Annotated in this window: 52 protein-coding genes and 4 pseudogenes (1 of these 56 running past the window's edge); 23 read left to right on the forward strand and 33 right to left on the reverse strand. The window is 62.2% G+C overall.

Annotated elements, in window-relative coordinates; genetic code table 11:
- Positions 1-120: 120 nt before the first annotated feature.
- Positions 121-204, reverse strand: a pseudogene (locus tag FVF58_RS36040) (DDE-type integrase/transposase/recombinase); the annotation flags it as partial.
- Positions 205-310: 106 nt separating this feature from the next.
- Positions 311-586 carry a glutathione S-transferase family protein gene (locus tag FVF58_RS51745; protein ID WP_281291327.1) on the reverse strand — a complete coding sequence of 92 codons (276 nt, stop codon included), beginning with the start codon at positions 584-586 and terminating at the stop codon, positions 311-313.
- A gap of 796 nt (positions 587-1,382) precedes the next feature.
- Here FVF58_RS51745 and FVF58_RS36050 point away from each other — a divergent pair.
- On the forward strand, positions 1,383-2,021 hold the full coding sequence (locus tag FVF58_RS36050) for an alkyl hydroperoxide reductase subunit F family protein (RefSeq protein ID WP_149674495.1): 639 nt from the start codon (positions 1,383-1,385) through the stop codon (positions 2,019-2,021).
- Positions 2,022-2,317: 296 nt separating this feature from the next.
- Here the strand turns inward: FVF58_RS36050 and FVF58_RS36055 are convergent, their stop codons facing one another.
- Both FVF58_RS36055 and FVF58_RS36060 read right to left on the reverse strand, forming a co-directional pair.
- Positions 2,318-2,818, reverse strand: a complete 501-nt coding sequence (locus tag FVF58_RS36055) for a Kelch repeat-containing protein (RefSeq protein WP_188131028.1) — start codon at positions 2,816-2,818, stop codon at positions 2,318-2,320.
- Positions 2,819-3,230: 412 nt separating this feature from the next.
- The gene (locus FVF58_RS36060) at positions 3,231-3,575 is read right to left on the reverse strand and encodes a BON domain-containing protein (RefSeq protein WP_149674497.1); all 345 of its coding nucleotides are present in this window, start codon (positions 3,573-3,575) and stop codon (positions 3,231-3,233) included.
- 255 nt (positions 3,576-3,830) lie between these two features.
- On the opposite strand from FVF58_RS36060, the gene FVF58_RS36065 reads away from it, so the two are divergent.
- The 3 genes from FVF58_RS36065 to FVF58_RS36075 all read left to right on the forward strand — a co-directional run bounded on the left by FVF58_RS36065 (position 3,831) and on the right by FVF58_RS36075 (position 7,019).
- Entirely contained in the window at positions 3,831-5,585 is a 1,755-nt protein-coding gene (locus FVF58_RS36065) for a PAS domain-containing sensor histidine kinase (protein ID WP_149674498.1), read from the forward strand.
- 55 nt (positions 5,586-5,640) lie between these two features.
- A complete protein-coding gene (locus FVF58_RS36070) occupies positions 5,641-6,180 on the forward strand; it encodes a LysR substrate-binding domain-containing protein (RefSeq protein WP_281291328.1) in 540 nt (179 codons plus the stop codon).
- An 89-nt stretch (positions 6,181-6,269) separates the two neighbouring features.
- Positions 6,270-7,019: an SAM hydrolase/SAM-dependent halogenase family protein gene (locus FVF58_RS36075; protein WP_149674500.1), complete on the forward strand. Its 750-nt coding sequence runs from the start codon at positions 6,270-6,272 to the stop codon at positions 7,017-7,019.
- Between the two features lie 313 nt (positions 7,020-7,332).
- On the opposite strand, the gene pyk is transcribed toward FVF58_RS36075, so the two are convergent.
- From pyk to FVF58_RS36105, 5 genes and pseudogenes are all read right to left on the reverse strand, one after another.
- Positions 7,333-8,748, reverse strand: a complete 1,416-nt coding sequence (gene pyk / locus FVF58_RS36085; protein WP_149674587.1) for a pyruvate kinase — start codon at positions 8,746-8,748, stop codon at positions 7,333-7,335.
- A 14-nt stretch (positions 8,749-8,762) separates the two neighbouring features.
- On the reverse strand, positions 8,763-10,400 hold the full coding sequence (locus tag FVF58_RS36090) for an NADP-dependent glyceraldehyde-3-phosphate dehydrogenase (protein WP_149674501.1): 1,638 nt from the start codon (positions 10,398-10,400) through the stop codon (positions 8,763-8,765).
- 92 nt (positions 10,401-10,492) lie between these two features.
- A complete protein-coding gene (locus FVF58_RS36095; protein WP_246217328.1) occupies positions 10,493-11,521 on the reverse strand; it encodes an aldose epimerase family protein in 1,029 nt (342 codons plus the stop codon).
- A 148-nt stretch (positions 11,522-11,669) separates the two neighbouring features.
- Positions 11,670-13,151: a glucose-6-phosphate dehydrogenase gene (gene zwf / locus FVF58_RS36100; RefSeq protein ID WP_149674502.1), complete on the reverse strand. Its 1,482-nt coding sequence runs from the start codon at positions 13,149-13,151 to the stop codon at positions 11,670-11,672.
- A 31-nt stretch (positions 13,152-13,182) separates the two neighbouring features.
- A pseudogene (locus FVF58_RS36105) lies at positions 13,183-13,374 on the reverse strand (PfkB family carbohydrate kinase); the annotation flags it as partial.
- Here FVF58_RS36105 and FVF58_RS53275 point away from each other — a divergent pair.
- On the forward strand, positions 13,313-13,516 hold the full coding sequence (locus FVF58_RS53275; RefSeq protein WP_246217338.1) for a hypothetical protein: 204 nt from the start codon (positions 13,313-13,315) through the stop codon (positions 13,514-13,516). The pseudogene FVF58_RS36105 and the gene FVF58_RS53275 sit on opposite strands and share 62 nt — an antisense overlap.
- A gap of 34 nt (positions 13,517-13,550) precedes the next feature.
- Here the strand turns inward: FVF58_RS53275 and FVF58_RS36110 are convergent, their stop codons facing one another.
- The 4 genes from FVF58_RS36110 to FVF58_RS36125 all read right to left on the reverse strand — a co-directional run bounded on the left by FVF58_RS36110 (position 13,551) and on the right by FVF58_RS36125 (position 18,472).
- Positions 13,551-14,501: an ABC transporter substrate-binding protein gene (locus FVF58_RS36110; protein ID WP_149674504.1), complete on the reverse strand. Its 951-nt coding sequence runs from the start codon at positions 14,499-14,501 to the stop codon at positions 13,551-13,553.
- A 104-nt stretch (positions 14,502-14,605) separates the two neighbouring features.
- Positions 14,606-15,643, reverse strand: a complete 1,038-nt coding sequence (locus FVF58_RS36115) for an ABC transporter permease subunit (protein ID WP_149674505.1) — start codon at positions 15,641-15,643, stop codon at positions 14,606-14,608.
- 41 nt (positions 15,644-15,684) lie between these two features.
- Positions 15,685-17,235: a sugar ABC transporter ATP-binding protein gene (locus tag FVF58_RS36120; RefSeq protein WP_149674506.1), complete on the reverse strand. Its 1,551-nt coding sequence runs from the start codon at positions 17,233-17,235 to the stop codon at positions 15,685-15,687.
- Positions 17,222-18,472, reverse strand: a complete 1,251-nt coding sequence (locus FVF58_RS36125) for an ROK family transcriptional regulator (protein ID WP_149674507.1) — start codon at positions 18,470-18,472, stop codon at positions 17,222-17,224. The genes FVF58_RS36120 and FVF58_RS36125 overlap by 14 nt, the downstream gene beginning before the upstream one ends.
- Before the next feature lie 121 nt (positions 18,473-18,593).
- Here FVF58_RS36125 and FVF58_RS36130 point away from each other — a divergent pair, with 121 nt between their 5' ends.
- Positions 18,594-19,241, forward strand: a complete 648-nt coding sequence (locus FVF58_RS36130) for an NAD(P)-dependent oxidoreductase (RefSeq protein ID WP_149674508.1) — start codon at positions 18,594-18,596, stop codon at positions 19,239-19,241.
- A gap of 383 nt (positions 19,242-19,624) precedes the next feature.
- A pseudogene (locus FVF58_RS36135) lies at positions 19,625-20,548 on the forward strand (outer membrane protein assembly factor BamB family protein); the annotation flags it as partial.
- Between the two features lie 113 nt (positions 20,549-20,661).
- Here the strand turns inward: FVF58_RS36135 and FVF58_RS36140 are convergent.
- Together FVF58_RS36140 and FVF58_RS36145 are read right to left on the reverse strand one after the other, a co-directional pair.
- Complete coding sequence (locus FVF58_RS36140) at positions 20,662-21,825, reverse strand: M20 aminoacylase family protein (protein WP_149674509.1); 1,164 nt, start codon at positions 21,823-21,825, stop codon at positions 20,662-20,664.
- A gap of 36 nt (positions 21,826-21,861) precedes the next feature.
- Complete coding sequence (locus tag FVF58_RS36145) at positions 21,862-23,091, reverse strand: diaminopropionate ammonia-lyase (RefSeq protein WP_149674510.1); 1,230 nt, start codon at positions 23,089-23,091, stop codon at positions 21,862-21,864.
- Between the two features lie 171 nt (positions 23,092-23,262).
- On the opposite strand from FVF58_RS36145, the gene FVF58_RS36150 reads away from it, so the two are divergent.
- Positions 23,263-23,739, forward strand: a complete 477-nt coding sequence (locus tag FVF58_RS36150; protein ID WP_149674511.1) for an Lrp/AsnC family transcriptional regulator — start codon at positions 23,263-23,265, stop codon at positions 23,737-23,739.
- 132 nt (positions 23,740-23,871) lie between these two features.
- Here FVF58_RS36150 and FVF58_RS36155 read toward each other — a convergent pair whose 3' ends face one another.
- Entirely contained in the window at positions 23,872-25,008 is a 1,137-nt protein-coding gene (locus FVF58_RS36155) for a branched-chain amino acid ABC transporter substrate-binding protein (RefSeq protein ID WP_149674512.1), read from the reverse strand.
- A 629-nt stretch (positions 25,009-25,637) separates the two neighbouring features.
- Here FVF58_RS36155 and FVF58_RS36160 point away from each other — a divergent pair.
- From FVF58_RS36160 to FVF58_RS36180, 5 genes are all read left to right on the forward strand, one after another.
- Positions 25,638-26,126, forward strand: a complete 489-nt coding sequence (locus tag FVF58_RS36160) for a DUF4440 domain-containing protein (protein ID WP_149674513.1) — start codon at positions 25,638-25,640, stop codon at positions 26,124-26,126.
- Between the two features lie 854 nt (positions 26,127-26,980).
- Positions 26,981-27,700, forward strand: coding sequence for a FadR/GntR family transcriptional regulator (locus FVF58_RS36165; protein WP_149674514.1), 720 nt, complete (start codon positions 26,981-26,983; stop codon positions 27,698-27,700).
- 109 nt (positions 27,701-27,809) lie between these two features.
- Entirely contained in the window at positions 27,810-28,577 is a 768-nt protein-coding gene (locus tag FVF58_RS36170; protein ID WP_149674515.1) for an SDR family oxidoreductase, read from the forward strand.
- A 97-nt stretch (positions 28,578-28,674) separates the two neighbouring features.
- A complete protein-coding gene (locus FVF58_RS36175; RefSeq protein WP_149674516.1) occupies positions 28,675-29,967 on the forward strand; it encodes an MFS transporter in 1,293 nt (430 codons plus the stop codon).
- A gap of 52 nt (positions 29,968-30,019) precedes the next feature.
- Positions 30,020-31,267, forward strand: coding sequence for an enolase C-terminal domain-like protein (locus FVF58_RS36180; protein ID WP_149674517.1), 1,248 nt, complete (start codon positions 30,020-30,022; stop codon positions 31,265-31,267).
- Positions 31,268-31,937: 670 nt separating this feature from the next.
- Here the strand turns inward: FVF58_RS36180 and FVF58_RS36185 are convergent.
- On the reverse strand, positions 31,938-32,108 hold the full coding sequence (locus tag FVF58_RS36185; protein WP_246217329.1) for a hypothetical protein: 171 nt from the start codon (positions 32,106-32,108) through the stop codon (positions 31,938-31,940).
- A 187-nt stretch (positions 32,109-32,295) separates the two neighbouring features.
- Between FVF58_RS36185 and FVF58_RS36190 the strand changes: the two genes are divergently transcribed.
- The 3 genes from FVF58_RS36190 (at position 32,296) to FVF58_RS36200 (ending at position 33,775) form a co-directional block, all read left to right on the forward strand.
- Positions 32,296-32,724, forward strand: coding sequence for an Hsp20/alpha crystallin family protein (locus tag FVF58_RS36190; RefSeq protein ID WP_149674518.1), 429 nt, complete (start codon positions 32,296-32,298; stop codon positions 32,722-32,724).
- Between the two features lie 56 nt (positions 32,725-32,780).
- Positions 32,781-33,431, forward strand: a complete 651-nt coding sequence (locus FVF58_RS36195; RefSeq protein WP_149674519.1) for a BON domain-containing protein — start codon at positions 32,781-32,783, stop codon at positions 33,429-33,431.
- Between the two features lie 89 nt (positions 33,432-33,520).
- Entirely contained in the window at positions 33,521-33,775 is a 255-nt protein-coding gene (locus FVF58_RS36200; protein WP_149674520.1) for a UDP-glucose 4-epimerase, read from the forward strand.
- A gap of 156 nt (positions 33,776-33,931) precedes the next feature.
- On the opposite strand, the gene adhP is transcribed toward FVF58_RS36200, so the two are convergent.
- On the reverse strand, positions 33,932-34,957 hold the full coding sequence (gene adhP / locus FVF58_RS36205; protein ID WP_149674521.1) for an alcohol dehydrogenase AdhP: 1,026 nt from the start codon (positions 34,955-34,957) through the stop codon (positions 33,932-33,934).
- A 544-nt stretch (positions 34,958-35,501) separates the two neighbouring features.
- On the opposite strand from adhP, the gene FVF58_RS36210 reads away from it, so the two are divergent.
- The 4 genes and pseudogenes from FVF58_RS36210 (at position 35,502) to FVF58_RS36225 (ending at position 38,569) form a co-directional block, all read left to right on the forward strand.
- Complete coding sequence (locus FVF58_RS36210; RefSeq protein ID WP_149674522.1) at positions 35,502-36,191, forward strand: CBS domain-containing protein; 690 nt, start codon at positions 35,502-35,504, stop codon at positions 36,189-36,191.
- Between the two features lie 49 nt (positions 36,192-36,240).
- Positions 36,241-36,708: a TIGR01841 family phasin gene (gene phaP / locus FVF58_RS36215; protein WP_149674523.1), complete on the forward strand. Its 468-nt coding sequence runs from the start codon at positions 36,241-36,243 to the stop codon at positions 36,706-36,708.
- Between the two features lie 74 nt (positions 36,709-36,782).
- Positions 36,783-37,259 carry a universal stress protein gene (locus tag FVF58_RS36220; RefSeq protein ID WP_149674524.1) on the forward strand — a complete coding sequence of 159 codons (477 nt, stop codon included), beginning with the start codon at positions 36,783-36,785 and terminating at the stop codon, positions 37,257-37,259.
- Between the two features lie 357 nt (positions 37,260-37,616).
- Positions 37,617-38,569, forward strand: a pseudogene (locus tag FVF58_RS36225) (universal stress protein).
- Positions 38,570-39,038: 469 nt separating this feature from the next.
- On the opposite strand, the gene katG reads toward FVF58_RS36225, so the two are convergent.
- The 4 genes from katG to FVF58_RS53280 all read right to left on the reverse strand — a co-directional run bounded on the left by katG (position 39,039) and on the right by FVF58_RS53280 (position 43,583).
- Entirely contained in the window at positions 39,039-41,309 is a 2,271-nt protein-coding gene (gene katG, locus FVF58_RS36230) for a catalase/peroxidase HPI (RefSeq protein WP_149674525.1), read from the reverse strand.
- Positions 41,310-42,324: 1,015 nt separating this feature from the next.
- On the reverse strand, positions 42,325-42,531 hold the full coding sequence (locus FVF58_RS51750) for a hypothetical protein (RefSeq protein ID WP_188131029.1): 207 nt from the start codon (positions 42,529-42,531) through the stop codon (positions 42,325-42,327).
- Positions 42,532-43,001: 470 nt separating this feature from the next.
- Positions 43,002-43,250 (reverse strand): hypothetical protein, encoded by a 249-nt coding sequence (locus FVF58_RS36240; RefSeq protein ID WP_149674527.1) that lies wholly within the window; start codon positions 43,248-43,250, stop codon positions 43,002-43,004.
- Positions 43,251-43,424: 174 nt separating this feature from the next.
- Complete coding sequence (locus FVF58_RS53280) at positions 43,425-43,583, reverse strand: class II aldolase/adducin family protein (RefSeq protein WP_342802426.1); 159 nt, start codon at positions 43,581-43,583, stop codon at positions 43,425-43,427.
- 718 nt (positions 43,584-44,301) lie between these two features.
- On the opposite strand from FVF58_RS53280, the gene FVF58_RS36250 reads away from it, so the two are divergent.
- The 3 genes from FVF58_RS36250 (at position 44,302) to FVF58_RS36260 (ending at position 48,361) form a co-directional block, all read left to right on the forward strand.
- The gene (locus FVF58_RS36250) at positions 44,302-45,858 is read left to right on the forward strand and encodes a M81 family metallopeptidase (RefSeq protein WP_149674528.1); all 1,557 of its coding nucleotides are present in this window, start codon (positions 44,302-44,304) and stop codon (positions 45,856-45,858) included.
- 76 nt (positions 45,859-45,934) lie between these two features.
- The gene (locus FVF58_RS36255; protein ID WP_223191191.1) at positions 45,935-47,281 is read left to right on the forward strand and encodes an MFS transporter; all 1,347 of its coding nucleotides are present in this window, start codon (positions 45,935-45,937) and stop codon (positions 47,279-47,281) included.
- Between the two features lie 312 nt (positions 47,282-47,593).
- Complete coding sequence (locus FVF58_RS36260) at positions 47,594-48,361, forward strand: aldolase (RefSeq protein WP_149674590.1); 768 nt, start codon at positions 47,594-47,596, stop codon at positions 48,359-48,361.
- A 55-nt stretch (positions 48,362-48,416) separates the two neighbouring features.
- On the opposite strand, the gene FVF58_RS36265 is transcribed toward FVF58_RS36260, so the two are convergent.
- The 11 genes from FVF58_RS36265 to FVF58_RS36315 form a co-directional block, all read right to left on the reverse strand.
- Positions 48,417-49,409, reverse strand: coding sequence for a LysR family transcriptional regulator (locus FVF58_RS36265; protein WP_149674529.1), 993 nt, complete (start codon positions 49,407-49,409; stop codon positions 48,417-48,419).
- Positions 49,410-49,669: 260 nt separating this feature from the next.
- Positions 49,670-50,374, reverse strand: a complete 705-nt coding sequence (locus tag FVF58_RS36270; protein ID WP_149674530.1) for a maleate cis-trans isomerase family protein — start codon at positions 50,372-50,374, stop codon at positions 49,670-49,672.
- Positions 50,375-50,395: 21 nt separating this feature from the next.
- Positions 50,396-51,097 (reverse strand): hypothetical protein, encoded by a 702-nt coding sequence (locus FVF58_RS36275; protein WP_149674531.1) that lies wholly within the window; start codon positions 51,095-51,097, stop codon positions 50,396-50,398.
- Positions 51,098-51,141: 44 nt separating this feature from the next.
- On the reverse strand, positions 51,142-52,215 hold the full coding sequence (locus FVF58_RS36280; protein ID WP_149674532.1) for an asparaginase: 1,074 nt from the start codon (positions 52,213-52,215) through the stop codon (positions 51,142-51,144).
- Position 52,216: 1 nt separating this feature from the next.
- A complete protein-coding gene (locus FVF58_RS36285) occupies positions 52,217-52,624 on the reverse strand; it encodes a non-heme iron oxygenase ferredoxin subunit (protein WP_149674533.1) in 408 nt (135 codons plus the stop codon).
- Positions 52,621-53,559 (reverse strand): dihydroorotate dehydrogenase, encoded by a 939-nt coding sequence (locus tag FVF58_RS36290; protein WP_149674534.1) that lies wholly within the window; start codon positions 53,557-53,559, stop codon positions 52,621-52,623. The genes FVF58_RS36285 and FVF58_RS36290 overlap by 4 nt, the downstream gene beginning before the upstream one ends.
- Positions 53,553-54,437, reverse strand: coding sequence for a dihydroorotate dehydrogenase electron transfer subunit (locus FVF58_RS36295; protein ID WP_149674535.1), 885 nt, complete (start codon positions 54,435-54,437; stop codon positions 53,553-53,555). Before FVF58_RS36295 ends, FVF58_RS36290 begins: the two co-directional genes overlap by 7 nt.
- Positions 54,434-55,081 carry a nuclear transport factor 2 family protein gene (locus FVF58_RS36300; RefSeq protein ID WP_149674536.1) on the reverse strand — a complete coding sequence of 216 codons (648 nt, stop codon included), beginning with the start codon at positions 55,079-55,081 and terminating at the stop codon, positions 54,434-54,436. The genes FVF58_RS36295 and FVF58_RS36300 overlap by 4 nt, the downstream gene beginning before the upstream one ends.
- Positions 55,078-56,433, reverse strand: coding sequence for an NAD(P)/FAD-dependent oxidoreductase (locus FVF58_RS36305; RefSeq protein ID WP_149674537.1), 1,356 nt, complete (start codon positions 56,431-56,433; stop codon positions 55,078-55,080). The genes FVF58_RS36300 and FVF58_RS36305 overlap by 4 nt, the downstream gene beginning before the upstream one ends.
- Before the next feature lie 8 nt (positions 56,434-56,441).
- Complete coding sequence (locus tag FVF58_RS36310; RefSeq protein ID WP_149674538.1) at positions 56,442-56,792, reverse strand: cupin domain-containing protein; 351 nt, start codon at positions 56,790-56,792, stop codon at positions 56,442-56,444.
- A 12-nt stretch (positions 56,793-56,804) separates the two neighbouring features.
- Positions 56,805-56,924 carry the final stretch of a cupin domain-containing protein gene (locus tag FVF58_RS36315; RefSeq protein WP_149674539.1) on the reverse strand. 285 nt of this gene lie beyond the right edge of the window, so the window shows 120 of its 405 coding nt (coding positions 286-405); its start codon lies off the right edge, out of view — the gene reads right to left on this strand; the stop codon is at positions 56,805-56,807.

The following is a 56,924-nucleotide window of genomic DNA, read 5'->3' on the forward strand; positions in this document are numbered from 1 at the left end:
CCGCTCGACGAGTCGCTCGCCCAGGAGAAGGACAAGGGATGTAGCGACCAGTGTTCCATAGACGCTGATATTCACGATGAGACCTCGAACGGTGAGTCTGGTAAAACGGCACGCGCTGGAAAACCGCTTGGCTGCAGCCTTATCGCGACGCTTTTGCAACAGGATATCGAGTTCGGCACCGTGCTGATCAACTGCTCGCCACAACAAGAACGCAAGCGCGCCGAAGCAGGTTCCGGCCGCCATTCGGGGCTTCCGACTCCAATCGAACGCCGCCCAGGGTTGTCTCGCTTCCGCCCTCGCCGGCGGCAGTTCAGGCCCGTCGAGCCCTGCGAATGGAGGGGATCTCCATGAGCCGCGCATGCCAGGCTTCGACGCGGGAAAAATCAGCGAGCGGCAGGCCGGCGAGTTCGGCGAACGGGAGCACGCAGGCGACGCGAAAATCGGCGTAGGTGACCTCGTAGCGGACGAGCCAGTTCCTGCTCGCGAGATGCTGCTCCAGAATCGCGGCCGAGGAGGCAAATTCGTTCAAGGCCGCCTCGACGATCTCGCGCCTGACCGGACCGAAGCCGTAGTGCTGCCTGGTCACCCGTTCGAAATGAACCTGATCGCAATGAAAAGGGCCCGGCGGAACAGGTGGACACCTATGCTCCTCGCTCAAAATGCCTTTGGGTCGACGCCGATAATGGATCGCTTACATTCATCGAATTCGATGCGCGCCGTTCGACGGAGCATTCCCGTCCGGCGTGAACGTCCGCTTCGTAAGAAGTTGATCGTCCCTTGTGGGTCGACCCGAGCCGGACGCCGTCGGACTCAGTACGACCAGGAACGAACGGTCGACGCGGGCCGCCCCCGGATTGTTCTAAAACTTGCTCGGTTGCTATAGAAGTAGCCGCCGGAGCAGGCGCGAGTGCACCCCTCTCAGACGATTCGCGAACACTTTGAATCTGCGCGCTAGCCCACCAAAGCGCACCGACGTTCGAGGGAGCGTTGCCTGGCACCCTTCCTCGATCCGCCGGCGGGCGCCGCGGCTTTGGGTGCTCGCGTGTTGTCGCGGCGTGGAGGCTTCCGTGATGCCCCCGTCGTGACGTTACAACTGTCGATGGTCGCAAGAATCGGTACGGCGGCGTCGCTGCCTTCGGCACCCGTAGCTTTCGAAAATGTCCACGTCTCCCCGACCCGGTTGATTGGCACGTCAGCCGTGAGCATATATCCTTGTTCTTGGGTAATTCAGACAGACCAGCAATATTGCGGCACTGCAATATACGCCGGAAAGCCCTCGGGTGATTCCGATGGCAGACTCACGCTACACCTTCTGTTCAGATTTCTTTCAGTTCCTGGCACTTCTTCACATAACCTTGTGCAGGCCGGCACGGGATCGAATCATGTTAAACATCAGTCTCAGGTCACAACTGCAGACGTATCTGCGAAACATCCGCAGACCAGTCGAATTGATCGTGTCGCAGGGTGGTGGACAAACATCGCACGAGATGCTGACGATGTTGAACGAAATCGCGTCGTTGACAGATCTGGTGACGGTAACCGAGGAGCCGCAAGGCGACGAACGCAAGCCGTCATTTTCAATCAGGCAGGTCGGAGCAAAAGCCGGCATTCAGTTTGCCGCCACTCCAACAGGACCTGAATTTTCGTCTCTCGTCCTCGCAATACTCCAGGTGGGAGGACATCCGGTAATAGCCGACCGTACGACCATTGAACAGATCCGAACGCTAGAACGTGACTACTATTTCGAGACCTATATTTCACTCTCTTGCGGAAGCTGTGTGGACGTTGTGCAAGCGCTGAACATGATGGCGGTGATCAATCCACGGATTCACAACGTTACGATCGACGGAGGAATTTTTCAAAGCGAGGTGTCGGCGCGTGATATTAGCGTTGTGCCGACGATCTACATGAACGGCGAGATATTCGGCGAGGGGCGCAGCAGCTTTGCGGAACTCGGCGCGAAAATTCACGACATAGAAATGAGCATGAGAGCGGCACTGCGCGCAGCGCGTAGGCCGTAAGATCGCGCTGAAGCTTATATCGGTGGGAAGTAAATCCGGGAAAATTACGCCGGGGGCGCGGTTATCTGAAACGCTGAAAGGACGCACCGGGTGGGGCTCAGTCGAGCGCATCGGGCCGCGTTCGGCCATGAACGGACATTCGCGTGGACGGTAGACCGGACCCGGGAATGACGGCTTAACGCACGATTTCCGTCAGCTATCGCGATGCGGCCAGGCATTGCTGCGTAACGTGGGCACGCAATCAACTTCCATTTGCGCCATGCCACCACGTCGTAGCCGCGACGGGCGCCTCCGCGTTAATGAAACAGATCGGCAGAGGACAGGATTCCACGATCGATTCCCCCTGCTATGAGTACCGTGCCGTCAGGTAGCAAGATGGCGGTGTGCTGTTCGCGCGCCTGACTCATGCTGGCTGTCGGTGACCAGGTCCCCGTGGCAGGATCGTACAGTTCATCTGAGGACAGGATGCTCTGGGCGAGCCCTCCGGCTGCGAGCACGCGTCCATTGGGCAGCGTCGTGGCAGTAAGTAAATCGCGCGCGTGAACCAGACTGCCTGTCCGCGACCAGGCCCCTGCGAGGGGATCGTAAAGTTCGGCGGATGACAGTGTGGTGCTGCCATCGGTCCCTCCGACCACGAGCACCCTGCCGTCAGCCAGCGAGGCTGCGGCGAAGCTGACACGCACCTGGCTCATGCTACCCGTCGGTGACCAGGTACCCGTCGCGGGGTTGTAGAGTTCTGCAGACGACAGCGCTCCTCCATTGCGTTCGGTCAATCCGGACGGCGGCACCGATGCCATGATGCTGTCGCCTCCGCCGTGGCAACCCGCAGCCAGCGTAGCCACCAGTAGAAGCAGGCCCGTCACACATCGCCTGATATGCATGGCCCTTGCCCTCGTCCTGTTTTCTATCAGGATAGGTCGCCGGGCCAGAATAGTCAGGCAAATGAGATGCGACCGCTAATGAGCGTCCGATGTCTGAGAAAGGTTGTTGCCGATCCGATCACGGTCGCCCCGGACCGGTGACCTTGATAGAGCGCAGGGGAATGGTCGTCGAAGTGTAGGTGCACTATGCCATTGGCGGAGCCGCCGATCGCGCGCAGCACACGCATTGCTGTCTCGCGCCAGGAACTTGTCGATTGTGAGACAGTCCGCGCGCTTTGGCGCGCTCTCCCGCGCTGCTCGCTAGTCATCTGTTTTTGGGCAACGCGCGTCATTGCGGCCTGAGTTGCAGATCGTTGTTCACGGATTGCACCCCCAGCACGCCGCGCGTCACGGCAAGCGCTTTCTGTATCTGTACCTCCGAATCCACGTATCCCGACAACTGCACGACGCCTCGATACGTCGCGACGCTCATCGGCAATGATCTCAGCCCCGGGTCCGCGACGAGCGCCTGCTTCACCCGGGCGGCGAGCGCAGCGTCGTCAGTGGCGATCTCCCCCCGCGCGGTCACGGACGGCGGCACCGTCGACTTACAGCCGTTGGTGAACACGAACCCGGGCAACGCTAACACCGCGACGATCATCAACCGGCTTTTGATGTATGGTGCGTTTCGCATGTCGGATATGACATCCAGATTCCTTCATGTTGAATTGGGTGCGTTGCAGTAAACGCGTCACACATTTACTATCCTCTAACAACCCCATGGGTAGTCCCTGCTACCTCTTTGTGCTCGCGGCACCTCGTCGGATCAGAGCATTCGACTGTCACTGTATTGACGCGGAACCAGGTTGATCCCCACCCAGCGTATAAGGGGTGGAATTTTGACCGTCCCTGACTCTACCCTGCCCAAACTCACGAGGGCGCACCCGCCATGTCTATGGTCATCGCCGCCGTTGCTGTAGGTCTCGGAGCCTTAACCATCGTACTGCTGCTCATACGTCAGTCACGGCGGCGCGCGGCCGGGCACGGGCGGGTAAACAGCAAGGTAAGCACTGCGCAACCGAAAAACGCCAGAATGTCCGGTTGGCGCATCGCTAAGGCGATACCCGGCCTCGGCGAAGACTATCGTGCAAATTCTGCCGTTGACCGCGTTTTGACGACCAAGTTGGAACATCACGCCCGCGCGCGTGCGGCCAGGACGCGAGACACATCGAGAGACTCTATTGAGCAGCAGCGAGTGGAGAAGTCTCTACCCGGGATCGAAACACGCTTCCGAGCGCTGTTGGACGCGGCTCCGGTGATGATCTGGATGTCAGACACAACTCGCCTTTGCACGTTCTTCAACAAACCGTGGCTGGATTTTACCGGGCGCACGCTTGAGCAGGAAATGGGCAACGGGTGGTCGGAGGGTGTGCACCCGGACGATTTCGAGCGGTGCCTGAATGTATATGTCTCATCGTTTGACGCACGCAAGAATTTCACTATGGAATACCGTCTGCGCCGGCGGGACGGGGCGTATCGTTGGCTCCGCGATACCGGGGTGCCCCAGACGGACGCGGACGGCACGTTCCTCGGCTTTGTCGGTTCCTGCGTCGACATCACGGATCTCAGACAAGCAGAAGAGAAATTTCGAAGCGCTTTTGAATTTCTGCCCGTTGCAATTCTTATGCTGGATCAACGAGGTCGGATTGCGCTGGTCAATGAGCAGACTGAAAGGCTCTTTGGGTATCGACGCAACGAATTGATCGGACAGCCCGCGACGATGCTCGTCTCGCAACTGATGACCAGTAGCAGCTCCAGCCCGCGGCCGGAGGCCTTAACGACGGGAGCAGCTCGCGATCTGCTCGCGCGGCGTGCGGACGGGACCGAGTTTCCGGTCGAGGCCAAACTCAATATGGTTCGATTCGAAGAGGACGTGTCAGTCCTCGCTACCATTGTGGACAGGACCGATCGAATTGAACTGCATCGGCACCGGCAGGAACTGGCCCACCTCGCGCGACTATCGACGATGGGCGGACTGGCGGCTTCGTTTGCCCATGAGTTGAATCAGCCGCTTACGGCCATTCTGAGCAACACCCAGGCAGCCCAGCGGCTTGTGGAAGCCGATCCGGTTGATCTCGACGAAGTGTGCGAGATACTGAAGGACATCGTTGAGGACAACGCTCGCGCGAGCGAAGTGATCCGGGGAATTCGTGCGCTCGTCAAGAAAGGCGTTCCGGAATTCGCGTCGCACGACCCCGCCGTTGTGATCTGTGATGTCGTGCGGCTTCTACGTAGCGATGCCATCCAGCGCGGCATACGTGTGTCAATCGACGTCAATGGCGCTCCGGTCAAGGTGTATGGCGACAAGGTTCAGTTGGAGCAGGTCATGCTCAATCTCCTGCTTAACGCGTTCGAGGCAATGGACGGTTGCGTGTCCAACGACCGCCGCGTGACAGTACTCGTCACGCATGAGGGCCCGCAGACCGTGCGCGTCGCCGTACGCGATCACGGGACCGGCCTTTCCGGCGACCAACTCGCAATGATCTTCAAACCGTTTGTTACCTCAAAGCCCAACGGCCTTGGCCTCGGGTTGTCGATCAGCCGCGGGATTGTCGAGACGCACGGTGGCAGGCTTTGGGCCGAAAACAACACGGATCAAGGCGCGACGTTTTATTTCACGTTGCCGATAGTGGACACTGCATAGCTCGGGACGTCGCAATCGCGGTCGACTCTGCCGGTGTGATGTCTTTCCCCGCCGCATCGGCTCTTATGACCGCCGCGGGTCGAACAGCGCCCACGACCTTGTCGATTTACTCGTCGTTGGTGAACTCGACCTGATCGTGGCTCCCGAGCCGAAAGCGGATGCAGACGGACTGTCGTTCGTCGAACTTTTACGCGACAGCCTGTCCGTGCTCGCCGATGAGTCGCATCCGTTGCACCTCAAGCGCAATCTTCGGCTCGCTGATCTGGCGGATCAGGAATGGCTGCTACCGGGGCCGACCATACCTGCTCGTCAGCAAGTGGACGCGGCCTTCGCGAGGCTTGGTCTCGACGTGCCAAGGCTGCGCGTGGAAACGGATTTCGGCAGCACCTCGCTTCTGCATCTGTTGCGCCGCACCGCGATGCTCTGCGTAGCGGGCACGGAGTCATTTGACGCGCTGGAAGGATTGCGCGCGCTCAATGTCGATACCAACGAACTCGACTTGCGACGTCACATCAGGGCGGTCTTCCGAAAGGACGCGTACCTTTCTCCGCTCGCGCAGAGCATGATGGCACTGCTACAGGAATGGACCAACTGAACAATGCCAACATGGTTATCTGATCGATGCCACGCCCCTCATCATCGCGATGAGAGGAAACAGTAGAGGACTGCAAGGGAGGCTATGCGATGCTCGCACTCTTTACCGATTTCGGAGCCGACGACATCTATGTCGGACAGGTGCGCGTCGCCTTGCTGCGACACGCGGCAGCCGGTACCCCTATCATCGACGTGCTGCATACTGCCCCAAACTACAACTCGCAGGCAGGCGCGCATCTGCTCGCGGCACTTGCGCAGTGGTATCCGCCAGATAGTGTCTTTCTGGCCGTGGTCGATCCCGGTGTGGGTAGCGAGCGGGATGCCGTCGTGCTGCAAGCCGACGGGCAGCGGTTCGTCGGGCCCGACAACGGGCTGCTTTCGGTCGTGGCGGCGCGCGCGGCGCGTACCCAGACCTGGCGGATTATCTGGCGTCCAGCCGCGCTCTCCGCCTCATTTCATGGTCGCGACCTGTTCGCCCCGATGGCAGCATGGGTCAGCCGCGGCGAGTCGCCTCCCGACAAGCTCGTTGAGACGACAGGCTTGCGTGTACAGTTGGATGCGGGCGATCTCGCCGAGATCATATACATAGATCACTACGGCAATGCACTGACGGGGCTGCGGGCTGGAGCGGTGCCGAGGACTGCACGGCTGGGCATCGCAGATGCCGACGTCGAATATGCCCGGGTCTTTTCCGATGCAATGGCCGGTCAAGCCTTCTGGTACGAAAACTCGATCGGGCTAGTCGAGATCGCCGTGAATCGCGGCAGCGCCGCGACGCAGCTTGGCGTGCGCATCGGAGCTGCCGTTCAAGTGAACAGGGGCCGTGAATCGGCAACATAGCGCCAGGCCAATATCCCGACGTCTCGCAGGCTGAAATGCTGTTTTTCCTCGAGGTTATCCACCATCCACGATAGCCGCAGAAGTCGCCGGGCTCGTGGCGGCGGGCAGTGACATCGAACTCGAACCGTTTGCTGCGCAGCAGCTGGGCGACCGCCAGGGCCTCGGCCAGCCCTTTCGCGGTCAGGCCCACGTCGGCCCACGACGGGGCGGCCGCGTAGCCGACGGCGCCGCCTTCGAGGGTGGCCGAGGCGGCGACTGTGGGGTTGTCGCGCGAGTCAAGGATTTCGATTGCACGGATGTCGTTGATCCTGTCTCAGACCTTGGCAATGTGGAGGAAGTTGGTGGTGCCGGCGACGCCGAAAGGCATGCCGGAGGCAATGACGACAAAGTCGCCCGTCTGCGCGAAGGCTTCGCGTCGAGCGATCGCGCAGGCTTTGTTCACCATGTCAGGCACGTCGGAGACGCTTTCGTTGGCGTGCACCGGATGCACGCCCCAGACGAGCGCCAGGCGGCGCGCGGTGGCGAGCTCCGGCGTCATACTCAGGACCGGCACCACCGGCCGTTCCCGCGCTGCGCGCAGGCTGGTGTAGCCCGATCGTGTGTAGGTGACTATCGCCGCTACAGGCAGCAGGTTCGCGGTCTGCTGCAGAGCGAGGCAGATCGCATCGGCAACCGCGGCCTGCGGCGCTGTGTGGGATGCATCGATCGCACTGCGGTAGTCCGGATCGGACTCCACCTCGGCGATGATGCGGTCCATCATCGCCACCGCCTCGCGCGGATATTGTCCGGATGCGGACTCGGCCGATAGCATCACTGCGTCAGCGCCGTCGTACACCGCGTTCGCCACGTCGGAGGCCTCCGCGCGGGTTGGCACCGGCGAAGTGATCATCGATTCGAGCATCTGGGTGGCGACGACCACCGGCTTGCCAGCGGCCCGGCAGGCCCTGACGATCTGCTTCTGAATGCGCGGCACCTGTTCGGCAGGCAGTTCAACGCCAAGGTCGCCACGCGCGACCATGATCGCGTCGGCCGCATCAATGATCGCGTCCAGCGACTCGATTGCAGCGGGTTTCTCGAGCTTGGCCAGGACAGCAGCGCGCCCCTGCACAATGCCTTTCACTTCTCGAACGTCCTCGGGCCTCTGGACGAACGATAGCGCGACCCAATCGACGCCCAGGGTCAGCCCGAACTCGAGGTCGGCGCGGTCCTTGGGCGTCATCGCCGGGATGGGCAGCAGCACCGAGGGCACGTTCACACCCTTGCGATCCGATACCGTGCCGCCGGTGACGACCTGCGTATCCGCGAAGTCTGGTCCGAAGCGCCCCACCTTCAGACGCACCTTGCCATCGTCGACCAGCAACTCGGTGCCGGTCTCGAGCGCTGCAAAGATTTCCGGGTGTGGCAAAGGTGCGCGTGTGGCATCGCCCGGGGTCGGGTCCAGGTCGAGGCGAAATGCCGCCCCGGCTTGCAGCGTGACCGGACCATCGGTGAACGTGCCGATGCGCAACTTCGGGCCCTGAAGGTCAAGCAGCACGGCGATGGGCCGCCCTGTGTCCCTCTCGACGCGGCGGACGATCTCGAGCCGCTCCTGGTGCTGGGCGTGCGTACCGTGGCTGAAGTTGAGACGGAACACGTCGGCCCCGGCATCGAACAGGGCGCGCACCGTGGTCAGGTCGGAACTCGACGGCCCCAGCGTGGCGACGATTCTGGCACTACGTTTGCGATGCATCATGTCCGCTCCCCTCACAGGATGAAGTCTGTGTTAATGAACTTGGATTGGTGCTCGCGCACGATGGTATTCAGCAGTTCCCTGTTTGGCGCGGTCTGTTTGGCGGCGACCATCGAGCGAATCGAGAACGCGCGCAGCGCGTCGCTGACCGACAGCGTGCCCTCAGCCGAGTCCTTGCGCCCAGCGAACGGGAATACATCCGGCCCGCGCTGACACTGACAATTGATGTTCACGCGGCAGACCTGGTTGACCAGCGGATCCACGAGCGCACCAATCTGCCCGGCGTCGGATCCGAAGATGCTTACCTGTTGCCCGTGATCGGAGGTGATCACGTAGTCGAGTGCCTCTTCCACGGCGTCGAAGGTCATCACCGGGACCACCGGTCCGAACTGCTCCTCGCGGTACAGCTTCATTCCCTCGCGCACCGGGTAGACGACAGCCGGATAGAACAGCGTGCTGCAGAAGTCCCCGCCGCCTTCGTTGACGACGCGCGCACCCCGGGCCTTCGCGTCCTCGATCGCCTCGGTCATGTAGGCGGTGCGATGCGGCCCCGGCAGCGGAGTGATCTGCACGCCGGCCTCCCACGGCATGCCCAGCTTGAGCCGCGCCAGTTCAGCCGTAAAGCGTTCAAGGAACGTATCGACAACACTCCTGTGCACGATCAGCATCTTGAGGGCGGTGCAGCGTTGTCCGTTGAACGACAGCGCGCCGAGCAGGCATTCCTTGACTGCGAGGTCCAGGTCAGCATCGGGCAGCACAATGGCCGCATTCTTCGCGTCGAGGCCCAACACCGCGCGCAGGCGGTGGGATTTGGGGTGCTGCTTTTTCAGATGATCCGCAACGCGGCTCGAGCCGATCAGTGCCAGCACGTTGACCTTGCCCGTGGCCAGCATGCGTGGCACCACCAGTGCACCCGGTGCGTAGATGGTGTTGACAACACCGGGTGGGAACGCATCGCGAAACACCTCGAGTAGCGGCTCGAACAGCAGGGTGCCATACTGGGGCGGCTTGAGGACGACCGTGTTACCCATCAGCAGCGCCGGAATGAGTGTGCAGAAGGTCTCATTGAGCGGGTAGTTGTATGGCCCCATGCACAGCACCACCCCTAGCGGGGTGCGGCGGACCTGGCCAATTGTCCCTTCGACGACCATAAATCGCGAATGGCCATTGTCCATGTCCTTCAGGGCCTCGATCGTGGCCTGGATGTACTCTACGGTCCGGTCGAACTCCTTGAGCGAGTCGGCGAGGCTCTTCCCGATCTCCCACATGATCAGGTTCACGATCGCCTGCCGGCGCTCAACCATGCCGTTCACGAACTTGTGCATGCAGGCGATGCGGTCGGCGACCGTCATCGTTGGCCATTTGCCTCTGCCGCTGTCGTACGCGGCTACCGCGGCGTCCAGCGCGGCGTCGCTCTGCACCTCGCTCATCAGCGGGTAGCTGCCAATCTCGATCTGGCTTACGTCACCAGTGGAGGGATCGCGCGTGCAGACTGGCGAGAACACAGTCTTGAAGGGGCCGTTCCACGCGGGTATCTGGCCGTCGATAAGGAAACCGCGCTGATGAACGGGTGCGCTGAGACGGTGTTCAGCCGGAATCTCGTTGGGCGCGGGGAAGTGCAGGGCGAGTTGCGAATTGCGGTCGATCTTCATCAGGACTCCGGAGGATGGGGTGACATTAAGGTAGTCGTGTCGAATCAGGACGTTCAAGGCGCGCTGCGTTTAAAGCAACGGCCTCGACGCATTCATTGGGTCAGGACCTCGAATCGATAAGCGAATTCGACCGGTTGACCCGGATCGAGTGCTATTGCGGTCGGAATACCCCGTTCATTGATTGGGTTCGCCGCCAGCGCGGCACGGCAGCCCAGTTCAAAAGCACTTGCCACGGGCTCGACGCCCAGGCAGAGATTGTGGCTGTTCCAGGGACCGTAGCTACGGCCCCGATTGCTGATCCACAGCAAAAGCGATGGGAGTACAGAGGCATCCCAACAGAGGCGATACGCAACCTGAGATTCGTCATCCGTCAGGATCACCGCTCCGTCCACCCCACAGAGCTGGACGATTTCTTCAGTATTGTGAGGAAGCGGAAAGCGATCAAACGCCGCTGTGCCACCGGCACGCAGTGGCACCTGATCAAGCCTGTCAAAAAATGCCCCCGGCTCTGCGCGAGATACGCCAGGTTCGGGCCCGCCCGGGTGAACGACGCCAAAACGAAACGCGCCGGGATCGATCTGAAATGCGCCAGCGAGTGATGGAAGCGCCAGATTGGGATGCAAACCGATCGGACGGCGTGTCTCCTTGCGCGCCTCGACTGCTAACGAGAAATCAATCGCGGGGCCATTCGGGTCGGCACGGACCACCCGGACAAGACGCGCTATCGGTGAGGCAGGCGGATACTCGAGCGCGATCTCGATTTCAAGATCCGTCTGCCGCACGAGTGTCCAGTCAGTCACGCAGCCATAACCATGCAGCAGATCGTCGCTCGAATCCAGCAGGGCGTGGGATTCGGTGACGGGTGTGGTGACGCTCTCCTGCCAGCTTTCCACGACGGCCTCCCGTGCATAGGACACACCAAAGGGAACACACGGGAATTCGCTTCTCATATGGTTAAGTAATTCCGGCCGCTGGTGCGTTCCGTCGCCGATCCATGGGGGCTCGTAAAACGGCCGGACCTGTCGGTCACCGCGCTTGAGCGCCACCCCGCCGAGCATGCCGCCCCTGGCATGCACATCAAGCGCGCCGTGTGGCCATTCAAGGTGCCAGAATTTATCCATGATCGCTGTCTTGAGAGGAAATGAATTAGAGCCGCACTTCGCCAGGCGGTCTTCAAAAGGCCACGTCACCGCATAGCGTGTGCCATTAGACAAGCGGGTGGCTGGGGCACGTCCGGGCGGCTTCAACCAGACAGCGTCCGGACTGCACTCAGTTCTCTTCTTCCAGCCAGCATGTGTTGTGGCGCGCGAGCAGCGCGCTGCTCGCGGCCGGTCCCCAGGTACCCGACGCGTAGGGTTTGGGAGGGCTTTCCTGAGTGGCCCAGTCATCAATGATCGGTGCGACCCACCGCCACGCCGCCTCCTGTTCATCGCGCCGCACGAAGAGCGCGAGCCGTCCGGCGATGACATCGAGCAACAGGCGCTGGTAGGCCTCCATCCTGTCCTGCTGAAAGAACTGATCGAACGCGAGATCAAGGTAGACGCCCTGCAGCGTCATCCCTAGACCCGGCTGCTTCGCGAGCGCGGCGAGTCGGATCGATTCAGTCGGCTGCAAACGGATCGTCAGCCGGTTCGAACCCGGACGCAGGGCCGTCGGCCCCAGCGCGGAGTGCGGCACGGTCCGGAAGTTGACGACAATTTCAGCGACACGGGCCGTCAACCGCTTGCCCGTGCGCAGAAAAAACGGCACGCCGGCCCACCGCCAGTTTTCGACCTCTACTTTCAGTGCGACAAATGTCTCGGTCCTGCTATCTGGTCTGACGCCTGCTTCAGATTGGTAAGTAGTGACTGACACGCCGTTGATGGCGCCCGCATGATACTGGCCGCGCACGACGTTTTGCCTGATCTGCTCACCGAGCACCGGCTTGAGCGCGCGCAGCACGCGTAGTTTCTCGTCGCGCACTGCATCCGCGTCCATCGATTGCGGTGGCTCCATCGCAACGATCGACATGAGCTGTAGCAGGTGGTTCTGCACCATATCGCGCAATGCGCCGGTCTGATCGTAGAAGTTGCCGCGACCTTCGACGCCGAGTTCCTCGGCTACCGTGATCTGAATGCTCTCGACCCATTCACGACGCCACAGCGGCTCGAACAGCGAGTTACCGAAGCGAAGTGCAAACAGGTTCTGTACCGCTTCCTTGCCGAGGTAGTGGTCGATGCGGTAGATCTGGTCTTCGCTGAAGATCCTGCCGACCGCATCGTTGATGGCACGGGACGATTCCAGATCGTAACCGAGCGGCTTCTCCAGCACGACACGCGCACCGTCGGTCAGCCCTGCGGCCCCCAGCGCGCTGCAGATCGGCTCGAATAGCGCCGGCCCGGTCGCCAGATAGAAAATGCGTCTGCCGTGAGCTGCGCCGATCGCTTCGCCCAGCACCGAGTACGAATCGGGCTGCCCGGCATCGAGCGCGACATACGTGACGCGGTCGAGAAAGCCTCGCCATACCGCGTCGTCGATCGCGGTTCCCGATATGTGCGGCTTGACGTGCTCCTCGACCCATGCGAGATAGCCACTGCGATCCAGTGCCGTCATCGCGACCGAGACGATCCTGCCGTCGGGCGCGAGCATGCCGTCGCGGTGCGCGGCATATAGCGCGGGAAGGATCTTGCGCATCGCCAGATCCCCTGTTCCACCGAACAGGACGAAGGCGAATCCGGGCAAGTCTGGCTGATTTGTCGATGCTGTAGTCATGGCATTCACAAGAAAGCGTTGAGTAGGAATCCTACAAACCAGCCAGCGCAGTCACCTCGTCCATGGTGGGAGCATAGGCTCCTTGCTGCGCACACACCACGGCTGCACAAGCGGCAGAAAAGCGCAGATGGGATGTCGGCGGTGCGTCAGGCCGACTGAGCATGCTCGCCATCCAGGCGCCGACGCAGGCATCGCCGCAGCCGACGGTGTCTCTTGGCGTAGTCGACGAAGATACCGGCCGCCTCCAGCGAGAATCGCTCGAAACGTTCGTCATCCTGCGCAAAAAGACCGGCTATCGAAATACGCGCGATGCTCTCGCGATGTTCTGCGAGCGCCCGCCAGGCGGGCGACTGAGTGAGATTTGACATGCTGATCCAGCGTGTAATTGACGGTGTGAGCTTAGTGGGGCGCGGACCAGCCCTTGTAGCTGTTCACGTTGTCCCGAGTCACGAGCGTCGATGGCAGCAGGATCATCGAGTTGGCGGGCTTCTTGCCGTTCATGATGCCGTAGCCGACCGTCACGGCCGTTTGCGCCATGGACCACGGATCCTGGCTCGCGGAAGCCTGGACCAGTGTGTCGGTCTTCAGAGCGTTTTCGATGTCCGGTGCACCGTCGACGGACGTAATGAAGAGGTTTTTGCGGTTGAGTTGCTTGGCCGCCAGATCGCTGCCCACTGCCTGCGGGTCGTTGATCGCGAATACCGCATCGACTTTCGGGAACCGCGTGAGATAGCCCTGCATGGCGTTCATGCCGCCTTCGCGGGAGCCCTTTGCATCCTGATCGTCAGACAGCACCTTGAGATCCGGATGCTTCGCGAATACCGACTTGCAACCCTTCACCCGGTCGACCACCGCCGAGACGGGGGGCCCGTTTTCGATGATGACGTTGCCCTTGCCGTTGAGTTTTTTGGCGATGTAATCGCATGAGATTTCTCCGGCCTGGACGTTGTTGGTCTGCACCGTGGCGTCAGCGCCCGCGGCGGCCACATCGACTGCGACGACCACGATGCCAGCGGCCTGAGCCTTCTTCACGGCAGGCTCGATGGCCTTCGGGTCTGCTGCGTTGAGCAGGATCATGTCAACGTGAGCGGCGATGAAGTTGTCGATCTGCGTGAACTGTTTGTTCATGTCGTAGTCTGCCGACACTGCGGTGACGTTCGCGCTTGGGTTGATCTGTTTCGCCTTCGCCTCGGCGCCTTTGACGATCGTGACGAAGTAGGGGTTGCCGAGGGATCCGACGGTGATGCCAATCGCCTTGAGCGGCTTGTCGGCGGCTTTCGCCGCGGGCAGCGTGAGGCTGAGGCCCATCGCTAGGGCGATGCTGACGAAAGCGACTTTTTGCTTGAACATTTTCTCTGTCTCCAAGGTGGTCCATTGGGTGAGTGGGGCGCAAGGGGACCGGTTTGCGCCCATGGGTTTTTGAAGCGAGCGGGAACAGCGTGGGAAGGCGTATTTCAGGTGCGGGCTGATCCGCGTTGACGGAAGCGGTCGAGCGCCACGGCGCCGATGATGACGAGGCCCTTGATGATGTATTGCCAGACGTCGGATACGCCGAGCAAAACCAGTCCGTTGGTCAGGACTGCGATGATCAGCGCGCCAACCAGCGTGCCGACGATTGAGCCCACGCCGCCGACGAAGCTGGTGCCGCCGAGAATCACCGCGGCGATAGCGTCCAGTTCGTACGACTGTCCCATCTGCAGACCGTTCGCCGCATAAAGGCGGGCTGCGGACATCACTGCGCCCAAGCCGGCAAGCAGACCCGACATCGCATAGACGAACATCTGGATGCCCCACACCTTGATGCCCGACAGGCGAGCGGCTTCGGGGTTGCCGCCGACCGAGTAGATGCGCAGTCCGAGGACGGTGCGACGCAGGATGAACCACGACAGCGCGACCACCGCGATCGCGATCACCACAAGCCAGGGGACGCCGAGGACCGTGCCATTGCCAATGAAGGCGAACGACAGTTGCGGATTGAAGACGGTCGTGTCATGGCCGAGCAGTCGGGCAACACCGCGCACCGCAGTCAGCGCGCCGAGTGTGACGATGAAAGGCGGCAGCCTCAGGAGGGCGATCAGCGCGCCGTTGATCAGGCCGAAGCCGATCCCGACGGCGAGGGCGGTCGGGATGCCGAGCCAGCCCCAGCCAGGAATGTTCGACGCAAGCAAGGCCGCCACCGCGGCGGCCGACAACACCGAGCCGACTGACAGATCGATCCCGCCCGTCAGAATGACAAAGGTCATCCCGGCGGCCAGCACGATGTTGATCGATGCCTGCTGCGTGACGATCGACAGGTTCTGCAGACTGAAAAAGCTGTCGGTACCGACGCCGAAGCCGATGCACAGCAGCACGAGCACGGGCAGCATGCCTGCCGTTCGCATCAGCGACTGCATGCGCTCGCGGTGTTCGATACGCGACTGCCGCTGGACCTGGGTGGGTGCTTTCGGGACCGGGACTGCGTCGGCGTCGTGGTGCTTGGTGGTATTGCTCATGTCGTCCTCCTAAATACTCGAGATCCTGTCTCTTTCAGAAATCAGGCAGCTTCGCCCAGCGCGGGGCGAGAGCCCGTGGCCAGTTCGATGATGGTTTCCTGAACAATTGGCGTGCCGGTGTGCCCGCCGAGTTCACCCGCAAATTCGCCTTCGCGCATCACCAGCACGCGATCGGCCACACCGATGATTTCCGGCAGCTCGCTCGATATGACGATGATGCCCACGCCCGAGCGCGCGAGGTCGTTGATGATCCGGTAGATCTCGGACTTCGCGCCGATGTCCACCCCGCGTGTCGGCTCGTCAAGAATGAGCACGCGCGGCTTGGTCTCGAGCAGGCGCGACAGCAACACTTTTTGCTGGTTACCGCCGGAGAGCGCGCCCGCGTTGACCTTGGCGTTCGGTACGCGGATGGAGAGCGCGGAGATCGCATCGCGTGCGCGGGAAGCACCGCGCGCCAGATCGAGTACTCCGAGCCGCGCGTCCCGGTTGCAGACCGCGACGTTGATGTTGTCGCGCACGCTCATGTCGAGAAAGAGGCCTTGGCCCTTGCGGTCTTCGGTGAGGTAGACGAGGCCCGCGTCGATTGCATCTCGCGGGGTGCGCAGTGCGAGAACCTTGCCGTCCACTGCCACTTCGCCGCTGACGCGCGGTTCGGCGCCAAAGATGAGGCGGGCCAGTTCGGTGCGCCCGGCGCCCACGAGGCCAGCGATGCCGAGGACTTCGCCCGCGTGAAGATCCAGGCTGCAGCCGCGCACGCGTCCTGTGTCGGCGACATTGCGCACCGACAGCACGACTTTGCCCGGATCGTAGGGCGCGTGCTGCTTCTTGTAGAAGCCGGAGATGTCGCGACCAACCATCATTTTCACGAGACTCTCGGCGGAGAGCTGGTCGCGGTCCAGCGTGCCGACATAGGTGCCGTCGCGCAGCACGGAAACGCGATCGGAAAGCTCATAGATCTCTGCCATCCGATGGCTGATGTAGATGATCGCGAGCCCTTCGGCGCGCAACTGGCGGATCAGATCGAACAGACGGTCCGTCTCGCGCGACGACAGCGGTGTAGTGGGCTCGTCCATCACGAGGATACGTGCGCGGGTGTGGACAGCCCGTGCGATCTCGACGAGTTGCCGCTCGGCGATGGACAGGTCGCCCACCAGGGTATGCGGCCTGAAGGCAGCACCCAGGCGTTTGAGCACGGCTTCGCAGGCGCGCTCCATTCCCTGGCGGTCGATTACGCCCCAGCGGCCACCCTTGCGCAATTCGCGCCCCGCGTGGATGTTTTCGGCGACCGACAGATTGGGCGCAAGGCTTAATTCCTGGTAGATGACAGCCACACCAAGGGCTCTCGCTGCGAGGGGGCCGTCGATGACCTCAGCCTTGCCGTCGATGAGAATCTGTCCGCCTGCGTCGGCCTGGTAAGCGCCTGAGAGGATTTTCATCAGGGTCGACTTGCCGGCGCCGTTTTCGCCCATCAGCGAATGCACTTCGCCTGGATACACGGTGAGGCGCACGTTGTCGAGCGCGCGCACACCGGGAAAGGTTTTGCTGATGCCACGCATCTCCAGCAGCGCGGGGCGGGATTCAGAACTGGACATGGGTCACCTCCTGGGGTGTAGTACCCGCGCCTTTGAGAATTCCCGTGCGCGGCGAAAAGTTGAAGAACATCGGCAGCGTTGCGGCGCCGATCGCGCCTGCATCCGGCCCGAACGTGCCTTGCACCATCTCCGGGGTGCCGCGCGCTTCCGGCGCGGTCGCGATCATGGCGGTGCGCAGGCGCTTCATCAGGGTATTGAGCAACCCGCAGTCGACGTCGGCGTCGAGGATGACGACCGGAACGTCGAGCACGCACAGCATCGAGCGCAGGGCGGGGGCAAGCGCATCGATGCAATCGTCGATCCATTCATCGACGGCTGGCAGACCGCGCGCCAAGCAGGCTTCGATATCCGCCCGCTTTTCAATCGACTCGCCGCAGTAGCGCAGATGCCGTGTGAGCGCGTTGAGGGACGCGCGTGAGAGCAGGATGTCCCATTGCCCTCTGGGCTGAAGGGCTGAAGGCAGGCGGCTGGGCGGAACCGGCATGACGCCGATATCGCCCGCATTGCCGCTCACGCCGCGCAGACAATCGCCGTCTACAGCGATGCCGCCGCCTATCGCCGGCCCGAGAAACAGGTAGATGAAATCGTCCGATTGACGCCCGTGGCCGTAGAACAGCTCAGCGATGGCGGCAGCGTTGCCGTCGTTCTCGCTGAACACCGGCAGGGACAGGGCCCGCCCGAGTTCGCTCGCGAAGTCCACGCCGTCCCAGGCGCGGAAGGTGTCGGCCGGCAGGCCAAGTTCGCGCAGCCAGCTTCCCAGGTTGTATGGCTGCGCGACGCCGACGCCGGCCAGCCGCTCGCGTTCGTGCGAGGTGAGGACCTGAAGGATGCCGTGAATATCGTCCTGCACGATTTCGAGCACCCTGGCGGGGTGGGGCAGCACCACGTCGTGCGCGCGGCGAGCCAGCACCTCTCCAGCAAAGTTCACCAGCACCGTCTCGATGGTGGTTCGGTCGAGCCGCACGCCAATGCCGAAGGCGCCGCGCGGGTGCAGGCGGATCAGGGAGGCGGGCTGGCCGCGCTGGCCTTCCAGACGGCGGCCGGTGAATTCGATCAGTCCGGCCTCGCCAAGTGACGCGACGATGCTGCCCACCGCCGTGCCTGTCAGGTTCGCCAGGCGTGCCAGGTCAGCTTTCGATGCGGGTCCCGTACGACGCAGCGCCTGCAGCAACAGGCGCTCGTTGTAACGACGCACGTTTGCCGAATTGCTGCCTTGACCGATATGAGGACTTCTCACGTGTCTCCTCCGGAGGGATCGTCGTCTGGTTGGCGACTAAATAAATCAAGTTGATTTATTTAATACCGTAGAACGGCGCGTGTCAGCCAGGGGAAATCCTGGGCGGGCGTCGGAGTGGAGCATGTCCGGATGCGCGACGATGCGTGCGTCGAGCGTGCTGATCGTAATGAGCTCGATTCCTGTCGAGACGGCGCAGCGCCACGCCGAGGCCGCGGCGGCACGCGGCATCGGCTATCTCGACGCGCCCGTTTCCGGCGGCGAGAAAGGCGCGCAGGATGGCACGCTCGCGATCATGGCCGGCGGCGAGGCGGAGGTCTTCGAACGCGTGCGCGCCGTATTGCAGACGATGGGCCGTCCGACGCGCATCGGCCCGGCGGGCACGGGCCAGCTCGCGAAGCTCGTCAACCAGATGATGGTAGCGAGCACGATCGCCACGGTCGCCGAAGCGATGCTGCTCGCGGAACGCGGCGGCGCCGATCCCGCGCAAGTCCGCGCGGCGCTGCTTGGAGGATTCGCCGACTCGACGATCCTCCGCCAGCACGCGGCACGCATGATCGCGCGAGACTTTGTGCCGGGCGGTCCGGCCAAGTATCAGATCAAGGATACGAAGACCGCGCTCGATTTCGCGCAGAGCTTGGGGCTGGAGTTGCCGGTACTGGGGCTCGTCGATGGCCTCTTCACTGACATGGTCGAACATGGCGACGGCGAGCTGGACCACAGCGCACTGATTCTGGAACTGCGCAGGCGCAACGGCTTGCCGGTGTCATGACGCTGTGACGAACGGATCTTTTGACTCAACACGCGCCATGCGTCGTTCCACGCTATCTTCCGGGAGGCCGTAAGGGACTACGGCTGGTATTGATACATACCATGGTCGCACGCTTGCGCCACGTACGACGCGCGGCTTATATCCCGTTCCTAGAACAGAGCGGCGAAGCCGAATTTCGTGTCAATTGCCATGCACGCGATTTCCCATCGCCGATTTGAAGTAAATCGGCAGCGACGTCCGTCACGCAGCCAGCCACTCACGCCTGTTCAAAACGTTGCGTAAGCTATTGATTCCATTAGGACGTGTCGGCACATTTTCAGACGCTGGATTATCGCGACAAGACAGCATAAGTCACTGATCAATAAAAAGAATTTTGATGATTCCGGAGTCTTCCAGTCGTGTACGCCCCCGCGAAGACGGGCAACCTGTTCGTGTTGGACCGACGCACCGGCGCGCTCGTAGTGCCCGCACCCGAAATGCCGGTGCCGCAGGGCGCAGCGCCCGGTGACCACGTTTCGTCGACGCAACCGTTCTCCCAGCTTACGTTCCGTCCGAAGAAGCTGCTCACCGACGCCGACATGTGGGGAGCGACGATGTACGACCAGCTCGTGTGCCGCGTGATGTTCCACAAGCTGCGCTACGAAGGCACTTTCACACCACCTTCGCTACAGGGTACGCTCGTGTTTCCGGGCAACCTCGGCATGTTCGAGTGGGGCGGCCTTGCCATCGATACCGACCGTCAGATTGCCGTTGCAAACCCGATCGCGCTGCCGTTCGTTTCGCGTCTGATCCCGCGCGGCCCGGGCAATCCGATGGAGCCGGTGCCGGCCGCCAAGGGCAGCGGCACGGAGTCGGGCATCCAGCCGCAATATGGCGTGCCGTACGGCGTGACGCTCAACGCGTTCCTCTCGCCATTCGGCTTGCCGTGCAAGCAGCCGGCTTGGGGCTATATCTCCGCGATCGATCTCAAGACCAATGAGATCGTATGGAAAAAACGCATCGGCACCGTGCGCGACAACTCGCCGGTTCCGCTGCCATTCAGAATGGGCATGCCGATGCTAGGCGGCCCGATCGTCACGGCGGGCGGCGTCGTCTTCATCGGCGGGACGGCGGACAACTACCTTCGCGCGTTCGATGCGAACAACGGCCAGGAGCTTTGGCGGGCGCGCCTGCCTGCCGGCGGCCAGGCCACGCCGATGAGCTACTCCGTGAACGGCCGCCAGTTTGTGGTGATCGCGGCCGGTGGTCACGGTTCGTTCGGGACCAAACTCGGCGACTATGTGATTGCCTATGCGCTTCCACAGTAAGCGGCGCTCCACCCGCACTACCTCGGGGACTGTCGATCATGGAAGATGGCCCGCGATTCCGGACGAAAGCGGGCTGGCCGTTGTTCAAGCCGGCGACTCGAAGCGGATGTCACTCAGGAAAGAGGAAGCGCGAGTCGCGCTATCTCAGCAAAGTATCGCGCGCCGGTGAGCAATATCTCGTCGTTGAAGTCGTATGTGGCGTTGTGGAGCGGAATACCTCCTTCCTTCCCCGTATCGCCGTTGCCAATGAAAATAAAGTTGCCAGGTACGGCCTGAAGGAACGCACCGAAATCCTCGGAGATCATCATGGGCTGCACGCTGACGTCGACTTTATCCACGCCGGCGATACTGCGGGCCGCGGCAACGGCAAGGTCCACATATTCCGGTGAATTGACGGTGGGCGCAAATTCGTGCGTGTATTCGAACGTGCATTCAGCCCCGTGCGCATGGCAGATGCCTTCGCTGATTTCGCGCATGCGGGTTGCGAGCATCGCCTGGACTTCGGGTGCATAGCTGCGCGTATCACCCTTGATCGTCACGTTCGACGGGATGACGTTGCGGATACCGTCCGTGATGAATTCCGTGCAGGAGATCACCGCCTGCAGGCTCGGATCAAGATTGCGGGACACAATTGTCTGTAATGCCAGCACGATTTGCGACGCGATCACGATGGGATCGATGCCCATGTGCGGCCTGGCTGCATGCGTGCCACGGGCCTTGATGTGAATGACGAAATTGTCTTCGCTGGCCATGATGCCGCCGGCGCGCGTCGCGAATGTCCCGGCGGGCATGCCGGGCATATTGTGCGCACCAAAGATCGCGTCGACGGGATATCGCTCGAAGAGCCCGTCTTTCATCATCGCTTTCGCGCCGCGGCCGTGTTCTTCGGCCGGCTGAAAAATGAATCGCACAGTGCCGCTGAAGTCCCTTCGTTCGGCAAGCAGACGCGCCGCGCCGAGAATCATCGACATATGTCCATCGTGTCCGCAGGCGTGCATCTTGCCTTGCGATCGCGAGGCATGCGGGCGGCCCGGTGCGTTCTCCGCGATATTCAACGCATCCATGTCGGCGCGCAGGCCAATCACGCCGCGGCCATTGCCGACTGCGAGGTTGGCGACCAGACCCGTTCCGCCAATGCCCCGGTGCACGTCAAGGCCGAGGGCTTTCAAAGCCCTCGCGACATAGTCCGAAGTGGCAACTTCCTCAAAACCGGTTTCCGGGTTCTGGTGCAGATGCTGGCGCCAACTCTTCAATTGCGATTGCAAGGAGCTTTCCATAATGCGTATCCCTTTTCGATAGCGATTTGGATTGTCTTATCGAACTGCTGCTTTCAGCCATTGAGCCTGACGCGCAAGAACTGAGTCGGCCGTCTCGCCTACATATTGGCTGTAGAGCGACGGAGCCGTCGCTCCCTCCGTGCTGATCACCAGAACTCGTGATTCCCTATTCAAACCGATGGCGCGCGCAAGTTGTGAATGGCGCATCACTACTTCGACGCCGGCATAGCCTGCTGCGCCGGATTCGCCGATTACCAGCGGAATGTCTGCGCCGGTTCCGGCCGCGAGCCTGCCCATTGCCCCGATCGCGTCTTCATCGCTGATCGTCATGAAATCGTCGATGCACGGCTCGAGGATCTTCCACGCAAGTGGTGAAGCTTCGCCGCACGCAAGACCTGCCATGACTGAATCTACGGAGCCAGTCGCTTTCGCCGCCCGGCCTTGGAGCGCGCTTTGATACAGACAATCCGCCTGCTGCGGCTCGACGACGACGAAGCGTGGACGTTTGCGGCCATGAATCTCCCAGAGATAGCTGGCGAGCCCAGCAGCGAGACCGCCGACACCGCCTTGCAGAAATACGTGCGTGAACGCGGATTCGTCTGCATGGCTTCCAGACTGCTCCACGATCTCGGCCGCGATCGCGCCATAACCCTGCATGACGTCGCGAGGAATGGCTTCATATCCTTCATAGGATGTGTCTGAGACCACGTGCCAGCCGTTTTCCTTCGCAAGGCGTGCGGCTTCTTGCACCGACTCGTCGTAGTTGCCCCTGATGCGAATGATTTGCGCGCCATACGCAGCGATGGCCTGTTCGCGCTCGGCGCTCACGTTGGCGTGCAAGACGATCACGCAATTGCAACCGAGCGTTTGTGCCGCAGCGGCCAAGGCCTTGCCATGGTTGCCGTCGGTCGCACTGATCACGGCGAGGTTCGTGAGCATTGCCTTGTAGCGTCCCTGGATCAAGCCCTTCGGATCGAGATCATGCTCGGGCCACAAACGCAGAATCAGGCGTATGAGCGCGATCGGTGCGCCCAGAGCCTTGAAGCTACCGAGTGGTGAGCGGACGGATTCGTCCTTGATGCTCAGACGCGCCACGCCGAGTCGTGCTGCCGCATCGGGCAGATCCCATAGAGGCGTAGCGAACGAACTGAGAAGCTGCCAGTTCTTAAGCCATGCACGGCTCTGTTCAGCGGACTCGACACTCAGCATAGTCTTCAGTTCGTTGGGATAGTCAGTGTGCGACGCGTGCTTGTTAGCGATCAGCATTGCGGTGCGGCTCCAGTGAGTCAGTGTCCGGGGCGGACCGTCGCATTACCCCTGCGGGAAATCGACACGCCAGCCAATGACAAAATAATATTGCTTGACGTGGTTAAATTAATCCCTAAATCTTGGGTCCTCACGCAATAATTTCTCACTTTCGTACCAGGACCCCACACCATGGCTATCACCCTCGATGTATTCGATCGCAAGCTGCTAGCCGAGGTCCAGCAGGACGCGCAACTGCCCCAAAATGAACTTGGCGCGCGGGTCAATCTCTCGACTGCCGCCGTGAACCGCCGTTTGCGCCGCCTGGCCGAAGACGGCGTGATTGACCGGTATGCGGCCATCGTCTCGCCCGAAAAGGTGGGATGTCCTCTTACTATTGTTTCCATGGTGGAAGTCGAGAGTGAGCAAATCGATCTGCTCGATTCCATGAAGCGGACCTTTGAACGGTGTCCGCAGATTCAGCAGTGCTACTACGTCGCGGGCGAGTGGGATTTCGTACTGATCCTGACCGTGCGGGACATGGAGCAATACAACGACCTGACCCGGCAGCTTTTCTTTTCCAATAACAACGTCAAGCGCTTCAAGACGCTCGTGAGCATGAGCCGGGTAAAGGTCGGGCTCGGCGTACCGGTAGAGATCGACGACTGAAGCAGTTCATCCGGCGCGGCAGCCGGCCGCGCGGAACGTGACGTGTCCATTGCGTCGCCGCCGGCACGCGGCTGACGACGCCCACCGCGTTTCCGTGACGGACCTCGAGTTGATCATCGTGACGAAAGTGGCTTATCTGACGACGCTCGCGTCGTGCCAGTCGCCCTGGCCAAACTGCCGGACAGTAATCGCGCCGTTGCGAATGTCGCCGCTTTCGTCGAACTTGATCGGTCCCGTCACACCGTCCAGTGCAAGCTTCTGAAGCTTCGGCAAATAGACTTTCGGGTCGACCGACTCGGCAGCCTGCATCGCACCGGCCATCGCCATCACGGCGTCATACGCATACGGCGCGTAGAGTTGCACTGGAACGCCGAACCGCTGCTGGTAGCGCTTGAAGAAGGCGTCCCCCTGCGGCATTTTCGACGGCGGCACGCCCGCCAGCGTGCAATACGTGCCGCTGTTCATCGCGGCACCCGCGAGCTTGATGAATTGCGGCGTACAGGCCTCATCACCCGCGATGAGTTTGGCCTTCAGACCCAACTTCTGCGCCTGCTGGACGAATGCGGCCGCTTGCGTATCTCCGCCTGTGAAGACGATCCCATCGGGGACGTGGCTCTTGATAGTCGTGAGGACCGCCATCCAGTTAGTGGTCTTGTCGGTGCCGTATTCACGCGCGACAACGGTGCCTCCCGAAGCCTTGACCGCTTTTTCGACTTCGTCGGCGAGTCCCTGTCCGTAGGCTGTTCGATCGTCGACGATCGCAATCTTCGTCGACTTCAGTTCCTTCACAAGATAGGTGCCGATGACCGTTCCTTGTCGCACGTCGTTCGCAACCATGCGAAAGACGTTCTTGTAGCCCTGCGCCGTGAGCTTGGGGTTGGTAGCGGACTCGGTGATCATCGGTATCCCTGCATCCGAATAGATCTTCGATGCGGGAATCGACGTGCCGGAGTTGGCGTGGCCGACCACGCCTGCAACGCGGTCATCGACCAGTTTTTGCGCTACAGTCACGGCGGTTTTCGGGTCGGCGGCGTCGTCCTGCGAATCCAGTACGAACGTGACCGGCTGCCCTCCGATACGGAGTTTCTTCGCGTTGAGATCCTCGATTGCGAGCCGGACGCCATTCTCGTCGTCCTTGCCTATGTGGGACAGCTCGCCAGTTAATGGTGATACCTGGCCGATCTTGACCGTGACGTCTGCCTCTGCCAGAAGCGGCTGCAGCGCGAACACCATCATCAGAAGAGGAGGGAAGAATTTCAGGTTTTTCATGCTCGGGCGCTCACTAGGTTGCGTCGACGGATTGAAGGAAACTCTGGCACTTCCGCGGCCTTTTCTGATCGCGTGATGCTGTAACGATCGTAAAGGTGCGCTGCGATTGCCAAAATCCGCCGATTGCCCTGTGCCGCAATTTCTAATCGTTCCGATGCAGGAAAGTGAGAGATTTTTGACGTCCGTGTCGCCGTGAGCAAGCGAAACAACGGTGAGGTCTGTAAAGCGACAATCGCGTCCTGAACTCTAAGGGTTGGCGAGTATCAACCTTGGCGGTACTCGCGCTTCCCGATGCTTCGCTCGCAGCAACCGGTGCGGCTGCTATGGGTCAAGCAACGGCCGCTTGGACGCATATTGCGGGGGATCGTTGCGGGTCGATCATTCGCGATGCGTTCGTGGCGGCAAGGCCGCGATATCCGCTTTCGGGAAACGACGGCGGCCGACGCGCTGGTTTCCCATCGATCGACACGCGTGGACTGGTGCAGCGCAAGTCGCGTCTGATCCCAGGAACGGCGACGGCGGCGTCTGTCGGCCCAGAGGCCGTTAGTCCGATATGGCTCATACGCAACGGACGGGCCATACTGCAGGCGTTGTGTCTTCCTCCCACCTCCTGATTGGAGAAGTGCGCCATGAAGCTATTTACCATCGCTGTTCTGGCTGTCGCGCTCGCCGGATGCGCCGCGAACCAAGGCATGTCAAACAACGCGCCTGCGTCTGCGTCGCACACAGAAAGCTGTAAGGTCACGTCAGATCAAGAGATTGCGGCGTTGTTTGATCGATGGAATCAGTCGCTGCAAACCGGTGATCCGCACAAGGTGGTCGCCAATTATGCGGAGCGGTCAATTCTTCTTCCAACGATATCCAACAAGCCGCGCCTGACGGTCGCAGACAAAGAAGAATACTTCCATCATTTCCTGCAAGATAGGCCGTCCGGAAAGATTGATTTCCGCTACATTGAACTGGGGTGCAATTCTGCTGTGGACGCTGGGCTTTACACATTTACCTTCGCAAGAACTGGAGCGGTTGTAAAGGCCCGTTACACGTACACCTATCACTGGGATGGCGTGCAATGGCTGATTACGAGTCACCATTCATCGGCTATGCCGGAGAAGCAGTGACAGGGGTTTAAGCCTCGACTGCCGGGTTGCGGCTGCGCGGCGTCAGCAGCGTGGCCAACGTCAATGCTTATGCGCCGTCTGTCATCGTGTCCTTCAACGTGCGGTTGGTTGTCGCGTACGTTGATCGGCAGCTTCGCACCGGTGCAAGAGGGCACGCTATCAGACTGCGCGCGGATGATTGAAGCGAGGGAAGAAATAGGCGGGTCCTTCGTCGCTATTTCATCCGGCATAGTTTCGCGGTGCAAACGGCCCGATTCGCTTGGCCGGTTTTCCGCAATGCTGGCTCAGCATGGCGTCCATGCTTACAACGAAAAGAATCGGCATGGCACGAACGAACGCGGCAGCGCTGGCGACGGCGTTGAGGGCGATCCTTAGGCGACTTGCCCGGCAAAAGCGCGCGCCGACAGCATGAACGCCTGCTGCAGGCACTGTCTGGTTTCGGCAGCGTCACAACGGTCGACGCGCCGTGCTTCCTCGACATTTTCGATCCGCGGGCTCGCGCACGCGAACGGGCAGCTCGCCCCGTTTGGCGCGGCGTTCTCTGTTGCGTTCACTCGGAAGTCCACGTCAAGGGATGCCGGAGGTGGTCGGCGCCTCTGCACAAATGAACCGATACAACGACATCCGGCGCTATCGCGCCACCCACCGCTACTCAGCGTGTGTCCGATTAAGGTCAGGTGTCCGCGGCCCGCTGACGGGATTCCAAGTCTGAACAGTGGCCGCAGTTGATTGGGATCTCCCGGGACTGCGGTCCGTTGTATGTCTGCCGCGACCCTCGAGGGTCATCCCTGGTTGCACAACGCCCTTGTCACATCTATCTTTCTACATCATACGTATGACCTAGAGAGTAAATCGTGGCAACGCTACACAGGCAGGTCCTGAATCAGCTGGGCGAGCAGATCTGTTCAGGTAAATTCATGCCCGGTGACATCCTGCCGGCCGAGCCGATCCTGGCCGAACAGATGCAGGTGAGCCGCATCACCATCCGCGAGACGATGAAGTCGCTCTCGGCCAAGGGCATGCTGCAAGTGCGTCGCCGCTACGGCACGATCGTGCTGCCGCGCGCGCAATGGCAACTGTTCGATCCCGACGTGATCACCTGGCGTGCGCGCGCCGGCGCGATCGAACCGGGGCTCATCGAAGATCTGATGGAGTTGCGGCTGATCATCGAGCCGAACGCAGCCAGGCTCGCCGCGAAACGCGCGACGCCGGAAGATCGCATCGCCGTGCGCCGCGCATTCAAGGCGATGGAGCGTGCGGTGGCCGGCCACGGCGAATATGTCCCCGCCGACCTCGCGTTTCACGGCGCCATCCTTGCCGCCTGTCACAACCAGTTCGTCCAGCAGATGCAGAACGCGCTGTCGGCGATCCTGCGCACGAGCTTCGAACTCAGTTCCGAAATCGCGGGCGGTCCGGCCCGTTCGCTGCCGATGCACGAGGCGCTATGCGTGGCGATCGAGCAGGGCGATCCGGAAGCCGCCGAACAGGCCGTGCTGACGCTGATCAGGCGCGCCGAGCAGGATTTCGAGGACCGCGCCGCGTTGAACAGCACCGCCAACGACCAGCCGGCCTGACGCAGTCCGGTTTCGCCAGCAGCGCATCCAACCCACTTGAATCGCGACGCACAGCGCCGTCGCGATGGGCGCCCTCGCGCCTTTTTCCTGACCACACAGAGGACCCAGCATGACCCATCTATTCGATCTGAGCGGCCGCACGGCGCTTATCACCGGCTCGGCACGCGGTATTGGCTACGCGTTGGCCGAGGGATTGGCGGCGGCGGGCGCCAGCGTCGTGCTCAACGGCACGCGTGCGGATACGGTCGCTGAATCGGTCAGCAAGCTCGCCAGCGTAGGCTACAAGGCGCAGGGCCGTGCCTTCGACGTCACCGACGAAGCGGCCGTCGCCGAGGCTTTCGCGCAGTGGGACAGGGACGGCGTGCCAATCGATATCGTCGTGAATAACGCGGGCATCCAGTTCCGCAAGCCGCTCGTCGATCTTGAACTGAGCGACTGGCAGCGCGTGATCGACACGAACCTGACCAGCGCGTTCATCGTCGCGAAGCAGGCCGCGCGCCGCATGATCGCGCGCGGCACGGGCGGCAAGATCATCAACATCGGCTCGCTCACGAGCGAAGCAGGGCGGGCGACAGTCGGCGCGTACACGGCGGCGAAGGGCGGCATCAAGATGCTGACCCGCGCAATGAGCGCCGAATGGGCGGTCTCGAACATCCAGGCGAACGCGATTGGTCCGGGATACATCCTGACCGACATGAACAAGCCGCTGATCGAGAACGCGGCCTTCGATGCGTGGGTGAAAAGCAGCAACCCTTCGCAACGCTGGGGCACACCGGATGAACTCGTCGGCACGGCGGTGTATCTCGCGTCGCCCGCGTCGAGCTATGTGAACGGTCAGATCATTTACGTGGACGGCGGCTGGCTGGCCGTACTTTGAAGCCGATTTGAATGCAGGGCCGCGCGAGTACAGCAGAACAAAAAAACGACTCGCGCGCAGTCAACCGTTGTATGCGCCGTACCGATCCGGAGACATCATGGAAAGCGTCAAGCCCGTAGCACCCCAAAGATGGTGGTATCTGATGCCCATCATCTTCATCACATACAGTCTCGCCTATCTCGACCGCGCGAACTACGGCTTTGCCGCGGCGGCCGGAATCGACAAGGACCTCGGTATCACACACGGCACGTCGTCGCTGATCGGCTCGCTGTTCTTTCTCGGCTACTGCCTGTTTCAGGTGCCCGGGGCAATCTACGCGCAGCGCAATAGCGTCAAAAAACTGATCTTCTTCAGTCTGATTCTGTGGGGTGTGTGTGCCGCGGCCACGGGCATGGTCAGCAACATTCCGATGCTGATGGCGCTGCGATTCATCCTCGGTGTGGTGGAGGCCGCCGTGATGCCGTCGATGCTGATGTACATCAGCCGGTGGTTCACGCGCAGCGAGCGTTCGCGCGCCAACACGTTCCTGATTCTGGGTAACCCGGTGACGGTGCTGTGGATGTCGGTGGTGTCGGGCTATCTGGTGCGCAGTTTCGGCTGGCGCGAGATGTTCGTCTTCGAAGGCGCCCCGGCGCTTGTCTGGGCAGTGGTGTGGTGGTTCACGGTGAAAGATCGTCCGGCCGACGCCCCGTGGATGAGCGACGCGGAAAAGGTCGAACTCGACGCACGTCTGAAGGCGGAGCAGGCTCATATTGCCCCTGTGCGCGACTACAAGTCGGCGTTCCGCTCGTCGATCGTGATGAAGTTCTGCGCGATTCACGCGCTGTGGAGCATCGGTGTGTACGGCTTCATCATGTGGCTGCCGTCGATTCTCAAGGCCGCGTCGACGATCGATATTGTCTCGGTCGGCTGGCTCGCGGCGGTGCCGTATCTCGCGGCAATCATTTTGATGCTGCTTGCGTCGTGGCTATCGGACAAGACGCGCAACCGCAAGCTGTTCGTGTGGCCATTGCTGCTGGTCGGGACCATCGCGTTCGTCGCCTCCTACCTGATCGGCGGCTCCCATTTCTGGATCTCGTTCGTGCTGCTGGTCGTGGCAGGCGCAAGCATGTACGCGCCGTATGGCCCGTTCTTCGCGTTGGTGCCCGAGCTGATTCCGAGCAACGTGCTGGGCGGCGCGATCGGCCTGATCAATGCATGCGGTGCGTTGGGTGCGTTCGCGGGTTCGTGGGTGGTGGGATATCTGAACGGCGCGACCGGCAGCCCGGCGGCTTCGTACATTTTTATGGCGGGCGGCTTGCTGCTCTCCGTGATCCTGATGATAACCGTGCCCGCGCATTCCGATCAGCGCGCAAAGCGTGAAGCGCCGCTGTCGCTGCATCGCACGTGACGCTCCACTTGAGCAGCTTTGTTTTCCTTGATTCGTTTTTGGCAGGCTGAAAATGGCAACTCTGATTACCGATGTAAAAGTCATCCTGACCGCGCCGGAAGGCATCAACCTGATCGTCGTGAAGGTGGAGACGAACCAGCCTGGTCTGGTCGGTCTCGGATGTGCGACGTTCGCCTACCGGCACGTCGCCGTGAAGTGCCTCATCGAGGAGTATCTGCGGCCGCTGCTAATCGGTCGCGATGCCGAGGCAATCGAGGAGCTATGGCAACTGATGCATCAGAATGCGTACTGGCGTAACGGGCCGATCGAGAACAACGCGATCTCCGGCGTCGACATGGCGCTGTGGGATATCAAGGGCAAGCTGGCGAAGATGCCGTTGTATCAGTTGTTCGGCGGCAAGTGCCGTGAAGGTGTGCCGATTTACCGGCATGCGGATGGCCGCGATCTCAACGAGCTTTGCGAGAACATCCAGAAGTATCGCGAGGAGGGCATCACGCATATTCGTTGTCAGAGCGGAGGGTATGGCGGGGGCGGCTATGGCAAGGCGCCTTCGAATGCGCCGTCAGGTTCGGCGGACGGCGTGTATCTCGACAGCAGGAAGTACATGCGCGAGACGCTCAAACTGTTCGACGGCATTCGCAGCAAGATCGGCTTTGACGTCGCGTTGTGTCACGACGTACATGAACGTCTGAAACCGGTCGAAGCGATCCGTTTCGCGTGCGAGTTGGAGCAGTACGATCTGTTCTTCCTCGAAGACGCAATCCCGCTGGAGGAGGGCGAATGGATGCGGCAGCTGCGTGCGAAGACGACCACGCCGTTGGCTCAGGGCGAGCTGTTCAACAATCCGTATGAATGGCGTTTTCTGATCACCGAACGGCTGGTCGATTACATTCGCGTGCATCTGAGCCAGATCGGCGGCATCACGGCGGGGCGAAAGCTGCAGATATTCGCCGAGCAGTTCGGCGTAAGGACGGCGTGGCACGGGCCGGGCGACATGTCGCCGATGGCGCACGCGGCAAACATCCACATCGATCTGGCCTCACGCAATTTCGGTGTGCAGGAATGGTCCGGCACCGAGCCGCCCAATTTCGTGATTCAGGATCTCAAAGGCCCGAGGGCCGCATTGCTCGACGTATTCCCGGGACTTCCTGAGTTCCGGGACGGCTACGTCTACGCCAATGACAAGCCGGGGCTCGGCGTGGATATCGACGAAGCCGAAGCGGCGAAATATCCGTGCGAGAACAGCGTCACGACCTGGACCCAGACGAGATTGAAAGACGGGACGCTGCAAGCGCCGTGATCGCTCAAGCGCCGTGTAATCTGGGCGGTCCGACCCCTCGTGGTTCAGCATCCTGGGCTGCCGGCGGGTAATCGTCGATCACATTGATTCTGTCTCAACCCAGATTTCAGACGGGGTGGGAATTGACGACTTATTTATACGCGGAAGGAAATGGAGTCCTGAATTTCAACCGGTCCGCATTAAATTCGTCAATCGACACTCTTGTCTTCGATTGCGGCCGAGAGGACGTTGATCTTAGGGGAAGTTCAGTTTTTATTGAGCAGTCGGTGTCGCTCGCGCGGTCGTGCGGCGCGGATCTGTTCGGAGTAGTCAGACCAAAATTGCTGCGCCTGCCGTTTTACCGACGTTAGTGCCTGATCAGTGGGTACTGATAGAAGCAAGTTCGTCAATCATCGTTCTTTTGCGAGCGATCGGGTTGCATCCAGGTCGGCGACCGGTGGGATCTCGCAGGGTTCGTGTCTTAGGTTGATCGGCAATTCAGCACGAGAATGCGCAGCGTCGGCTTTTCTTCCTTGATCTGCTGTTCAGCGTATTGCTCCCCTGACGGCCGTGGAGGTCGCGCCTGGACCATACGCGCGCGGTGGGGACACTCCATCGAGTTGGATCAACGGCGCGCGACGGGGCCAGTCAGCGCAGCGCATATGATCCGCGCGGCCGGCAAGAAACGAGACTAGCTCAACACGACCCGCCACGCGAGCACGGCCGTGATCAGTACGACCGCCCACGACGGGACGCGCCAAAAGCCGGGCAGCGCCAGCGCCACGACGAGCAGCGCGAAGTCGCGCCCGGTATGCGCCGCGCTGGTCCACACGGGCGATGCAGCGCGTTTGACACATGTCAACCGGCGCCTCGCGGGCGAGCCTAAAGTGATTGATACAGCGGGCTTGATGCGTTCAGCAAACGCCATGCATCCGGGCACACTGGGTACGCCGGTCACGGCCTGCAGCTTCTGCGTAAAGCAGGGCGGGACAAGGCATGCAATGCGAGTTTGTATCGGTAATGTCATTGACTAAGTCAGGAGCGGGACCATGAGTAACTTGACCCGATTTGATCCGTTTCCACTCGAGCCCATGTCGGAGCTCTTCCAGGGATTGTTCCGGCCGCTACGCAGCGCTGGCGGCGAAGCGCAGCTTGCCGACATCAAGGTCGACGTGACCGAGAGCGATAGCGGCTACACCGTGAAGGCCGAACTGCCGGGCGTCGAGAAGAACAATATCGACGTGAAGATCGACGGCAACCTCGTTTCGATCAGCGCAAAAGTCGAACGGAATCAGGAAATGAAAGAAGGCGAGCGGGTGATTCGTCGCGAGCGTTATACGGGTGCTGTGAGCCGCGCATTTTCCCTGGCGAGCGAAATTGATGAGAGCGCCGCGGCGGCGGAGTATAAGGACGGGGTGCTCTCGTTGACCTTACCGAAGAAGGCGGCATCCGAACGCAAGCGCCTTGAGATCAACTGAGCTGATGCCGCGCGCCGCATGACGCCGGCTGGCTTGATGGAAATGGGGAGCACGCAATGAAGTCGGACATGGAATTGAAACGGCAGGTCGAAGACGAGCTGGAGTGGGATCCGGCGGTCAACGTCACGGACATCGGTGTCGAAGTGCATGAGCGCGTCGTGACGCTATCGGGCCATCCGGCGAACTACGCCGAAAAGCTCGCGGCGGAAAAAGCCGCGCAGCGTGTGGCCGGGGTGAAGGCCGTCGTTGTGGAAATGGACGTTCGTCTGCTGGATGAGGACGTGCGGACCGACGAAGAAATCGCCAAGGCCGTTCGCGCGATCGTGCACTGGACGGTCGGGTTGAGCGAGGAGGCGGTCAAGGTGCAGGTGGAGAAGGGTTGGGTGACGTTGCGCGGCGAGGTTGACTCGGCTTATCAGAGCCATGTCGCGACGCGCACGATTTCACACATGCGAGGCGTCATAGGCGTGTCGAACCTGATCACCATAGTCGGCGACGCGGCCGCTCACGAGATAGGCGAACAGATCAGCAAGGCGCTACAACGTCACGCCGAACGCGAGGCGAAGCGCATCGGCGTCAAGGTGCATGAGGGAACCGTTACGCTGACGGGCACCGTCGACTCGATGGCGGAGCGCTCGGCCGTGCGCGGTGTGGCCTGGTCGGCGCCGGGTGTGCATGCGGTCATCGACAATCTGGCGGTGTGGTAGACAAGCCTGCTCGCGACGGCAGCGCGGACACCGCGAATGCGGCGTCCGCCGCGCGCGGCTCATTGACGAAGCATCAATAGGAGCGATCCATGACGATTTCGGGCAACGTGCGCGACCACGACTGGTCGGTCATCGCAACCACACATCCCACAGCCGGCGGTTTCGATTGCTCGATCCAGCTGAGCCATCAGACGCCAGAGGGAATCTTCAAGCACGAGTTCACGCACAGCAGTATTTTTCCCACTGAGCGCGAAGCGGTACTGGCGGGTTTGCGTGAAGGTATGGACTGGGTGCGGCTCAAGATGGCGAATACGCTGTCGGTTCAGCCGCGCGAGTGTCGTTGAGCGACGTCGCTCTAGCGACGTCGCTCTATTGCGTCGTGGGTCCGTCCGGACCTTTCACGGTCCGCCCCCGAAAGGATCCGTCTACACGTTATTGGTGGAAGGAACGCGAGCCGCTGAGGCGTTCGCGTCCATTGTTTCGTTTGTCGATTGCGTCACTCAATCGAGCTTCAGCACGATGCGGCCATCGACACGACCACTCTTCAATTCGGCGAAAACATGATTGATATTGTCCAGGCGATCGAGATGGATCCGCGCGCGAACGCGGCCTTGCGCGGCGAATTCGAGTGATTCCTGCAAGTCCTTGCGGGTGCCGACAATGGAACCTCGCACGGTAATGCCGTTGAGCACGGTCGAGAAGATCGGTAGCGGGAAGTCGCCCGGCGGCAGCCCATTGAGCGCGATGGTTCCGCCCCGGCGCACCATGCCGAGTGCCTGAGCGAAAGCGCTGCGCGATACAGCCGTGACGAGTACGCCGTGCGTTCCACCGATTTCCTTCTGGATCGCCGCCGCAGCGTCGCATTGCGAAGCGTCGAACGTGAGCGTTGCGCCGAGTTCGCGGGCGAGAGCAAGCTTCTCGGCGGATATGTCGACCGCTACCACGCGCAGGCCCATTGCAATCGCGTATTGAACCGCGACGTGACCCAGGCCGCCGATTCCGGAGATCGTGATCCATTGACCAGGACGTGTGTCCGTCATGCGAATGCCTTTGTACACGGTCACCCCTGCGCAGAGGATCGGTGCGATATCTTCAAACGCAACGGACGAAGGCAGGTAGCCGACGTAGTCAGGATCGGCCAGAACGTACTCGGCGTAGGCGCCGTTGACCGAGTAGCCGGTATTCTGCTGCTCATGGCACAGCGTTTCCCATCCTCCGAGGCAATGCTCGCAATGACCGCAGGCGGTATACAGCCACGGCACGCCGACGCGATCGCCTTCCTTGACATGCGTGACGTCTTCGCCCACGGCGGCCACATAGCCGACACCTTCGTGGCCGGGAATGAAGGGCAGTGTGGGCCTGACCGGCCAGTCGCCGTCAGCCGCGTGCAGGTCCGTGTGACACACGCCGGACGCCTTGATATTGACGAGAATCTGTCCGTGCCCGGGCGTCGGAACGGGGACCTCTTCGATACGCAGCGGAGCGCCGAATTCGTGAACGACGGCAGCTTTCATAAGTTGGACCATGATCTTTCTCCGGACGGTGATTGCGTGGGGATCAGTATCTTCTTCACGGATACGGGGTAATTGACTTAGGTCATCCCGCACCGACACTTTCTCCAGATCAGGCCGCACTGGTCGTTATGGCTTTGCCAGACCTCAGGTGAGCCATTGCTCGCGAGATGTATGCAGCCAGTGCAGTAACGGGGGCGCGGCAAGAGAAGAATCGCGCGGCGGCGCGGCAACAGCAGCGCGTAGTCGACAAGGATGCCGAACGCGTCAGGCGAGACACCGATGGCTGGTGCACGCATTGTCGCGTCGGCAAGCCCCGCGGACTATTCGACAGCAGACGGCCGATGCCGGTTTGATTGGAGTCAAGCGGGATAGCGTGGTCAGGGCGGATCAATCGACAGGTGCGGGCAACGGCCTTCGAGATGATCCATGTCAAATGAGTGCCTGCCTTGTGGGCCTAATCTCAAATCTGACGAGGACTTGCCGACGCTCGGATATTGACGGCCGAGAGAGGCGAGTCTCACGAATTGAAGGACCCTAACTGTTCAGGAGGCTTACCATGCGCGCATCCGATGTCATGACCAGCAATGTCATATCAGTCACCCCTGATATGACCGTCCGGGAGGCCGCCAGAATCTTTGTCGACAACGGCATTAGCGGCGCGCCGGTCCTGGACCCGGACGGCCATATCGCCGGCATGATCAGCGAAGGCGATCTGCTTCGCCGCAGTGAAATCGGCACTGACGAGCGCCCGCGTACCTCGTGGCTCGATCTCTGGTCCGCAAGCCACGAAGCGCGGGACTACATCAAGACGCATGCGGTGAAAGTGTGCGACGTGATGACCACCGACGTGGTGACCGTTGAGCCCGACACGCCGCTCGGCGAAGTGGCCAGCATGCTCGAAACGCGGCGCATCAAACGCGTGCCTGTGACGAAGGCGGGGCGGCTGTTGGGCATCGTGAGCCGAGCCAACCTCGTGCAGGCGCTCGCAAGCGTGCCGGACGAGCCGTCAACGGATGTGACGCTCTCTGACGCCGAGATCCGGGCGATGTTGATGGGTGAACTGGCGGGTCGCAAGTGGAGCTTCGCCGGGCGCAATCTCGTCGTCACCAACGGCGTCGTGCATCTGTGGGGCGTGTTCCATTCGATGGAAGCAGTCGAAGCAGTTCGTGTGGCGGCGCAAAACATCCCCGGCGTGAAGCGCGTGGAAGATCACACCGAGCCGTATCAAATGATGCCGGGCATCTAGCGGGCAGCGGCTTGCAGGGTGCTGGCAATTTTGCATTGAGCATGGAGGCATGACGGCTCAGATCATTCCCGAGCAATGGCTTGACATGGAAAGCAATGGCTTCGACCGGCTGTTCGACATCACCAGCCGGTGCTGCGACGCTTCTGAACGGCTGACCGCGTTGAATCTGCAGGCATTCCGGTTTGGACTCGCTGAAACCCAGGAGGCCCGTGCGCGCACGTGTGTAGCGAACAATCTGCCGGAAATGCTTTGCCTGCCGACCTTGCTCGCGCCTGTGGGATTCGCCCAGGCGCTGTCGTGCAGGCGGCAGTGTTTCGAGATCATGTCCGCTCTTCAGCGGGATGCCGCTCCTCAGCAGCCCGTTGGCGCCGCCAGGCAGTGGCATCTCGCGGACAATCTGCCCGGCGGCCTCGCCACCCAGTCGCTCATGCCTTGCGACGTGCGGACCGAGCCGGCGATGTCTTCGGCGTCTGCGGTGCCCGCAGCGGCAACCGGTCGGAATCATTCGCGCCGATGACCCAGTGACCTGTGGCGATAGACGTTATCAAAACGTCGAGCAGGTTTCCTGCAACGCCAACGAGGGAGCGCTTCATGTATCAGAAAATCGTCGTGGCTCTGGATGGCAGCGAGTCATCCAGATGGGCGCTTTATGAGGCGCTCGAATTCGCTCAGCTCACGCAGGCGCGGCTTCACGCGGTTTATATCGTCCATCCGTGGTGCCTGTCCCGATATGCGGGTTATTTCGACCCCGAGCAGCTTCGTAAAGTGCTCCGCGAAGACGGCCGAGTCGCTCTCGATGAAGCGCGCCGGGCGATGACCGAACGTGGCGTACCCGGCGACACCGAGATCGACGAGACAGAGGATGCAGCGGACGATATCGCTCACTGCCTTGCCCGTTGCGCGCAACGCCAGGGAGCCGGCCTCGTGGTGATGGGCACGCAAGGCCGGCATGGGATAGGGCGATGTTTACTGGGCAGCGTTGCGGAAGCGTTCTTGCGACGCGCGGACGTTCCGGTGCTTCTGGTCAGGTCTCCGCAGGATCAGGATGAGATGCCGTCGGGGCTGTAAGCCGCCGTCACCGCGCGGCCACCGCACCGGGCGTTCGGCGGCGCCGAACCCTGCTGTCTGCGCGAGGATCGGCAGTCCGTCTTTGTTGAGGGACACTGCATCCGCGAGCATCATGGGTTGATCCAGCCACGAATCACAGTGGGCGGCAATGCCGTCGGCGCGAACGCCCGCCAAGTGGCGCGATGTGCGAGCGCGGAAATGCCATTGAGACTGGCCTAGCCGTGAGTACCCGACCCGGACCATACCGCCCGCGATGGCCGCCACTTGACGTACGTCAATTCGTGGAAAAACGCTGCGAAGAGAATGAGCCATTGCCGTCTGCGGCGCTGTATGTAATGCCCACATGGAGACAGGATCATGAGCACAACGAGCACCGGCGGAAACGCTCCATGCGCAATCAAACGGATACTCATCGCTGTCGACGCTTCGCCGGAGGCGGTGCGTGCGGCGGTCTACGTGCGCCACATGACACTGCCGGGCGCTGAGATCCGCATTGTGAGTGTCGCCGAAAATCCCCGTGCCATCTTGCCGCTGGGGTCGATGACGGATGCCGAACTGCAGCTCGCGCGTGCCGAATTGGCCCGCGATGCCGCCGAAGCCGTGGCGAAAGCAAAAAAATATTCACGGATGTCGCAATCGACGTGGAGACGGGCGTCATAGAAATTTCAAAGCAAGGCGGCTACACCGCTAATGCATTGATCGATGCCGCGGCTGACTGGAAGGCGGACCTACTCGTCGTGGGTGCGCGCCAGCATCATGGCATGTTGCGCTGGGTCGAAGGCACCGTATCGGAATTCGTCACCACTCAGGCGCGGTGTTCGATTCTCATCGTGCCCGCCAGCTACGAAGCGGAGATCGAGACGTCGCCGCGGCGAATACTGTTCGCGCTGGACGGCAGCGCCGCCTCGCTGGACGCATTGCATTTCGGGCTACAGATGGCGACGCCCGAGTCCCGCCTTCGTGCGATCTATGTGGTTGACCGTGCCGTCCGGCTGACCGATCTCGTGCCGATCCATGTCCTCGAGGAGGCGTTCCTCGAGGAAGGCAGGGTGAGTCTTGCGGCGGCGGCGAGGTCCTTTGCCGAATTGTCCAATGACGCCGAGGTGGCGCTCGTCAAGACGGCGCCGGTGCGCGATGACGTGCCGCATGCGATCGTCCGCGATGCGGAACAATGGCATGCGGACCTGATAGTCGTCGGCACCCACGGACGACGCGGCGTCGCACGCTGGTTCCTTGGCAGCGTGGCCGCCCGCACCGCGCGCGTTGCTCGCACGCCGTTGTTGTTGGTGCGGCCAGGGCCTGAGGCTTGAAGCGGGCGACAGGCATTTTAGTCGGCACGTCGCGTGTTTCCGATTGCGGCTGGTAGCGACCGAAGCGCGGGCTTGAGTCCCAGCTCCACAATCGCCTGGATCACCTTTAAACGGTCGAGCTCGTGCATGCTGATCGTGATGAATCCACGTCCGTTCATGGTCTGGCTCCGGGCTGGCGGTGATGCCGCAGCATGCACCACAGCAGCCAGCCCGGAGCAGGAAACCGGACACTTCTAAAAAGCCCTGACAATCTAAATGTTGATAAATTATATTATGTCAATTTATATTGAAACCTCCCCCTAGGTTGTGTTCGTAACCCATCACCGCAACCAAGCATCGCCGGTCGCACCTGGCGAAAACAAACTCTGCGACTCCGATACAACGAGAGCCGCAGCGTAACCTGGCAGTCTATCTTTCGCCTGGTGGGCAAAGTCCCGTCAGGGCGGCAACCCTGACGGAACCGCGGCGCCTACTCAGGCGAGAGGTCGAACCGGTCGAGGTTCATCACCTTGACCCACGCTGCGACGAAGTCGCGGACGAATTTTTCCTGTCCGTCCTCGCTTGCGTAGACTTCAGACACCGCCCGCAACTGCGCATGCGAACCGAACACCAGATCGACGCGGCTGCCGGTCCACTTCACCTCGCCCGTCTTGCGGTCGCGCCCCTCGAACAGGTCCTGGGCCGACGAGACCGATTTCCATTCCGTACCCATGTCGAGCAGGTTGCGGAAGAAGTCGTTGGTCAGCGTTTCTGGCCGGCTCGTGAAAACGCCCTGCGAGTCCTGCCCGGCCTGGACCTTCAGGGCGCGCAAGCCGCCGATGAGCACCGTCATTTCCGGCGCGGTCAACGTCAGCAATTGCGCCTTGTCGATCAGCAATGCCTCAGCTGGGACACCGAACTTGCCGTTCAGATAGTTGCGGAAACCATCGGCGACCGGTTCGAGCGCTCCGACGGATTCAACGTCGGTCTGTTCCTGCGAGGCGTCCATGCGTCCCGGCGCAAACGGCACCGTTACCTGATGGCCGGCGCTCTTTGCCGCCTGTTCGATGCCGGCGCCGCCTGCCAGCACGATCAGGTCGGCGAGCGACACCTTCTTGCCACCGGACTGTGCGCCGTTGAACTCGCCCTGGATGCCTTCGAGCACCTTCAGTACCTTCGCCAGTTGCTCGGGCTGGTTGACGGCCCAGTCTTTCTGCGGGGCGAGGCGAATGCGCGCACCGTTGGCGCCGCCGCGCTTGTCCGAGCCGCGGAACGTGGACGCCGACGCCCAGGCCGTCGACACCAGCTGCGAGACGGGCAGCCCCGACGCCAGAATCTTCTGCTTGAGCGACGCAATGTCCTGCTCGTCGACCAGCGGGTGGTCGACCGCCGGAATCGGGTCCTGCCAGATCAGTTCTTCAGCGGGCACTTCCGGCCCAAGGTAGCGAGCGCGCGGTCCCATGTCGCGGTGCGTCAGCTTGAACCATGCACGGGCGAAGGCATCGGCGAGCTGGTCGGGATTCTCCAGAAAGCGCCGCGAAATCTTCTCGTAGACGGGGTCCAAACGCAGCGAGAGATCGGTGGTCAGCATCGTCGGTCGCTGCTTCTTCGAGGGATCGTGAGCGTGCGGGATCGTCTCGTCAGCGCCCTTCGCGACCCATTGATTGGCGCCGGCCGGACTTTTGGTCAGTTCCCATTCGTACTTGAACAGGTTCTCGAAGAAGCCGTTGTCCCATTTCGTCGGCGCGGTGGTCCAGGTGACTTCCAGACCACTGGTAATGGTGTCGGCACCCTTGCCGGTGCCGAAGCTGTTCTTCCAGCCCAGCCCCTGATTCTCGAGATCGGCGCTCTCGGGTTCGGGACCGACGTTATCGGCCGGACCGGCGCCGTGCGTCTTGCCGAAGGTGTGGCCGCCGGCGATCAGCGCGACAGTTTCCTCGTCGTTCATCGCCATACGAGCGAAGGTTTCGCGGATGTCGTGTGCCGCGGCAATCGGGTCCGGATTGCCGTCCGGGCCTTCCGGGTTGACATAGATCAGGCCCATCTGCACGGCGCCCAGCGGGTTTTCCAGGTTGCGACCCTTGTCGTCGCGGCTCACCTCTTCACCGTGCTTTTCTTCGTCGGCGACGATCACGCCGCCGTCGTCGTCAACGCCTGCGGCTCCCTTCCCATAACGGACGTCGCCGCCCAGCCAGGTCTTTTCGTTGCCCCAGTAGACGTCCAGGTCCGGCTCCCATGTGTCGGGGCGGCCGCCGCCGAAGCCGAACGTCTTGAAGCCCATGGTTTCGAGCGCGACGTTGCCGCTGAGGATCAGCAGATCGGCCCAGGAAATCTTCTGGCCGTACTTTTGCTTGATCGGCCAGAGCAGACGGCGCGCCTTGTCGAGGCTGACGTTGTCCGGCCAGCTGTTGACCGGCGCGAAACGCTGCTGGCCGCGCCCGGCGCCGCCGCGGCCGTCGCCGATGCGGTACGTGCCGGCACTGTGCCAGGCCATGCGGATGAAAAGCGGACCGTAGTGGCCGAAGTCCGCCGGCCACCAATCCTGGGAATCGGTCATCAGCGCGGCGAGATCCTTCTTCACCGCAGCCAGATCGAGGCTCCTGAAAGCCTCGGCGTAGTTGAAGCTGTCGTCCAGCGGGTCCGACCTGCTGGAGTGCTGGCTTAACAGGTCCAGCCGCAGTTGCTTTGGCCACCAGTCACGGTTCGTCGTGCCGCCGCCGGCGGCGGCATGTTTGAACGGGCACTTTGCTTCAGTTGACATGCGCTATCTCCTTGAGGGACGTATCCACTACCTTTTCTTCTACGGCACCTGCTTTTGTGGCGCATCGCCGATCCCGCATCGGCGGGGTCGCCGGGAAATCATAGGGTGGGCCCTTTTTGGTGTACTACCGCTGTCACCCGACGTGCATGGTGTTGGTTCAATGACAGATGACGTGGCGCGCATTGGACTGGGATGGTCTGCGTCGGTAGGCCTACAGCAAATAAAATATATGCGAGTGTGAGCACTAATAGCATGAGATTTTTGCAATGCTATTGATAGGTCACGGCTATAGCCCGACAGGCGCCTTTTTTTTAGAGTCATGCGCTTGCTGTCACCTCTTAACGGTGCGGTGACCGGGTGATTCCCGATGCTGTTGCCGCGTCGCCTTCCCGCGTCGCGGCATCGATCCAGCTATTTCAGAGAGCACTTGGGTGGCGGCTTTCGAAGGGAACGACGTTCTTATCTGGATTCCATGATGTGGCAACGCAACTGCACGACCGGTATTGCCTGTTTCCAGTGAAGCCATGGCCGACCACACCGCCCCCTCGTCCTGGTTCAATTGGCATGTACGTCTCACTACCAATAGCCAATTTATCGCCCGATGGCGCCAACCAGCGGGTGTGTTCGTGGTGATTCTCCATTTAAAGCTGCCCCGATCAACGATAGGCCATCGATGTGCCTATGCTAACTGAGTAATTAGATGCTCGCGATAGCAAACACATATCGGCGTTTCGACCCATTCCACGATAGCCGCCTCACGAGTTGCTGCTCCTGACCCATGCTGACTTCCACGCGCGCAATCGCTGATTGCGACGCCAACCAATTTGTACTTCAACTCGCTGTCATCCCAAGACGACGGAGTAGTTCCGCACCGGCTGGCGTCAGCCGAAGTCTTTCATCGTCAAAAGCCGTAGATACGATTTCGACGAGGCGGGCTTCCTGAAGGGCGATCGCATCGGGATCACCAGGCGCGACCTGGCTGGGCGCATCGAGCAGTAGAAACAGAATGGCAATCTCATGGTGACTTAGCGGCGATCTCATCATCGATCTCGGGTACCTGGCAGGGAATGCCGAAGGAAAAGACTGCACTTAGATAGCCGTCCTGGACCAGATTCTCGGCACCCCTGACGCCCCGGCTGCGCCGACGCGCGAAGTCGGATGCTGCCGCGAGATACGGGGGAGCCGCTGGTTTCCCCTGGCCGGCGGACTTGCTCTCGAGCATCGCGAAGCGCTCCAGTCTTCAGGCTTGCGCCGGATCGGCGTAAATGATTCACGCACCGCAATCAAACAAGCGGACCGCCTGTTTGATCGCCGGCATGCTCTCTTGGCCTTAACCGACGTCGCTGGCGATTTATTCCCGCTTCGAACTGAAAAAATGGATGCGAATAACGCGCCGCCCGTGGCGACGGCCTGGTCACCGCCCTCACCTGCACGGCACGGGCACGACGCGGGTTTGCTGGCCACCGAACCACGTCGTACGGCGTTTGCTGATGACCTGCACCGCAGCACGGGCACGCGTCCACTCACCCTTGTAACCTTCGACGGCGTCGCAAAGAACCTTTGATGCGTTTGCGAGAAAACGAACAGGTATCCCTTCGATTGTTGCGCGTCATCGCACGGCCGAATCAAGTGACCTGCGGGGCACCCGCCAGCGTAACTCCGGTAGGCACCTCCAGTCCGTGCGACGCCCTCCTACACGGCAAGCCTATGACCTGCCAATGCCGGCCGTGCTATCGCCGGCGGAAACACGCACCAGCAGCCGTCATCGTGGCGAAAGAAGAAAATTGCGTGCGAACCGCTCGGAGCCAAGGCCTCGACGCGCACGTAGCGTCTCCTCTCGCAACCGGTGCGGCCGAATTGAATTACGCGGAGCCGCGTCGCCGGAGTCGGCGCAAGCCATTTTTCTACCAGGAACCGCAGGGACTTCTCGGCGATGTTCATGTTCGCCTCCTTCCATTTCCGCCGCAACTCACGTCGATCGGCGGTTGGTAGCGAAACGCTGCGACCTGTCGATCATGCTGCGTACACTGAGCTAAACCACGCCGGCGAGCGCTTTATTCCCGAGGCTCGATAGCGGGCCCAAAAGCTTATCGCGCCCGATGCGTGGCGTCGCCCTCAGGGCCTGATGGGCACGTGATCGTCATGGAAGAGACAGGCTTCCTGATTGAGGGGAGCAAGGCGCCGAGCGCGCGCTGAAAACGCGCGGGCGCAAGGCGTATGTGTATGGGCTGCTGCAACGACATCCGTATTCGCGCCACGGATGTCGCAGTGAATCGCCGCCGCACCGGCGTTGACGGGTTCGGTCCCACCAAACCGGTCGTGTCGCGGACCGTGATATGTCCGGCTATGCCTTCAGCGAACCCGAATCGCGCAAAGATGCGAATGCCGCAGCGTGTTTGAGCTTGCGATGTTGCCGCTCATCGTCAAGGCTGGTGAATACCGGTGGCTCGGGCAAGCGTCCGCCGATTGATTCGGGAATCTGCCATTTGCAGATGTCCGCGTGGCCATGACGTGCTCCTTCGTGATGGTCAGAGCCTTGATTTTCATGCGTGCCGAAACCACGGTCCATCGACGATTTGTCACAGGGTTGCTTCTTGCGCTCACAACGCGCGGCCCTGCTCCTGAGGCATGCCGGAATTGGCCAAAGGTTTCTCAGGTAATTGCGTCATTGCTGGGCGGCCCTCGTCATCGGATCGCCCATCCTCGTCCTGCATCGCACTTCCCTGATCTCCGCTGCTGCCGTTTCTGCCCGCTGCACGCATATGCGAGACCGTTAACTCAAATGTGAACGGAGCAATCAGTCGACGTTAACCCTGACGGCTTTTTGGCAACCAATACTTTTCCCAAGCATGCGAATTCACGTGCCGACGCCAGCATGCTGGCGGTGCACCGTCGCGTCGCCGAAAGCAACGCAATGATGTGTTGATGATCCACCGGGAACGCCAGTGTCCGATGCCATTCCAGGCGTCGCGCCGGCGATGAGGAGCGATTGATGAAAAGCCCGCGTATTGCCATTCTTGGCTTCGCGATCGAGTCGAACCGGTTTGCGCCGGTCTCCACGCGTGCCGATTTCGTATCGCGCGCGTACTTGCCAGCAGCCTCGTTGCTGGACGACGCCCGAAAAGAAGCGCCGGTGATGACGCCGGAAATTCCCGCGTTCGTTCGAACGATGGATGCGACCTCTCCGTGGACGCCTGTCCCGATCCTCTTTGCCAACGCGGAGTCGGGCGGCCCTGTCGAACACGCATTTTTCGCCGACACGCTGCGCGAATTCGAACATCGGTTACGTGAGGCGTTACCGCTCGACGCCGTTTATATCTGTGAGCATGGCGCCGCCATCACGACAGAGGAAGACGATCCCGACGGCGCGGTTTTCACGCTCGTACGCAGTATCGTCGGACCCACGGTCCCGATTGTGGCCACGATCGACCTGCACGCGAATGTGTCCGACCGGATGGTGGACGCCGTTGACGCACTGATCTCGTACCGTCGCAATCCTCATACCGATATGGCCGAGCGTGGCGCCGAGGCCGCCCGCATCCTCACAGAATTGACAAACGGCATGCGCACCGCTGTCGCGCACGTACGCATGCCCGTCTGCGCGCCTCCGACCCAGTTGCTGACCGCCCCAGGAACCGGACCCTATGCGGAGATGATCCGGCGCGCGGAAGCGCTGGACGACCCGCGCATCGTGAACGTCTCGATCGTCGGCGGCTTTGCGTTTGCGGACACGCCGAAGAACGGCTTGACGGTGCTCGTTACGACGCGCGGCGACGCGCCGCTCGCACACCAGGTGGCGAATGATCTTGTGTCGTATGCATGGCAGGAGCGTGCCGCATTCACTCCGGTTCTGACACCCGTCGACGAAGCGGTCCGCCTCGCCAAAGCGACGAGCGACGACCCTTCGCTGGCGCCCCTGCTGCTGGCCGACGTGGCTGACAACCCGGGGGGCGGCGGGCGCGGCAACACGCCGTTCGTGCTCAAGGCGCTCCTCCAGTACGAGGTGCAGGATGCGATCCTCGGCGTCATCACCGATCCGGACCTCGTGGTGGACGCGTATGCGGCAGGCACCGGGCAAACGCTCGTTGCGCGTTTCAATCGTACCGAGACCACCGTGCATTCGGAGCCGTTCGATGCGCCTGCCCGCGTGCTGAAACTGCACGACGGCAAAGGTGTCGGCCGACGCGGACAACTGGCGGGCTGCAGCTTCGACCTTGGACCGTGCGCGGCGCTGCAGATCGGCGGCGTGACGGTCATCGTCATCAGCAAGCGGCATCAGTGCCACGAGCCGATGTTCTTCGAGATGTTCGGCATCGACATTGCGCGTGCGCGCGTCGTCGTCCTGAAGTCGCGCGGACATTTCAGGGCGGCATTCGACGAATTCTTCTCCGACGCACAGATCGTGAGCGTCGATGCACCGGGCCTGACTTCCCCGATCCTCGCACGATTCGATTTCAGGAAGCTGCCGCGGCCTGCCATTCCACTGGACGACGTTTCAACGTGGAGTCCGACGGTTCGTGCGGTCCTGCCGAGGAGTGAACTGCGATGAACGCACCATCCAGCGAAGTCGCCCCGTCTGCACGGCAAGCCCCCGGCACGTACTGTTACACGAGAGGACTTTCCCGGTGAACGATACAGCACACGCAACGCGAATCAGACCGCAGACCGCGCGGAAAGTCATCCTGCGCCTTGCGCCGCTATTGATTCTGCTCTATATGGTCAACCAGATGGACCGGGCGAACGTCGGCTACGCGGCGCTGACAATGAATCGCGAACTCGGCATGTCGGTGTCCCAGTTCGGGTTGGCGGCCGGCCTCTTCTATGCGGGGTACATTCTCGTCGCCGTGCCGAGCAACCTGATGCTGGCGCGATTCGGCGCGCGGCTGTGGATGACGCGTATTCTCGTCACCTGGGGGGTGATCGCTTCGCTGACCGCATTCGTCAACAGCGCCCACATGTTGTACGCGGTGCGCTTTCTCCTCGGTATCGCAGAGTCCGGATTTTTCCCGGGGATGGTGCTGTATGTCACGTTCTGGCTGCCGAGGCAGGAACGGGTGTGGCTGATGTCACTGCTCTTTCTCGCCATCCCGCTGTCGAACATGCTCGGCGCGCCGATCTCGACGCTCGTCATGGAGCATGTGCATCTCTTCGGGTGGCCCGGCTGGCGCTCGATGTTCTTCATCGAAGGACTGCCGGCGATCGCACTTGGCGTCGTCACGTTCATCGTCATGAAAGACCGCCCCGATGACGCCCAGTGGTTGACCGTCGACGAGCGCGCCGAACTGAGCCAGGCGCTCGCCGTGGAGAGGCAGGAAGCGCAGCGGGTGTCGCCGAAAAGCGCGTGGCTTGCGTTGCTGGATCGGCGAGTGCTCGCATTCGGACTGATCTACTTCGGAATCAATATCGGCGTCGTCGCGCTGTCGTTCTTCTTGCCGCAGATTGTCGCTGAGTTCTCCCGCATGTTCGCCGTCAAGTATTCGGTGTTCCAGGTTGGACTGATCACCGCCGTTCCGTTTGCGGTGTCGGCGGTGACTATCCTGTTGTGGGGACACTATGCGCGACGAACCACGCTCAGCGCCTGGCACGTTGCGATCCCGACGGCGCTCGGCGGCTTGTCGTTCGCCGCAGCGCTGTTCCTTTCATCGCCGTACGAGGTCATGGCCGCGTTTACGCTCGGCGCAGTCGGCGTCTACACCCCGCATGCATCGTTCTGGCAGTTGCCTCCGCGCTATCTCAGCAATGCCGCGGCTGCGTCGGGTATTGGGCTCATCAATACGATCGGCACGCTGGCGGGCTTCCTCGGACCTTACGCTACCGGCTGGCTGCACGATATGACCGGCTCCTATCGTGTGCCGATGCTCGGTGTTGCGGGAATGATGTGCGTATCCGCGATGATGGTGCTGTTTGTAGAGCGCACAAGCCGTGCGGCGTTGCAGCCGCTGAGCGAGCGCACCCCGCGTGGCGCCTCTTGATGCCGGACACACGGGATCTGGAATTTCACGGACTCAGCTTCATGATCGCGCCTGCGAAACAGGTGTGGCGACCTCGCTGGCGTGGGGCCCTGGTAGTATCAGCGCAAACTCAGGCCCGGCACCGCTTAAGGCGCTTGGCGGGCAGGACCGGACAAACGGCCGGACCATACCAGGCAATCTGTTTTCCAAAGGACCGGTACGTCGAAAGGTTGCGCAACGCGGTTGAGCTGCCCCTGCGCTCAACCGCAGTTCCCGCAGGCGGGAGACGTCCGGGTAGAGAGCATGACTGATGTCGCTTCCACACGCGCCACAATGTGTTCAAGCTCACGCCCTACGGCTGACGATTTGAATGCCCCAGCCATACGGCAGGCGCGCATCGATCTTGCCGCGTGCTTTCGCATGGCTTCGCGACTCGGCCTTCACGAGGGGATTTGCAATCACTTCTCCGCGTTGGTGCCGGGCTATCCGACGCTCTTTCTGGTCAACCCGCTCGGTTACGCATTCGATGAAATCACCGCGTCCAGCCTGCTGGTCTGCAACTTCGACGGTGATGTTCTTGCGGGAGAGGGAAAGCCCGAAAGCACGGCCTTTCATATCCATGCGCGGGTGCACATGCGTCATCCCCATGCGGTCGCCTGCTTTCATACCCACATGCCGAACGCGACCGCGTTGTCAATGCTCGAGGGGCCGCCATTGAGATGGGCCGGCCAGACGTCGCTGAGGTTTTATGGCCGGCTCGCCGTGGATGAGCACTACGGCGGCCTCGCGTTTGACAGCGGTGAGGGCGACCGCATCGCCACCGCGCTCGGGAGCGCGGACGTGATCTTCCTGAAGAACCACGGCGTCATGGTCGTGGCTCGAAGCATCGCGCAGGCATGGGACGATCTTTACTATCTCGAACGTGTGTGCGAAGTAGAACGCCTGGCGCTTTCAACAGGCGTGCCGCTCAAGCCAGTCGATCCCGGCATCGCGCGCTTGACCTTCGAACAAATGGAGTCTGTCGCCGACGAAGGCAGTCAGCTGCACCTCGATAGCATCAAACGCAGACTGGACAAGCTGGAACCCGACTACCGGGATTGACGTGCGCGATGACGTCTGGTCGCATCGCAGCGTCGCCGCGCGCGGTCACATAGGGTCAGGCTGCGGTTGTACGTACCGTCGACTCATCGGCGCACAGGTCCTGCACGCGCTGATCATGCTGAGCCTGTTCGCTGCCGACGCGCGGCAGCCACGGCTGTTGCAATGTCGACGCGTGGAGAAGCTCGAGAAAACGCGTCGCGCGCAGCGAGCGTCCATGCCGCGAGCTGATCAATGCGACGATGTCCGCGTCCGGTTGCGTCCATGCGTCGAGCAGTGCGACAAGCCGCCCCGCGTGCAGATGTTCGGCGACGTCCCACTCGGAACGCGCAATGATGCCGAGCCCGGCAAGCGCCCAATCTCGCACGGTGCCACCGTCATTGCTGGTCAGCACCGGCTCGATCCTGACGCTCGCCGGCGCGCCCTGGTGTTTCGGCGTGAAACGCCACATCGTCACGTCTTCATCGTTTTCGCGCAGCGCGATGCAGTCGTGCATGCGCAGTTCGTCCGGATGCTGTGGCGCTCCGCGCCGCGCCAGGTAGCGCGGCGCGGCGCACAGGATACGGCGATTAGGTGCAAGGCGCCGGCTGACGAGCGACGAATCGCGCAATTCGCCGATATGCACCATCAGGTCCCACATGTCGTCCGAAAAGCGCGCGGGGCGATCGGACAACATAAGGCTTGCGCTCACTTCAGGATACAGGCTGCGAAATTGAGCAATGGCCGGAGCGACGTAACGTTGCCCGAAACCGAGCGGAGCGATCACGCGCAGATGCCCGGCCACCGTGCCGCGTCGCGACGCGAGTGTATCGGACAGATTGCCGATGTCATCGCAGATCCGGCGCGCGTGTACCGCAAGCAGTTCGCCCTCGTCGGTGAGCACCATGCGCCGGCCTGACCGGTCGATTAACCGCATGCCCAGCCGGTTTTCCAGAAGACGAAGTCGCTGCGTAACCGCGGGCGGTGTGACATCGAGCTTGCGTGCGGCATCCGCCAGCGAGACGGCGCTCGTGAGCGTGATGAAAAAGTGCAGGTCCTCGGTCGAGATCATTGCCTTAAGCGTTGGCGCAGCGATCACGCGATCTTAGTCCGTGGCTTTATTGATCGCCATTACTTTCTCGCGTCTCAATTGAGCGATTCCTGCCTATCTGTCGTGGTCATCGCGCGGTACCAGTGAGCGGCACTACTGGCAGCAGAAAAACAGTATTTCAGAATTCGTGAGGAAGTTCACCTCGGTCGCTCCCACTCGCGGCCGCCTGTTCGCCGGAATGCGAGTGGCTGGCATACCATCCGGCCGCGTACGTGTCCGATTCATCGCCCCAGCAACACCCCATACCCACCGGACGACGACATAACCCCCAGCTTCTTCAAGCAATACCACAACAAAGCCGAATTGCTGGCGATCACGGGGCGGCCGATCCCGTCTTCGATTGACTGGATGACACTGCTGACCCGAATCCCCGCGCAACTGATCAGCAGCGCGTCGAATTCGCGCGGCAAGCTTGTGGCGATTTGCAACCACACCTCCGGTGACAACGTACCCTGCTCGTATGGCGTCGCGCAGGCACGGCTCGATTCGGCGACGACCTCGAAGCCGCGCTCGGCAAGAAAAGTCTTCTCTTTCGCAACGACGTGCGGTCCATACGCGGTCACTAGCCCCAGTTTCCGTGCGCCGACGGCGTCGCACGCGGCGAGCACGGCCTCGATCGTCGTGACGGCCGCGATGTTCGTCGCGGCCTCGACCCGTGCATTGATCGCTTCCGGACCATTCACGACTCCGGCCGCCGTGCAATTGGTCGCGATCAAGTCGACCTTCGCGTCGGCAAGCAGTTGGGCGTGCAGTTCGATGTCGTCGATCAGCGTGCGATCGGATTCGATCGACGTGTCGCGAAACGGCAGACGCGTTGTTAAGAACTGTACGCCCTCGGGCGCCATCGCCTGAATTTCGAAGTCGCACAACCCGCCCGACGGATACAGATGTCCGATGCGCGCCAGATGACCGAAGCCGATGCTCATGACCATTCCTCGCCCGTCGAGTCAGTCGAAGACGGCCGTGCGCGCCGCCATCGGATGATGGATGTTGCCGCCCTCGAACGGCGGGAATTGCTCGAAGTCCTGGCGCATTGTGTGACGAACCGGCGAATGCATCGCGTCGGTGATCGCTTGCGCGCTGTCGAACATGAGCTTGTTGCGCTGCATGTAGTGCACCCGCGTCCACGGCATCGCATCGAGCCAGTCGATGCGCGTGAAAACTTCGATCTCGCGCACGCCCGGGAAGTCGAACATGATCTGCGGATGGTGCGTGAGGTAATAGTTGATCCACTCGTCGAAGTCGAGCGCGCGACCCGGATAGTGAACCAGAAACTGACACGGCAGCGCGCCTTGCGGCACGCGCGCTTCGGAATCGGCGACGGGAAACGGCCGGCGCAGCATCGCCTGCTGTTCGACACGACATCCGGCGAGACTGGGAAAATCGGCCGCGGCGAGCGCTTGCAGGTGACCGCCCGCGGCGATCGGCGCTTCCAGATCGAACACCGTGCCGTAATCGAGCTGCATCGCGAAGGTGGGCGACGGGCCGTCCTGCGTGTAGTAGTCTTCGGCCGATTCAGGTGTGTAGAGGCGCGAGCGACACAACGCGGGCGTCGCGTTGACGACCGCGGCGATGCGCTCGAGATCGTCGGCGGCGATGCGCGCAGCCGGATCGGCGTGCACCCACGTCACGAGATATGAAAACTGCATGATTCGAAATGTCTCCTTAGCGGCCCATTCAGGTGTTAACGCGGTCACAACGTCAGCAGGATAGTCTGGATGGATTCGCGCCGCTGCGCCGGATCGCACGTTGCATCGCCGCTCAAGGTCAGCGCGAGCATCAGGGCGATACGCAGCTTTTGCGGCGCGAGATCGCCGCCGGCGATCACGCCGTCGCGCGCGAGAAACGCCTGGGGCGGCACGACGCCGCGCGCGGCGCGGCTCGACTGCACGACGGCCACACCGGCCTCCACAGCCCGGCGATACGCCGCCGCTTCGCCCGCCGCCGGCCGTCCCGGCACGAGCCCCGCGCTGACGAGCCCCGCGCTGCCCGCCGCGACGAGACTGTCGATGGCGGTGCCGTCGGCGCCCGCATACGACATGACGATATCGACGCGCGGCAGCGCGAACGGTGCATCCGCTTCGCGCAGCGCGCGGGCGAACCAGGCTGGCCCGTCCATGCCGCGCCGTGTGGCTGCCCCGCGCCGCCAGGTGACACGCGCATCGGGTTCGATGCGCGCAACCGGCCCGAAGCCCGGTGACTCGAATGCGTTCAGTTCGAAGCTGGCCGCCTTCGTCACGTCGCGCGGCGAGAACAGCCAGCCGTCCATCGCGACGAGCACGCCGTGTTCGGCACTCGCGGCGTCGCGTGCGGCGGCGATCGCCCCTCGCAGGTTTGCGAACACATCGCTGCCCGCGGTGTTGGCCGGCCGCTGCGCTCCTGTGACGATCACCGGCTGCGCGATATCGAGCACGAGTTGCAGGAACCATGCCGTTTCTTCGAGCGTGGCCGTGCCGTGCGTCACGATGAAGCCCGTGATCGACGGATCGTCGAGCGCCGCTCGCCGGATCAGGCGCGCCAGTTCGACCCAATCTGCCGGCTGGATCGCCACGCTGCCCAGGCTACGGAACGTGATGGGCAGTAGTTCGACATCAGGCGCAAGTTCGCCGAGCGTCGCGAGCAACGAATCGATCGGATGCACGACGCCGCTTTCCGAATACTCGATCCAGTCGAATGGTCCGCGCGCATGCATCGCGAACGTCCCGCCCGTGCCGATCACAGCGATCTTCGGCGCGCGCGATGTTCCAGTGGAAGGATAGCCCGTCATTTCAGCGGCTCAGGCGAACGTAAAGATTGCCATTGTCGATGCGCACTTCGTGGCGGCGCGTAGCGCGCACGATCGGCGCCGTCGTGCCCTCGCCTGTGCGCACGTCGACGAGGCCTGCGTGCAGCGGACATTCGATCTCGTGACCGTCGAGAAAGCCCTCGCTCAAAAGCGCGTTGCCGTGTGTGCAGATGTCGTCGAGCGCGTGGATCTCGCCATTGACGTGAAAGAGACCGACCTTCACCGATTCGATCGTCACACCCAGACAATCGTTGCCGTCGAAGCAGCGATCGAGTGCGCCGATGAGATGCCACGCATCGGCGGCGGCTGCCACCGCGCGGGCGGTCGTGACCGCCGCTTCGGGAGCGTGAACCGTGCGAGCGCACACGGAGGCAATAGGAATGACCGTCATAGCACATAGTCCTTCTGAAGATTGATGACGTCGTGACGCTTCATCGCGCCGACCAGATCCACGATGCGCGCAATCCCACGTTGCTCGCAGAACGCGCGTAGCCCGTCGATGACGCGCGGCATTGCATTCGGCGTGACGAAGTTGGCCGTGCCCACCTGCACCGCCGTGCAACCGGCAAGCATGAATTCAATGGCGTCTTCCGCCGTGCTGATGCCGCCGCAGCCAATGACGGGAATCTCCACGGCCTCCGCGCACTGGTAGGCCATGCGCAGCAGAATCGGCTTGGTCGCCGCGCCGGTCAGGCCGCCCATCACATTCGCGACGCGCGGCTTGAACGTCTGCACGTCGATTGCCATCGCGAGGATCGCGTTGCTGCACACGAGCGCGTCGGCGCCGGCGGCTTGCGCGGCGAGCGCGACTTCAACCATGTTGCCCGCATTCGGCGTCATCTTGACCCACACGGGAATGCCGGTGCTGGACTTCATCGCACTCACGACCTGGTACGTGGCGTCGGGGTCCATGCCGAACGCTTTGCCGTTCTTCTTCAGGTTGGGGCACGATACGTTCGCTTCGATTGCCGCGATGCCGCTCTTGCCGATGCGCGCCGCAAGCTCGCCGAATTCGGCCGCCGAATTCGCGGAGATGCTGCCCACGATCGGCGGCGTATAGCGCTGATAGAACGGCACCGTTGTGTTGATGTAATAGTCCGCGCCCTTGCTCGGAATGCCGATCGAGAACAGCGTCGCATCCTTGAACTCGGCGACGCGCGGCGGCGGCACGCCTTCGCGGATGTCGGCGGTGATCGTCTTGGTGACGATCGCGCCGAGGCAATTGAGATCGAACACGCGCGCGTTGCCGTCCGCGAAGGTGCCGGACGCGGGCATGACGGGATTGGCGAGCGTGAGGCCGCCCACCTTGACGCTCAGATCTACCATGATGTCGTTTCCTGTAAATCGAAGACGGGGCCTTCGCAGCACACGCGTCGGAAAGTCAGACGGTCGGAATCCGCCTGCTCGCGGAACGGACGAACGCACGCATAGCACGAGCCGATGCCGCAGCCCATGTGCTGCTCGATCGCGGTCTGTCCGGCCACGTTCCATGCCTTGCCGAGCTTCTGGAGCAGCATGAGAAGACGGTTCGAACCGCACGTGGAGAGGAAGTCGAACGGCGCTTCGGCGTGCAGCGCTTCGAGTTGCGCTTCGAGCCGCGCGGGATCGCTACTGCCGTCTTCATCGGTGACGATGTGAACCGTCGCGCCAGCTTCGCGCAGCCGGTCGGCGGACATCACGAACGCGTGGCTGCGCGCGCTGAGCACCGCGGTGACGCGCGCGCCGAGTGTGATCGCGCGCGCCGCGAGCGGCGCCAGCGTCGCGAGGCCGGCACCGCGCGCCACGAGCAGCACATGGCGTGTGCCTTCCGGTAACTGGAAGCCGCACCCGAGGGGCCCGAGCGCATCGAGCGTATCGCCCGGCTGCATCGTGGCCAGCCCTTGCGTGCCGGTGCCCTGCACTTTGTAGAGAAACTCGACCGTGCGCAGCACCGGATCGGCGCCATAGACGCTCATCGGCCGGCGCAGGAACGATGTGCCGGCGGCGCCCGGCGGGCACGCCAGATGGAAGAACTGGCCCGGCTGCGCGCTCGCGGCACCCGCCGGCGTCGCCACGATCATGTGCCGGTACTCGGCGTTGACTCGCGTGTTCTGCAGTACCTGGCACGCATGTTCTGCGATATCAAGCGCGATCTCGCCACAGCAGCGCGATTCGGCGCTGGTTTCGGTATGGGTCGCGCAAGGCGACGCTACGGTTTCTGTCATGGCTGTTTGTCCTCGGTGCGGGCGACGCGCATGGCGTCGAGATCCGCGAAATTTCGGGCGATCGGCAGCTGTCCGTCGGCCAGGGTCATCATGTGGAGCGCTTCGAACTTCATGTAGCTGATCAGCCAGAGGCCGCTCGCCGCGTCGCGCCGGTAGCGCTCGGTCGTCACCGCGCCGAGCCACACCGCGCCCGCATCGGCGCCCTCGCGCAGCGCCACCTGCATCAGCCGCCAGTTCGCCTGCGCTTCGCCGCGCGCGACGTCCACGCTCAGCGTCTCACTGACGTAGTAGTGCATCGCGAAGCGCCACGGCGACGCGAGAAACCAGCGCTCGATGGCCTCCCGGCCGACGAGGTCGCCGCCGAAGCCATTGCCGGCCGCCCAGACCGCGTCCTCGGTGAAACAGGCGGCCTGCTGGCGCGCAATGTCCTCTAGCGCCCCGGCGTCGAGCTTGCGGTAGTCGTCGGCGTACTTCGCGTCGGCGAGCGCGCCGTAGTGCGCCTTGAGCGCGCGGATCGCTTCGATGGCTTCGAGCCGCGCGACGCGCGCCGCAAGTGCCGCCACCTGCGCGTCGCCGTGCGACGACGCATCGGGCGCGTCGTTGCAGGTGCGCGCGCCAGCCAGTCCCATCGAGATGGCGTTCATGCGGCAAGCTCCTTGAGCGACGTGCGCGTGTCCGCGAGCCGCGCGAGGTCCACGGGCGTCGCGCTTGCGACAAGCTTCTCGAGGAAGCGCCGCTCGCGGCCCGCGTTCACGAGCACGCCCGCTACGATCCGCCCATCGCGCACGCTGAGCGCCGCGCAGGGTCCGGCGCCCGGCTCGCCGCGCAGCACGACCTCGTCGCTTGGATCGGGCTGGCCGACGACCTGGATGTTGTTGCCGAGCTGATCGGTCCACATCCACGGCGTTTCGCGATACGGCTGCGGACGGCCGACGAGCGCCTGCGCGACAGCGAGCGCCTGATTCTCGGCGTTGCGCCAGGTTTCCTGACGCAGACCGCCGCGCTCGTGCGTGCCGCTCAACACATGCGCGACGTCGCCGACCGCGTGGAGCCACGGCGCGCCCGGGCTGCGGCACATCGTGTCGACATCGACGCCCTGGCGTCCGGCAAGCCCGGTGCCCTCAAGAAACGCCGGCGCGCAATCGACGCCAATCGCGATCAGGATCGTGTCGGCCGTGACTTCGAAGGGTTCGAGCGATGGCGCTTGCTCGCCAGCCTTGGCCTTGCAACACACGGCGTAGCGCCCTGGTTTTGCATCGCCAGTGGCTTGATTTGCGGGCTCGACGATCGCCTCGACGGCCACGCCCAGCTCGACGCGCGCGCCGCGAGCGCGATGCTCGCGCAACAGCCACTCGGACACGACGGGCGGCAGGCAGCGCGCGAGCACCCGATCGCTCGCTTCGAGCACCGTCACCGGCACGCCGAGATCGAGCGCAGACGATGCGACTTCCATGCCGATCACGCCTGCGCCGATGATCGCGAGACCGCGGCTTGTACGCAGCGCGCGGCGCAGCGCGAGGCTGTCGTCGATCGTGCGCAGCATGTGCACGCCCGGCAAGTTCGCGCCGCGAATCGCGCCGCCGCGCGGCGCGCCGCCCGTCGCCACGACGAGGCGGTCGAACGCCAGCTCTGCCCCGCCCGCGAGAGTCAGCACGCGCCGCGCGGCGTCGAGCGCGACCGCGCGATCGTGCAAACGCTCGATGCGCGCATCGCGCAAGGCCGACGGCTCCCAGAATGCCGCAGGCGCCAGAGCGAGCGGCGAAGCGTTGAGCGGCGACGGCTCGCTCCACGGCTCCTGCTCGCTCGTCAGCCACTCCTTCGAAAGCGCGGGCCGCTCGTAGGGCGGATGACGCTCGTCGCCGACCAGCGTGATGCGCCCCGCGAAACCGAGCGAGACGAGGTGCTGCACGACGCGCCCGCCGGCATGACCTGCGCCGACCACGACGACATGCTCCGCGCGCTTCACTTCATTCAGTTGCGAAGAATCGTGATTCATGGTTCCACTCACACGTTGGTCCCGGCGCGATACAGCACGCCTTTCGCACGGATGCACGCAAAACGGCGCGGCTCGCGCGGCGGAATCAGGATCGCCTCCCCCGCGACGAGCCGGTAATGTTCGCCAGCCGCCTCGATATCGAACTCGCCTTCGAGGATCGCGACGACTTCCTCACCGCGTGCTCCCTGCGCCTCGTCGCTCACTTCGTGCAGTTCGAAAACGGCGAATTCGGTCGTCAACAGCGCGCCTTGAGCACGCGCCGTCTGACTCGTTGCCTGCGGATCGCGCCATCGCTCACCCGCGTTCACCGTCGTACACTGCGCGATGTCGTCCATCGCGTGTTCACCGCGAGAATCCATTTCCGTTCCTTTTCATCTGTTCGCGAGCGGGTAGTACGGCGCATCGTCCTGCGCGCCATACTCCGCTCGCGGCGGCGACACCACGTTCAGCCGCATGCTCACGCCTTCGGCGCCGTAACGGTTCTTGCCGTA

Origin of the sequence: Paraburkholderia panacisoli (assembly GCF_008369935.1) — a bacterium.
In the GTDB taxonomy this organism is placed as follows: domain Bacteria; phylum Pseudomonadota; class Gammaproteobacteria; order Burkholderiales; family Burkholderiaceae; genus Paraburkholderia; species Paraburkholderia panacisoli.

Bases quoted from the DNA above. Each gene is read 5' to 3' on its own strand.
- FVF58_RS36285 (WP_149674533.1), bottom strand. From the start codon at position 52,624: ATGACGGTCATTCCTATTGCCTCCGTGTGCGCTCGCACGGTTCACGCT.
- FVF58_RS36110 (WP_149674504.1), bottom strand. From the start codon at position 14,501: ATGTTCAAGCAAAAAGTCGCTTTCGTCAGCATCGCCCTAGCGATGGGC.
- FVF58_RS36210 (WP_149674522.1), top strand. From the start codon at position 35,502: ATGCGCGCATCCGATGTCATGACCAGCAATGTCATATCAGTCACCCCT.
- FVF58_RS36090 (WP_149674501.1), bottom strand. From the start codon at position 10,400: ATGAAGATCGACCGCAATTCGCAACTCGCCCTGCACTTCCCCGCGCCC.
- FVF58_RS36180 (WP_149674517.1), top strand. From the start codon at position 30,020: ATGGCAACTCTGATTACCGATGTAAAAGTCATCCTGACCGCGCCGGAA.
- FVF58_RS36075 (WP_149674500.1), top strand. From the start codon at position 6,270: ATGCTCGCACTCTTTACCGATTTCGGAGCCGACGACATCTATGTCGGA.
- FVF58_RS51750 (WP_188131029.1), bottom strand. From the start codon at position 42,531: ATGCTCGAGAGCAAGTCCGCCGGCCAGGGGAAACCAGCGGCTCCCCCG.
- FVF58_RS53275 (WP_246217338.1), top strand. From the start codon at position 13,313: ATGCTCGCCATCCAGGCGCCGACGCAGGCATCGCCGCAGCCGACGGTG.
- FVF58_RS36050 (WP_149674495.1), top strand. From the start codon at position 1,383: ATGTTAAACATCAGTCTCAGGTCACAACTGCAGACGTATCTGCGAAAC.
- FVF58_RS36175 (WP_149674516.1), top strand. From the start codon at position 28,675: ATGGAAAGCGTCAAGCCCGTAGCACCCCAAAGATGGTGGTATCTGATG.
- FVF58_RS36060 (WP_149674497.1), bottom strand. From the start codon at position 3,575: ATGCGAAACGCACCATACATCAAAAGCCGGTTGATGATCGTCGCGGTG.
- katG (WP_149674525.1), bottom strand. From the start codon at position 41,309: ATGTCAACTGAAGCAAAGTGCCCGTTCAAACATGCCGCCGCCGGCGGC.
- FVF58_RS36055 (WP_188131028.1), bottom strand. From the start codon at position 2,818: ATGGCATCGGTGCCGCCGTCCGGATTGACCGAACGCAATGGAGGAGCG.
- FVF58_RS36270 (WP_149674530.1), bottom strand. From the start codon at position 50,374: ATGAGCATCGGCTTCGGTCATCTGGCGCGCATCGGACATCTGTATCCG.
- FVF58_RS36310 (WP_149674538.1), bottom strand. From the start codon at position 56,792: ATGGATTCTCGCGGTGAACACGCGATGGACGACATCGCGCAGTGTACG.
- FVF58_RS36095 (WP_246217328.1), bottom strand. From the start codon at position 11,521: ATGGATAAATTCTGGCACCTTGAATGGCCACACGGCGCGCTTGATGTG.
- FVF58_RS36305 (WP_149674537.1), bottom strand. From the start codon at position 56,433: ATGAATCACGATTCTTCGCAACTGAATGAAGTGAAGCGCGCGGAGCAT.
- FVF58_RS36160 (WP_149674513.1), top strand. From the start codon at position 25,638: ATGAAGCTATTTACCATCGCTGTTCTGGCTGTCGCGCTCGCCGGATGC.
- FVF58_RS36150 (WP_149674511.1), top strand. From the start codon at position 23,263: ATGGCTATCACCCTCGATGTATTCGATCGCAAGCTGCTAGCCGAGGTC.
- FVF58_RS36295 (WP_149674535.1), bottom strand. From the start codon at position 54,437: ATGACAGAAACCGTAGCGTCGCCTTGCGCGACCCATACCGAAACCAGC.
- FVF58_RS36290 (WP_149674534.1), bottom strand. From the start codon at position 53,559: ATGGTAGATCTGAGCGTCAAGGTGGGCGGCCTCACGCTCGCCAATCCC.
- FVF58_RS36195 (WP_149674519.1), top strand. From the start codon at position 32,781: ATGAAGTCGGACATGGAATTGAAACGGCAGGTCGAAGACGAGCTGGAG.
- FVF58_RS36155 (WP_149674512.1), bottom strand. From the start codon at position 25,008: ATGAAAAACCTGAAATTCTTCCCTCCTCTTCTGATGATGGTGTTCGCG.
- FVF58_RS36200 (WP_149674520.1), top strand. From the start codon at position 33,521: ATGACGATTTCGGGCAACGTGCGCGACCACGACTGGTCGGTCATCGCA.
- FVF58_RS36115 (WP_149674505.1), bottom strand. From the start codon at position 15,643: ATGAGCAATACCACCAAGCACCACGACGCCGACGCAGTCCCGGTCCCG.
- FVF58_RS36220 (WP_149674524.1), top strand. From the start codon at position 36,783: ATGTATCAGAAAATCGTCGTGGCTCTGGATGGCAGCGAGTCATCCAGA.
- FVF58_RS36140 (WP_149674509.1), bottom strand. From the start codon at position 21,825: ATGGAAAGCTCCTTGCAATCGCAATTGAAGAGTTGGCGCCAGCATCTG.
- FVF58_RS36065 (WP_149674498.1), top strand. From the start codon at position 3,831: ATGTCTATGGTCATCGCCGCCGTTGCTGTAGGTCTCGGAGCCTTAACC.
- FVF58_RS36145 (WP_149674510.1), bottom strand. From the start codon at position 23,091: ATGCTGATCGCTAACAAGCACGCGTCGCACACTGACTATCCCAACGAA.
- FVF58_RS36275 (WP_149674531.1), bottom strand. From the start codon at position 51,097: ATGCAGTTTTCATATCTCGTGACGTGGGTGCACGCCGATCCGGCTGCG.
- FVF58_RS36190 (WP_149674518.1), top strand. From the start codon at position 32,296: ATGAGTAACTTGACCCGATTTGATCCGTTTCCACTCGAGCCCATGTCG.
- zwf (WP_149674502.1), bottom strand. From the start codon at position 13,151: ATGACTACAGCATCGACAAATCAGCCAGACTTGCCCGGATTCGCCTTC.
- FVF58_RS36120 (WP_149674506.1), bottom strand. From the start codon at position 17,235: ATGTCCAGTTCTGAATCCCGCCCCGCGCTGCTGGAGATGCGTGGCATC.
- FVF58_RS36130 (WP_149674508.1), top strand. From the start codon at position 18,594: ATGTCCGGATGCGCGACGATGCGTGCGTCGAGCGTGCTGATCGTAATG.
- adhP (WP_149674521.1), bottom strand. From the start codon at position 34,957: ATGGTCCAACTTATGAAAGCTGCCGTCGTTCACGAATTCGGCGCTCCG.
- pyk (WP_149674587.1), bottom strand. From the start codon at position 8,748: ATGCATCGCAAACGTAGTGCCAGAATCGTCGCCACGCTGGGGCCGTCG.
- FVF58_RS36260 (WP_149674590.1), top strand. From the start codon at position 47,594: ATGTGTTCAAGCTCACGCCCTACGGCTGACGATTTGAATGCCCCAGCC.
- FVF58_RS36240 (WP_149674527.1), bottom strand. From the start codon at position 43,250: ATGAACATCGCCGAGAAGTCCCTGCGGTTCCTGGTAGAAAAATGGCTT.
- FVF58_RS36250 (WP_149674528.1), top strand. From the start codon at position 44,302: ATGAAAAGCCCGCGTATTGCCATTCTTGGCTTCGCGATCGAGTCGAAC.
- FVF58_RS36265 (WP_149674529.1), bottom strand. From the start codon at position 49,409: ATGATCTCGACCGAGGACCTGCACTTTTTCATCACGCTCACGAGCGCC.
- FVF58_RS36300 (WP_149674536.1), bottom strand. From the start codon at position 55,081: ATGAACGCCATCTCGATGGGACTGGCTGGCGCGCGCACCTGCAACGAC.
- phaP (WP_149674523.1), top strand. From the start codon at position 36,241: ATGACGGCTCAGATCATTCCCGAGCAATGGCTTGACATGGAAAGCAAT.
- FVF58_RS36280 (WP_149674532.1), bottom strand. From the start codon at position 52,215: ATGACGGGCTATCCTTCCACTGGAACATCGCGCGCGCCGAAGATCGCT.
- FVF58_RS36170 (WP_149674515.1), top strand. From the start codon at position 27,810: ATGACCCATCTATTCGATCTGAGCGGCCGCACGGCGCTTATCACCGGC.